A 57671-nucleotide genomic window follows, 5' to 3' on the forward strand; every position below is an offset into this window, starting at 1 on the left:
CGCAGCACTGATCCCATCTGCAGCTCGTATAGCTCGCAGAGCGCCTGCAGCACGTCCCGGAAATGCCAGGCCACGCTACCGGTGAAATGCAGGGGGTGGGTCCAGCTTTCGCGGTATTTATAAATATGGTTAAAGAAAAAGTCGTTTAATCCGTCTTCCAGTATGTTCTCCACAATAAAATGCCCCCTGTTCTCCCCCAGGAAAACGGTAAAGCCGGCCAGGTAGCGGTTAGCCATGGGCCTGCGGTATACGTTTTCCAGGATATCGTCCTTGGTGGTATTGTATTTAATGTCAAAGCGGGTCTGCAGTTCTTCGTCAAAGGAGTTGTAGCAATAGTACTGGAGCAGCTTACGGCCCAGGTATGCGCCGCTGCCCTCATCGCCCAAAATAAAGCCCAGACCGGGATTGTTATGGATAACGTCTTTCCCGTCGTAATAACAGCTATTGGAGCCCGTACCCAGTATGCTGGCTATACCGGGGGTATGCTGGCACAGGGCACGCGCAGCGCCCATCAGGTCGTGGGTTACAGCAATGTCCGAATGTGGCCATACGGCGGTGAGGGCCTCCTGGATGATCTGTACGCTTTTGGGCTGGGAACAACCGGTGCCATAATAAAAGATCTCATCTATCTCTACACCGGCAGGCAACTGGGGGCGCAGCTCCTTTTCCAGGATCTCCCGCACCTGGGGAGCATTCAGGAAGTACGGGCTGATACCCTGGGTTTGAAAACGGAAATGCTCCGTTGCCGTGAGCAAGCTCCAATCTGCCTTGGTAGAACCACTATCTGCTATCAGCTTGACCTTTACAGGCATATCCGTTGGTTTATGAAATTAATGAAGCGCAATAGAATTATGCTATTTTTGTCACAATTTAAATAAAACGTAACTACATATACAAATGCTGCTGAAATAAGGGCTCAATACAGGAATATTATGTCAAACAGAAAGCTGAATGTTTTTTTACCCCTCTTATTTGCGATTGTACTGGCGTTGGGAATGTACCTGGGGCACCAGATGCCCGGAGCGCAGGGCGGCGCAACCGCTGTACTTTTTAACCGGGGCAACCGGAGCGCTTTGGAGGAGACCATGGACCTGATAAAGGTAAAATATGTGGATACGCTTAAAGTAGCAGACCTGCAACAGGAGGCTATTGACGGCCTGTTAAGCCACCTGGACCCCCACTCCGTATACATTCCCCCTACCAGCCTGGCAGAGGTGAATGAGGACCTGGAAGGGAATTTTGAGGGTATAGGCGTAGAATTCAATATCACCGCAGATACCGTTAATATCATCTCCGTACTGGCCGGCGGCCCTTCAGAAGCTGCCGGTGTTTTGACCGGGGACAAGATCATCAAGGTGAACGATAGCCTGGTAGCCGGTGACGGCATCACCAACGATAAAATACGTAAGCTGCTGCGCGGCCCCAAAGGATCCGAGGTAAAAGTGACCCTGCTGCGCCAGCAAAAACTGTTGAATGTCAATATTAAACGCGGCGTAATTCCCTTGTTTAGCGTAGATGCGGCCTACCTGTTAACGCCTCAGATAGGTTATATCAAGATCAGTAAGTTCTCCGCCACTACCTACCAGGAGTTTATGGACGCGCTGCGCAAGCTGCAACGGTCAGGCATGCAAAAACTGGTAATTGACCTGCGGCAGAACCCCGGCGGCTTCCTGGATGCAGCCACCCGCATTGCGGACGAGCTGCTGGATGGCGATAAACTGATCCTCTATACGAAAGGTAAAAGCTACCCCCGCTCCGATTATAAATGCGAGAAACCCGGTTTGTTTGAAAAAGGCGCACTGGCCGTACTAACGGACGAAGGCTCTGCCAGCGCCAGCGAAATATTATCCGGCGCTATACAGGATTGGGACCGGGGCGTGATCATAGGCCGCCGCACTTTTGGCAAAGGCCTGGTACAGGAGCAATTTGACCTGAGCAACGGCGGGGCATTACGGTTAACCGTGGCCCGGTATTATATCCCCTCTGGCAGAAGCATTCAGAAATCCTATACCAACGGGCGGGAAGCTTATGATGAGGATATACTTAACCGTTATAACCATGGCGAGCTGGTGAACAAAGACAGCATTAAGCCTACAGATACGGTTCCTTACAAAACCGCCAAAGGAAGGATCGTATACGGTGGCGGCGGCATTACGCCGGATATCTTTATCCCGTTTGATACATCCAGGTTCTCCCCGGTGTTAACCGAGATGTACACACGTAATATCTTCAGCAATTTTGCCTACCAGTATTATAATAATCACCAGGATGAACTGGGCCGCTACAAAAATGCCGGTGATTTCAATAAACAATTCCAGGTAACGAACGACCTGATAAGCGATTTTACCAGCTTTGCGAAAAAGGACAGCATACCGGTAGAACGGATCACTGGCCGGGATGAGGGCGAAATAAGAGAACGCATTAAGACAATGCTGGCCCGCCAGCTTTGGCGTACCGAAGGGTTTTATGAAGTGTTCAATGTAAATGATCCCCTGGTAAAACGGGCGATCACTGAACTGGATAAGACAAAAGACTAAGCAACGACCAAACACGTATAGAAGCAACAGCGGCAGTACCTGGTTTGATACTGCCGCTGTTATTTTGAAGAGACGGGACTTTAATCTATTAGTGCGGGCAAGATATATTCCTGCATCATCTTATCCGCCTGGGGATGCGCATAAGACGCACCATAAGCGCTGGCTGTTATCACCACTACCCAGGGCTGATCTTTGAAAACAAAGATCTTATTGCCCCCATTCCCTGTACAATAAAAGGCCTCATAAGATTTACCTGCAACCGTGTAAGTCTTGTTCCAGAAAAGATAACCATAGTACTCATTGCTGCGGTCAGGCAAGGATTTGTGCCTGGTGAATGTCTGGCTGACCCATGCTGCGGGGATGATCTGGTTACCGTTCCATTTACCGCCATTCTTATACAGCTGGCCATATTTGGCAAAATCCAGCGCGGTCAATTGCAGGCCGCCCGCGGTATTGGGCACCTGTTGCGGGGTATATTGCCATTTGTAATGGGTAATACCTAAGGGTTTGAACAGTTTCTCATCCGCATATTTTTCGAGCCCGCCGGGAACCCGCTTATTTAAAATATCACCCAGCACCACAACGCCGGCCGTGAAATAGTGCCACTGCCCCTTGGGCATGGTGGTATTTACCGGCAGATCAAGCGCGAATTTTACCCAGTTATCTGTAGGATACATATTTTCCTCATTGCCCGGAGAATTATAATCCGCATCATTCCCATCAAAAACTGCGCTCATGGTCAAGAGATCTTTAATGGCCACCTCCTCCTTTATAGCTGTATAATTGGCATAAGCCCGGAGATCATAAAACTCACGCAAAGTCTGCTGCTCATTTTTCAGATAACCTTCCTGGATAGCGATGCCGGTTATGCTACCAGTAAAGGTTTTGCCCACAGAGCGGGGATCATGGAGCGTAGCCCTGCTTTCGCCGTTAAAGTATTCTTCTACCAGCAGCTTGCCGTTACTCAGCACTACAACACCGTTGATCTTTCTAAAGGCCCCGTCTTCAACGTACGCTTTGAGCGCTTTGATCTTGTTGCTGTTAAACTTTTCTGTTGAAGGGACAAGGCCATTGTAAGGCGTAATAGGATTGAGCCGGACCTTTGCCAGATCTACCGCAGGTTTGCGGCGCACCAACAGGGGCAGCTCACCGGCGGCAATGAGCCCGCCCACTTTAATGTTACCATCTATATTAATATAAGGCCTGATCTCCATGCGCAACAAATGTTTTCCCTCGGTGAGGGCGGCATCTCCCCCGTTATTCATGAACCGCTCCCAGAAAGACTGGCTCCAAAGGGCCCATTGGCGCTGGTTATCGATCAGCGGTTTACTGATAGTGGTGGCGGTATCCTGTGCTTTGGCCTGCGGTGCGCCGGGCAGTAAATTGCTCTGGTATACCGGGCGGCCATCTATCAATAAGGCAAACTGATAGTTCCCTTTCTTTACCAGGCTATCTGCCGCAAGGGCCGGGGCCAGCTGGTGCAGGTAGTTGGTCATGGAATTATCCATGAAAACGTTGATGTACAGGCTGGTTTTATTGGTGAGCTCAAAACTGCGCAAAAAGTCCTGCTCCTTTATCTGCGTTACCGGGATCTCAGTAGCGGTGAAAGCTATCTTCCCGGTATTGGCCTGGTGCACAGGAGATATAATACCTTGGTTCTTAACAATATTGTCTGATTGGGCAAAGAGCGGCAACAGCGGTAGCAGTGCCAATAAAAAGGCCAGGAGTTTAGGTCTCATAAGGGATTAAAAAGTTTTATAATCAGCGGAAGACCTAATATACTTATTAAAAATAAAAAAAGCCCTCCCGACAATTAAGTCGGGAAGGCCCATAACTTCTTGCAAGTAAGCTATTTTAAGATAACTTGTCTTACGATTAGTGGTGCGCAGCTGTGTCAGCAGCAGGAGCAGCAGTAGTATCAACAGTAGTAGAATCCATAGCAGGAGTAGCTACTGAATCAACGGGAACAGCTGAAGAATCTACGGTTGTAGTTGTAGAATCAGTTGTAGCTTCAGAAGCACCGCTATTGCAAGCAACAAAGAACATACCTGCAGCGATGGCGAACACGAATAATTTTTTCATACTCTGAAAAGTGATTAGTTTTAAGATCGCGCAAATTTATATAAATAATTTCGAATATAAAATATGTGTTTTTATAATACGTTATTTTATATCCCTTTCCAGCGTGGTTTTTACTTCTTCCGGAAAAATAATTTCAACGGAACCCCCTGAAAATCAAAATTTGCCCGCAATTGATTCTCTAAATAATTTTTGTACGGCTGTTTCACATCATCCGGCAGGTTGCAGAAGAAGGCAAAGGCCGGGGTATATGTAGGCAGCTGCGTAACATATTTAATACGTATAGGCGTACCCCTTACCACCGGAGGGTGGAAGGACTCAATGGCTTTTAACATGATATCATTGAGCTTGGAGGTGGGTATTTTACGCTGACGGTTTTCAAATACGCGCAAAGCTTCCTCTATTGCCTTGAAAATACGCTGTTTATCAGGAACGGAGGTAAAGATGATGGGCACATCGGAGAATGGCGCCAGGCGTTTCTTCAGCTCGTTTTCGTAATCACGGGCTGAGTTGGTTTGCTTATCCTCTACCAGGTCCCATTTGTTTACCAGCACCACGATACCTTTTCCTTTGCGCACGGCCAGGCTAAAGATACTAAGGTCCTGGGCGGTAATACCTTTGGTGGCGTCCAGCATCAGGATACAGATATCTGCCTCGTCCATGGCCTTGATGGCGCGGATCACAGAGTAAAACTCCAGGTCTTCATGCACTTTGGCCTTACGGCGGATACCAGCGGTATCTATCAGCACAAAATCTTTCTGGAACAGCTTATAGTGTGTATGGATCGTATCGCGGGTGGTGCCGGCAATATCGGAAACAATGTTACGCTCCTCCCCTACCAGGGCATTCAGCAGGGATGATTTACCTACATTGGGCTGGCCAATGATGGCTATTTTAGGCAGCTCGCTGTCCTGGGCCTGCGCCTGCAGCTCTTCCGGGATCAGGGCGGCCACTTCATCCAGCAGCTCACCAGTGCCGCTACCTGTAATGGACGAGAGGAAGAAGATCTTCTCAAAGCCCAGGCTATAGAATTCCGTGGCTTCCAGCAGGCGCTCGCTGTTATCTACTTTATTGATGACCACAAACACGGGTTTGGAAGAGCGGCGCAGCATGTCTGCCACCTCTGCATCCAGATCTGTGATACCGGTGGTAACATCACACATAAACAGCAGCACATTGGCTTCTTCCATGGCGATCTTTACCTGTTTGCGGATCTCCCGCTCAAAAATATCTTCACTGTTGGCCACAAAACCGCCGGTGTCTATCACGTTGAAAGTTTTCCCGTTCCAATCGGCAATGCCGTATTGCCGGTCGCGGGTAACGCCGCTCACGTCATCTACGATGGCTTTGCGTTGTTCCAGCAAACGGTTGAACAGGGTGGACTTTCCCACGTTTGGACGACCGACTATGGCTACTGTAAATCCAGACATATGTAATTACAAATTATTAATTACGCATTACGAATGATGACCGAAGTGGTTTAATCCGTAATTCGCAATTTGAAATTGAAAATTGAATTTAATACCCGTATTCCTTCAAATAGGTATCATTATCCCGCCATTTGTTCCTCACTTTCACAAAGAGCTCGAGGAAGACCTTTTGTCCCAGGAATTTTTCTATCTCCTGGCGTGACAGGGTACCCAGCTCGCGGATGGATTTACCTTTCTCGCCCAGGATGATGGCTTTCTGCGTTTCGCGGGTAACCACGATCTCTGCGGAGATCTTGATCAGCGTTTGCTTTTCCTGGAACTGTGAAACAATGACGGTGGTATGATAGGGTATTTCTTCTTCGAATAAAGCAAATATCTTTTCACGGATCATTTCGCCTACAAAGAAGCGTGTAGACTTATCCGTTAAGGTATCTTCCGGGTAGAAGGGCTCGCTTTCCGGCAGCAGGGCAACGATACGGTCCAGCAGGTCGCGGATGCCTTTCTTTTGCACGGCGGCGATGGTGACCACAGCGGCAGCTTTGCCCCAGGCTTCGCACTGGGCCTGTATGGCCTCCAGCTGCTCCTTCATGAGCAGGTCTGACTTGTTAAGCACCAGGATAACGGGTACTTTCAGTTTCAGGGAGTCAAACAGCTCCAGGTTCTCTGCCAGGTTATCTTTTACATCAAGGATGAGCAGGGCAACGTCTGCATCTTCGAGGGCGGACTTTACAGCGCCCATCATTTTTTCGTGCAGGCGGTATTTAGGATCGATGATACCCGGAGTATCTGAGAAGACGATCTGGTAATCCGGGGCGGTGACGATACCGGTAATGCGGTGACGGGTAGTTTGCACCTTGGGCGAGATAATAGCCAGCTTTTCGCCGATGAGGGCGTTCAGCAAGGTGCTTTTACCGGCGTTAGGTTTACCGAAGATGTTTACAAATCCCGCTTTATGCATATTGTTTTGCTGCGATTGGTAAGGAAGGCTGGTGCGACAACTTCCTGTGAATTTACTAAAATAAAAAAAGCCGAATTACTTCGGCTCTTTAATTGTTTTTGTAGCGAGGAGAGGATTCGAACCTCTGACCTTCGGGTTATGAGCCCGACGAGCTACCTCTGCTCTACCTCGCAATGTGGGTGCAAAGGTAAGGGACGGATTCATTAACGCCAAATCTTTTTTGAAAATAATGGCATTTTATTTTTCTGCGCACAAATGAGGGCGTTTATAAAATACGAGAGGCCGGCTCCTTCAGGACGCCGGCCTCTCGTATTGTAGAAGGATCAGAACGGTAGTTCGTCCTCCGGTTCCCGCATAGGGTCTGTACCCGTAGCGTCCGTTTCATCTGCTGGCTGGCGTCGCATCTCGTCGCGGCGGCCACCGCTTAACAGCTGGATGTTGTACACGCGCAGGCGCAGTTGTGGTACGCTTATCCCTACGTTATTGCTGTACACATCCGGCACGGGCGTACCTTCTACATACACCTGCGTACCCTGTGTAAGATACGGCGTCAGGTTTTCGCGCTCCCATAACGAGCAGTCAACCCAGGTGGTCTTCTCCTGCGATATGCCCTGCTGGTTCCTGAAGCGCTCTGTATGCGCTACGCTGAACCCGAGTACTGATTTGCCGTTTGCTTCTCTCTGTACGGCGTCTTTGCCCAAATAGCCAATAAGCTGCAATTTGATCATCAGATAAAATTTAAGCGGTTGGTTAATAAATAAAACGTTTGAGAATTTGGAGAGAAGTGCGAACGGAAGTTAGAACAAAATTGTTACCCCGAAAAATATTTTCTTTTTTTAATCGCCATGGCTATACCTTTGCGGGGATAACAATCAATTCGGGGTGCCTTACTATCAGGCTGAGATCACACCCGTTGAACCTGTGACCAGGTAATGCTGGTTAGGAAAAAAACATACCTGATGAAACATATACTTCTTTTGTGGCTGCTTTGCAGCAGCACTGTGCTATATGCACAAAATTCCCTTGAGGGCGTGGTAAAGGATAAAGCTACCAGCGCTGTAATACCAGGCGTTTCCATCACTATTGCAGGCAGCAGCGCCGGAACGCAGACCGATGCTAATGGCCATTACAAGCTAACAGTGCCTGCCAAAGGCAGCTACCGTTTACAGGCCAGTTTCCTGGGCTACCGTACTTTTACAGCAACCTTAACGGCGGCTGCATCCCCCTCCACCCATAACATAGAACTGGAGCATATTGGCCTGTTTGTACAACCGGTGGAGATCACCAGTCTGCGCGCCGGTAAAAATGCACCCTTTACCAGCTCTACCCTGGATGCGGAAGAGATCAAAAAGCAGAACCTTGGACAAGACCTGCCCATGCTGCTAAATCAACAGCCTGGCGTAGTAACCGCCTCCGATGCGGGTAATGGTATAGGATACACCAACCTGCGCGTACGTGGTTCTGATATTACGCGCATTAATGTTACCATGAACGGCATTCCGCTGAACGACGCAGAATCTGCAGGCACCTTTTTCGTAGACCTGCCAGACCTGGCTTCCTCCGTAAACAGCATACAGCTGCAACGGGGCGTAGGCACCTCTACCAATGGCGCCGGCGCTTTTGGCGCTACGTTGAACCTCAGCACCAACGAATTCCGGGATAAGGCCTATGGAGAGATCAGCAACAGCTACGGCTCCTTTAACAGCTGGAAACACACTGTAAAGGCCGGCAGTGGCTTGATCAACGATCACTTTACGATAGATGCGCGCCTGTCTAAAATAAACTCTGACGGTTATATTGACCGCGCTACTTCCGACCTGCGCTCTTTCTATACCTCTGCAGCCTATATCTCTAAAAAGACGGCTATCCGCCTGAATATATTCTCCGGTACGGAAAAGACCTACCAGGCCTGGTACGGCGTACCGGAAGCGCTGCTGGAAACAGACCGTACCAATAATCCTGCGGGCACAGAGAAACCAGGCACGCCTTATGATAATGAGACAGACAACTATCAACAGGACCATTACCAGCTATTCCTGAACCAGGAGATCAACAGTCATCTGAACTTTAACGTAGCGTTGCACTACACCAAAGGACGCGGCTACTACGAGGAATATAAAACGAAACAGGCGTTTGCGGATTATGGCCTTACCCCTCCGGAGATCAATGGCGCCCCGGTGGATACAACAGAGCTGGTACGCCAGCTTTGGCTGGACAATGATTTCTATGGCACCGTATTCTCCGTGAACGGCACGGGCTCCCGTCTGAACTGGAGCCTGGGCGGCGGCTGGAACCGCTATGAGGGCGGGCATTACGGCAAGATCATCTGGGCACAGTACGATATAGATAAAGACCGCCGCTATTATGATGTAGATGCTGATAAAAACGATTTCAATATTTACTGGAAAGGCGAGTTTAAAGTAACCGAAGCCCTGCGCCTGTTTGCCGATCTTCAATACCGTAATGTGCAGTTTAACATCAATGGGTTTGAAGATAATCCTGAACTTATACAAAATAACACCTACAATTTCTTTAACCCTAAAGCAGGCGTATACTATTACCTGAATGACCGCAGCCAGCTCTATGCTTCGTTTGCTATTGGCAATAAGGAGCCCAACCGGGATGATTTTGAAGCAGGTCAGGATCAAACGCCGCAGCATGAAACGCTGCGAAATGTGGAAGCCGGTTACAGCTTCCGTAACAGCCGTTTTAGCTTACAGGGTAATGTATATTACATGAACTACAAGAACCAGCTGGTACAAACCGGTAAGCTGAATGATGTAGGCGCGTATACGCGCACTAACATTCCTAAAAGCTACCGCGCCGGCATAGAACTGGTGGGCAGCGTACGTTTCAACAAGGTATTCTCCTTTACGGCTAACGGGGCTTTCAGCCAGAATAAAGTAAAGGATTATACCGCCTACCTGGATAATTGGGACACCTTTGGACAGGACACCGTACATTTCGGTAACACGGATATTTCCTTCTCCCCCAGCGTGGTGGCAGGTTATACATTCACCATCAAACCGGTGAAGGAATTGGATATTGACATCCTGGGCAAATATGTAAGCCGGCAGTTCCTGGATAACACAGGTTCTGATGACAGAAGCCTGGACGCTTATTATACCAACGATGTGCGTTTGCGGTATGCGGTACCACAGCGGTTATTTAAAGAGCTGAGCGTACAGGTAATGGTAAATAATGTATTCAATACGAAATATGAACCGAATGGTTCCACTTATCTGAGCGTATCGGGAGGAGAAAGGGTATCTGACAATTACTATTATCCTATGGCGGGAACGAATTATATGGTGGGGTTGACAGTAGGGTTTTAATAACATATTAAACACTGTAAAAAAAGAGACTGGCGGGCCAGTCTCTTTTTTATTTATCCTTACTGTAAAAGCTTTGCAACAGCGGCATCTACCTGCTCAAAGGGAAACCCTTTCAGCACATTCTCCATCAGCGCATTCACCTGTTCTGTACCCAGGTTACCAATACTGCCGGCATGGGTATGATGTACGGCTTTTTCCGGAACAAAGGTCCCTTTTTCAATATCCAGGCCCACTTGTTTGTACGCTTCCCGGAATGGCACGCCTTCGAGTACCAGTTTGTTCACTACTTCTACGCTAAAGAGGTAACGATACTTCTCATCATCAAGGATATTTTCCTTCACCTGCATATTTTCCAGCATAAGACCAGCCATCTGCAGGCAGTTACGCAGTGTTTGGAACGCCGGGAAAAGGTTTTCTTTCAATAGCTGCAGATCACGATGGTAACCGGAGGGCAGGTTGGTGGTCATCATGGCTATCTCGTTGGGCAGCGCCTGCAGCTTATTGCCATAGGAGCGGATCAGTTCCCATACGTCCGGATTCTTTTTATGCGGCATGATACTGGAGCCGGTGGTAAGCTCGTCCGGGAAGCTGATGAAGCCAAAGTTCTGATTCATGAACAAACAGGCGTCCATCGCCATTTTAGCCAGGGTAGCGCCCAGGCCGGCCAATGCAAAGGCCACAATCTTCTCCGTTTTACCACGCCCCATCTGCGCGTATACTACGTTATAGTTCAGCGCATCAAAACCCAGTAATTGGGTCGTCAACTCACGATCCAGGGGAAACGAAGAGCCATAACCCGCAGCAGAGCCCAGCGGGTTTTTGTTTACCACTTTATAGGCGCCCTGTAATATGGTAAGATCATCCACCAGGCCCTCTGCGTATGCACCCAGCCAAAGCCCAAAGGAGGATGGCATAGCAATTTGCAGATGGGTATAACCAGGCATCAGATGATCGCGGAACTGCACGCTTTTTTGCTGCAACAGATCAAACAGGGTTTTGACGTCCTGTACCAGGGTTTGCAATTCGTGGCGGAGGAACAGCTTCAGGTCTACCAGCACCTGGTCGTTACGGGAACGGCCGCTGTGGATCTTTTTGCCTACCTCACCCAGCCTGCGCGTAAGCAGCAGCTCTACCTGGGAATGTATATCCTCCACCCCTTCTTCAAGGCTGAATTGCCCATCCCGGATCTCTTTGTAGATCTGTTTTAGTTCCTTTTGCAGGATGGATAGCTCATCTGCAGTAAGCAGGCCTATCTTTTCCAGCATGGTGGTATGCGCCAGGGAACCCAGCACATCAAAGGGCGCCAGGTAGGCGTCCATTTCCCGGTCTCTGCCTACCGTGAAGGTTTCCACTGCGGCGAGGGAGGATTTATCTTTTTGCCAAAGCTTCATACTATCAAAAATTATATTTAGCGAATACCCGCTGTTTCACTTCCGGCCATTCTTCCTTCAGGATGCTGAAATAAACGGTATTACGCAGCCTGTTGCCGGGTACGATCATATGGTGGCGGAAGATGCCTTCCTGCGTGCAGCCTATACTCCTGATGGCGTTGCGGGACTGTGTATTCAGCTCATCTGTTTTTAACTCTATGCGGTTCAGGCCCATCACTTCAAAACCATATTGCAACATAGCATACTTCATGGCCTTGTTAAGGCCGGAGCCATGCAGCGTGGTATCTATCCAGGTGGCGCCAATCTCCGCGCGTTTGTGTACAGGAACAACGGCCATAAAGCGGGTACAGCCAGCCGCACGGTTGGCCTGTTTATCAAAGATGAGGAAAGGAATTGACTCCTGCCGCTCTCTTTCGCCCACCGCTTTGGTGATGTATTGCTCCAGCTCACTCTGCTGCGTAATGGTCTGAATCCCCCATTTCCACAACGGCGGTTGTACTGCTACCGGCAGCAGCGTTTCCACATCCGCTGGTTGCAGGGGACGTAATAACACGCGTTTGTTTTCCAACACAGGATAAAAGTCCATCTTATAAAATTTCTTCCAGTAATTTAATATAAGTATCAATACCGTCGCGGATCTCATGCAGGTGAATGTATTCATCTGCCGTATGAGAGCGCGCAGAGTCTCCAGGACCAATCTTAATGGAAGTAGCCGGAATAAGCGCCTGATCTGATGTGGTAGGCGAGCCATACCATGTTTTGCCCATGCGGATGCCTGCCTGCACAATAGGATGATCCAACGGAATACCGGAAGGCCGCATACGCATGGAACGGGGTGTTACGGTGCAGCTTACATGCTGCTGCACGGTAGCCAGGATCTCTTCCAGCGTATATTTATCTGTTGCCCGCACATCTACTACAAAAGAACAATCTGCCGGCACTACATTGTGCGCCTTATTGGAAGTGTTGATCACGGTCACGGACATCTTTACCGGTCCCAGTGTTTCAGATACTTCCGGGAACTGATACTGGCTGAACCAGCTGATATCAGCCATGGCTTTGTAGATCGCGTTCTCCCCTTCATTGCGGGCCGCATGGCCTGCTTTGCCATGGCTCACACAATCCAGCACCATCAGGCCTTTTTCTGCGATAGCCAGCTGCGTTTGCGTAGGCTCGCCAACGATGGCCAGCGTTACAAGCGGCAGCATAGCCAGGATGCTTTCAATGCCATTTACGCCGCTGATCTCCTCCTCTGCCGTAGCCGCCAGCACCAGGTTATGACGCAGCTGCTCAGCAGGCCGGTCATAGAAATGCCGGAAAGCCGCAATGAGGCTTACCAGGCAGCCACCGGCATCATTACTGCCAAGACCATACAAGGTATCATTCACTACATCCGGGCTAAAAGGATCGCGGGTATATTGCGGGTTAGGTTTAACGGTATCGTGATGGGAGTTGAGCAGGATGGTGGGCTTAGCGGGATCAAAGTTCCTGTTCTGCGCCCACACATTATAGCCATGCTGCTGATAAGGAATGCCATTCTCTTCCAACAGGCCGGCAATGAGCTTTGCCGTGCCTTCTTCCTCCCGGCTGAAGGAGGGCGTGGCGATCATTTGCTGCAATAACTTCACTGCATCCTCATATAGCTGTTGGTTCCACATAGTTAGCGTATTAAAGTACCCGCTACGGTAGCGGTGGTATTACTGCGCACATCTGCCGCGTGGCCAATAAGCACTTCCTTCACGCCGCTTTCGATGGCGGCAAAGGCATTATCCAGCTTGGGCAAAATGCCGTCTGACAGCGCTTTTTGCTCCATCAGCTGTGCATATACAGTACGGTCGATCAGGTTGATCACAGAATCATCGTCTTGCGCATCGCGCAGCACACCTTTTTTCTCAAAGCAGTAGATAAGCCGTACCTTGTAATGGGCAGAGAGCGCAATGGCCAGGGAGGAGGCAATGGTATCCGCATTGGTATTCAGCATCTGCCCCTGACCATCATGTGTAAGCGGCGCGAACACCGGCGTAAGACCGGCATCCAGCATAGCTTTAAGCGGCCCTACCTGCAGCCTTGCGGGATCAATATCGCCCACAAAACCATAGTCTATCTGTTTTACAGGACGTTTTACGGCAGGTATCACATTCGCATCCGCTCCGGTCATTCCAATAGCATTACATCCCAGGGCCTGCAATTTGGCTACCAGCTGTTTATTTACCAGGCCGCCATATACCATGGTCACCACATCAATAGTGGCAGCATCTGTGATACGGCGCCCATCCACATACTTTGACTCAATACCCAGCTGGTCCCCGATGCGGGTAGCGATCTTTCCACCGCCATGGATCAGGATCTTAGGGCCCTGAATGGCGGTAAGATCCTGCAGGAAAGACTGCAGCAGCACCGGGTTGTCAATTACATTCCCACCTACTTTAATGACGAAGAGCATATCTGTTGATCAACTGTTTTTTAATATCTCGCTCAGCACTGCCTGGGCTGCCCACACGCGGTTGCCCGCCTGTTTGATCACGATGGACTGCGGCCCGTCCAGCACCTCATCTGCAATCACCACATTCCTTCTTACCGGCAGGCAATGCATTACTTTGGCCTGTGCGGTATGCTGCAGCTTCTGGTTGGTCACCATCCAGCTGCTGTCTGTGCTGATAATGTTGCCATAGTCGCTGTAGGAAGACCAGTTCTTCACATAAACAAAGTCCGCGCCTTCCAGGGCTTTATCCTGGTTATACTCAATGGGCGCATTACCGGTGAACTTAGGATCCAGCTCGTAGCCTTTGGGATGCGTGATCACAAAGTCTGCTTCGCCCCAGGCGTTGATCCACTGCGCAAAAGAGTTAGGTACGGCCTGCGGCAGCGCTTTTACATGCGGCGCCCAGGTCATTACCACCTTTGGTTTGCGGGGCTGCTGCCAGTGCTCACGGATGGTGATCACATCCGTTAAGCTCTGCAAAGGATGCAGGGTAGCGCTTTCGAGGCTTACTACCGGCACGCCCGCGTATTTAATGAACTGGTTTATATATTTCTCCGTATAGTCCTCTTCTTTATTCTTCAGGCCCGGAAAGGTACGTATGGACATAATGTCGAAATACTGTCCCATTACGGCGGCGGCTTCCTTCACATGTTCGGTGGTATTACCGCTCATGATGGCGCCGTCATTCATTTCCAGCTGCCAGCCTTCCTTGTCGATATTAAACACCACTACTTCCATACCCAGGTTCCTTGCCGCTACCTGCGAGCTTAACCGGGTACGTAAGCTGGGGTTCAGGAATATCATTCCCAAAGTTTTGTTTGTGCCCAAAGACTTGTCCCTGAAGGGATTGTGCTTGTAATCCAGCGCTATGTCCACCAAACGCGGGACACCCGGCACATCTTCTACCGAGATAAATTGTTTCATGCGTTTAATACTTGTTAGAATGTTAGCCGTCAGCTGACGAGCAGCCGACGGCTCCAATTATTTTGAAAGTTCCTCTTTGATCGCAGTAAGGAACTGATCGGCGTGGGCCTGTGTGAGCGCCAGGGAAGGCAGCAAACGGATCACATTTGGTTTGGCTTCGCCGGTAAATATCTTATGCTTGAATAATAACTCTTTACGTACATGGGCCAGCTCTTCCGGCAGCTCAATGCCGATCATAAGGCCACGGCCTCTTACTTCTTTTACCTTAGGCATGCCTTTTAACTGCTCCATCAGGTAATTACCTATAGTGGCTGCGTTCTGTATCAGCTGCTCCTGCTCTATCACTTCCAGCACGGCCAGGGCAGCTGCGCAGGCCAGGTGGTTGCCGCCAAAGGTGGTGCCCAGCAGGCCATAAGAAGCCTGTATATGCGGGGCGATAATGATGCCGCCAATAGGGAAACCATTGCCCATGCCTTTGGCCATGGTGTAAATATCTGCATTTATACCGGCATAATCATGGGAATAGAATTTGCCGCTGCGCCCGTAGCCGCACTGCACGCTGTCTGCAATAAACACGGCGTTAAACGTATCGCAAAGGCTTCTGATCTTACGCAGGAAGCTTTCGCTGGCTACATTGATACCGCCAACGCCCTGGATACCTTCTATGATCACAGAAGATACTTCGTACTGCTTAAAAGCTGCTTCCAGCGCGGCTTCATCCTGCCAGGGCAGGAATACTACGTTCTCTGTTTCATTTACCGGCGCTACTATCTTGGGGTTATCCGTTGCGGCTACGGCCAGGGAAGTACGGCCGTGGAAAGATTTGCGGAAAGCGATGATCTTCTTTTTGCCGTTGTGGAAAGAAGCCAGTTTTAATGCATTCTCGTTGGCTTCTGCACCGGAATTGCAGAGGAACAGCTGGTAATCTTCCTTGCCGGATATTCTGCCTAATTTTTCCGCCAGTTGCTGCTGTAATGGGATCTTAATAGAATTGGAATAGAATCCTACTTTCTGTAGCTGATCTGTGAGGCGCTTTACATAATGCGGATGGGTATGGCCAATGGAGATCACTGCGTGGCCGCCATAGAGATCCAGGTATTGCGTACCTTTATCGTCCCATACATTAGAGCCGGCGCCTTTTTCAATGGTAATATCGTTGATCGGATAAACGTCGAAGAGCTTCATTATTGTTTTACTTGGCGGCAGCCTTACGGCCGCCGGATGGAAAGAGATAATTTAACGATGTATGGGTCACGCTAAAATACGATAGACTTCAGCTTTAACCCGGCTGTTTCCTCCAGCCCAAATACCAGGTTCATATTCTGCACTGCTTGTCCTGATGCGCCTTTCAGCAGGTTATCCGCGATGGTGTGAACGATCAGTTTGGTCCCTACTTTTTCCAGCTGTACCAGGCATTTGTTGGTATTCACCACCTGCTTCAGGTCAATCTGGTTCTCGCTTACATGCGTAAAAGGATGCGTTGCATAATATGTTTTGTACAGTTGTAACGCCTGCTCCAGCGAGAGGTCGCTTTCCTGGTAGGAAGTTACCCAGATGCCTCTTGGATAGTCGCCCCGTACCGGCACAAAGTTCACATGCTCAGTAAAGGAAGGCTGCAACAACTGTAAGCTTCGTCGGATCTCTTTCAGGTGCTGATGGGCGAGCACCTTGTAGGTAGATACGTTATTGGCCCGCCATGTAAAATGGGTAGTGGACTGCAGGCTCTGGCCGGCGCCGGTGGAGCCGGTAATGCCGGTGGTATGTATTTCGCCGAGCAGTCCGGCCTTGGCCAGGGGCAATAAGCCCAATTGTATAGTAGTGGCAAAACAGCCAGGATTGGCAATGTTCTGCGCGGTCTGTATCTTTTCCCTTTGCAATTCCGGCAAGCCGTATACGAATTCCCTGCCGGGAAGACTTTCACCCAGGCGGAAATCCTGGCTCAGGTCTATCACTTTTATGTTCAGCGGGATTGGATTTGCTTCCAGGAACTTCTTCGCTTCTCCATGGCCCAAACAAAGGAACAGCACCTCTATATCATGACTAAGCTGATCTGTAAAGGCGAGGTCCGTATCACCCAGCAGGTCGCTATGTACGGCATGCAAAGGGTTACCCGCATTGCTGCGGCTGTGCACAAATGCGATCTCCACATTAGGATGATTCAGGAGGATCCTGATCATTTCCCCGCCGCCATAACCTGCGCCGCCTATAATACCTGCCCGGATGTTTTTGTTGTTTGCCATGCCTTACGCTTTTTTACCCTGTTCGTCATTTACCTGGTGCCAGATCATTGTCTGGTTACCGAAGATCTTGCTGAAGCCCCTTACGTCTTCGCCGCTCCAGCCGCTGTTCATTTCGCCATACTTACCAAACTTGCTGCTCATCAGATCGTAGGACGATTCGATACCGGTTACCTGGAAGCGGTAAGGCAGCAGTGTTACAAACACCTTGCCGGTTACCTGCTGCTGCGCGCTTTCAAGGTAAGCTTCAATATCGCGCATAACAGGGTCCAGGATCTGGCCTTCATGCAGCCAGTTGCCATAGAACTGTGCCAGCTGGTCTTTCCAGCTTAACTGCCATTTGGTAAGCACGTGTTTTTCCAGGGCGTGATGCGCTTTGAGGATCACTACGGGTGCGGCCGCTTCAAAACCTACCCGGCCCTTGATACCGATGATGGTATCGCCCACATGTATATCGCGGCCAATGGCAAAAGCCCCTGCGATGGATTGTAAATATTGAATGGCTTCCGTGGGATGACCAAAAGATTTGTCATTTACGCCCACCAGCTCTCCTTTTTTAAAGTGGAGGGTTACCTGTTCCGGCTCCTGCTTTGTTAATTGCGTAGGGAAAGCAGATTCCGGCAGCATACCATTGGAAGTAAGGGTTTCCTTACCGCCTACAGAAGTGCCCCAGATACCTTTGTTGATGGAGTACATGGCTTTTTCGAAATTCACCTGTACTCCTTTTGACTGCAGGTAGGAGATCTCCTCTTCGCGGCTGAGCTTCATATCCCGGATGGGGGTAATGATCTCTACGCCGGGGATCATGATATGAAAGATCATATCAAACCGTACCTGGTCGTTACCGGCGCCGGTGCTGCCGTGCGCTACGGCGGTGGCGCCCACCTCTTTCACATATTCTGCAATGGCCAGGGCCTGGCTCATCCGCTCCGCGCTTACGCTCAGGGGATAAGTATTATTCTTGAGCACATTACCAAATACCAGGTATTTGATCACCTTATCATAATAAGACCGTACGGCATCTACCGTTTTGTGGCTTTTTACTCCCAGGTTATATGCGCGCTTTTCTATTTCCTGTAATTCCTCAGCGGTAAAGCCGCCGGTATTTACGATCACAGAATGCACTTCATATCCTTTTTCTTCTGTGAGATATTTAACACAGTAGGAAGTATCAAGTCCTCCGCTAAATCCCAGTACTACTTTCTTACTCATTATGACGAATAGTTATTGTTAAAAAAGATTGAATAAAAAGAACTTCTTCTTGTAATGGCTGGCAGCGCCGCCATTGTCTTTGCGGCTATTTAGCAGCACATATCTTTTGTAGCGCAGCCATCGTTCAAACAGGCGGAAGTTCTCCTTAAAGGCCCGCTGTTTTTTCTGCTGACGCATATCGCCGGTTGCGGCTACCATTAGCTGGGGCTGCATTTCCGGCGCCGGCTCGTTAAGCGCCTCCGCCTTTTCCCGGGCCACCCGCTCTTCTTCGTCCTTCTGCTTTTGCACGGGATCGTAGAGCATGGCGGTACACAGGCAGTTTTTACGGCCTTTGGCGGTCAGGATGTCAAAGTTCACACAGCTGCGGCAGCCTTTCCAGAATTCCTCATCATCCGTAAGCTCAGAATAGGTAACGGGCTCGTAGCCCAGTTCGGAGTTGATCTTCATCACGGCCAGGCCGGTAGTAAGACCAAATATCTTGGCGTCAGGGTATTTTTCCCTGGACAGTTCGAAGATGCGATGTTTAATGGATTTGGCCACGCCATGCCCGCGGAAGGCGGGATTGACGATCAGACCGGAGTTAGCCACGAATTTCCCATGCCCCCAGGCTTCTATGTAGCAAAAACCTACCCAGTCACCCTGTTCCGTAACAGCGATCACTGCCTTGCCCTCTTCCATCTTCAGTTTCACGTATTCCGGAGAGCGTTTGGCTATACCAGTTCCACGGGCTTTAGCAGAAGACTCCATCTCGTCGGTGATGGTTTTGGCATAATGCGCATCGTCGGGAGTGGCTACCCTAACGATAATATGTTGATTTTCCAACTTGCGTAAATTGAAAAAAGTGAATCAATAAATATTAAAAAGCTTCCTCTTTGGGAGAAAATTGTTCACCAATGATGGGGGAATATCATTGTGCGATAGCGTGCCGTTGGGTAAGACAGGCGCTATCAAATACGAGGTCGTCGGGAAAGATATCTGAAGACATTAAACCCAATAGAGTACATGCCTTCCATCAGAGAAGGATGATATGCAGAGATGTTGGTATGGGTTGTCGTATTTTCCAACTTCAGTTCAGCATTAAATTGTTAAAAAACTGTCTTTCGATTTAATTCCCCGCAAAATTATAACATATATATTATAATTCAGGAAAATTTTTGCAGCTGACAATACTTTAACATATCCGAAAGAAGAAGGGTTGCACCTGCGCTTGCCTGCAGGCACAACCCATTAAAAATGAACGATATACAGTCTACTATTTCGTCAGCACTTCCAATTCGGCAATGCTTGCGTTATGATCGGTTTCTTCAGCCGGCTCCAGGGCTACGATCCGGATATAACGGCCGCTTACGGGCGCATTGAACCGGATCACCTGCCGGATGGGATTGTTACGGATATTGCCAAATGCGCCGGCGGATACGGGCTGGCCCCACTCCTTCCCATCGTTACTTACGTAAAACGCATACTTGTAGAAGGTGCCGGTGTTGCCATGTACGTCCCGGTGCGGGGTATATGCAAAACCTTTGAGGCTGAGGGTCTCACCCAGGTCTACCTGCAGCTCATGCGGGTAGCTGGCGCTGGCGTTGTGGCCGGTAGACCAATAAGAGCCTTCGTTGGCGTCTATGGCACGGCCGGCATTGTCCTGGCCCCCATCTGCAAATAGCACTTTCCATTTGGCGGGAGAGATATCCATATGCGCAATGACAGCCGGGCTGGCTTTTTTGCCATTATCAACAAAGGCTTTTGCCGTTACAACGCCACCCTGGGGCAGCGCAAAAGGCTGCGTATAGCGGGGAGAGCTGAAAACAGGCTCTGTGCCGTCTGTTGTATAATGCAGCTCCGGGTCCGGAGAGGCGCAGCTGATGGACACCATACCTTCCCTGTCGCGTTTGATCTCCGGAGAAGCCAGCAGGTCCGGCGCCTGGTACAGCTGTACTTCGCTGATGAGCGGACAGGCTTTGGCGTCTGCGACCAGTACCTTCACTTTGCTGGTGGTGGTATTGGGCAGGCGCAGGATGCGTTTGTGACCGATCGTGGTTTCCTTAGCTATTTCCTTAAAAGCGCCATTTTCCCATACTTCCACGGTAAAGGCTTTTACGCGCTGACCCAGTGGCGTGTACTCCTGTAACACGATCCTGTTAAAGGATACCGGCTGGGGAAACTCCAGGGTAATTGCGCCCTGGGTTACATTATCAGGCGTAGCCCAATAGGTTTTGTTATTGCCATCCACCAGATTACGGGCGTTTACGGCCGGGTTATCCTTGCGGGTGTCTGTAACGGATACCTTCGCTTTGCGGGCCAGGTTGGTCTTATAGGTCTCATCCAACAGGCGGCGGAACTCCATCAGGCGGGTAGAGTCGTTGGCATGGATACGCCCGCGCCTGTCTACAGGCACGTTCAGCAGCAGGTTGCTGTTACGGCCTACAGAAGCATTATAGATCTCCAGCAGCTCTGCCAGGCTTTTTACTTTATCATTGGTAGCATCGCTGTAAAACCAGCCGGCGCGTACAGAAACATCGCATTCTGCGGGCACCCATTTTTCGCCGTCTTCCTGGCCGGTGTTCAGCGTGGTAAGAGAAGGCGCTTTTTTACCCGGTTCATAACCAGCTATGTTGATGGTGCTCCAGTTGGTAGTACCCGCAAAACCATCTTCATTGCCTACCCAGCGGCAGCCAGGGCCAATATCACTGAAGATGATCGCGCTGGGTTGTTTGCGCAATACCGTATTATTGAAGAGAGACCAGTCATATACCTGTTTCTTGCCATTGGGACCTTCGCCATTAGCGCCATCAAACCACTGTTCGAATACAGGGCCGTAGTTGCCCAGCACCTCATTGAGCATATTCACAAATACCTGGTTATACTCCGGCGTACCGTAGGCAGGATGGTTACGGTCCCAGGGAGAAAGGTACACGCCAAACTTAAGGCCATACTCCTTACACGCGGCGGAGAGCTCCTTCAGCACGTCGCCCTTTCCATTTTTCCAGGCGCTTTCCCGCACGGTATGGGTGCTGTATTTGCTGGGCCACAGGCAGAAGCCGTCGTGGTGTTTGGCGGTGATGATAATACCTTTCATACCGGCCAGCTTGGCGGTACGCGCCCATTGGCGGGCATCCAATGCGGTAGGGTTGAAGATCCTGGGATCTTCGTTGCCTTGCCCCCATTCCCGGTCCGTAAAGGTGTTAGGCCCGAAATGGATGAACATGTAGTATTCCATGTCCTGCCAGTTCTGCTGGGCTTTAGTAGGCAGGGCGCCGTACGGCTTGATGACGGTTTGCGCATTGGCAGCGAGGCTGCTGATGACGCAGGCGGTAATGAATAGTGATAGTTTTTTCATCATACACTGTTGGTGATGCGTGTTATGCTTATAAAAATAGTGTAGGATAAAGATAAGAAGGGAATAATGGAGAAAATCAATGCAGGATATGGTAAAAAGGTGTTAGTGGGTACTGCTATATAGAAAGATAATGGGTTGACGCTGTTCCTAACGGGGATTGTACAATATTTAATTTAAGGTGCGAAAGCCTTTTGGATACTGATTACAATTTAATCGGCGGGGTTCTGAATGGCACCCATTCTGCAATTCTTTCAATCTCACCTTCTATGACGCAAAGCCTTCTATCCACGGATTCCAACAAGAGATTGTTGACGCCCAGCTTTATGTCAAAGTCGTTCATGCGCTTATCAAAGCCGTACATGCGCTGTTCCAATCCATCCATTCGTCTATCTAATCTGTCCATTCGCAGTTCTAGCCCATCCATTCGCCGGTTGAAGCCAGTTTCCATTGAGTCTAATCTCGCTACGATAATGTCTAAAGTACTTGTTTCCATTCTGCTATTTTTTGGTTAATGCTAAGATATTTAGTTCTCAAACATCCACCAAATAAATTGATATCCAGAACGTTGTTTATTTCAAAATAATTCCCACATCCCCATTTTGCTAAAAATATTTACAAAAGCAAAAAGTAGAAACCGCTGCATTCAATTTCTACTTTTTGCTTTTTTACTCTTTACTTTACTTCCACCCCATCCTCTATACTCGTCACATAGATCTCCGGCGTTTTACCATACTCCTCCTCATACCGTTCCCTTATAAACGCCGTATACTCCTCCACTTTATCCTCCCTCACCAGGTTAATAGTACAGCCGCCAAAGCCGCCGCCCATTACCCGGGCCCCTGCTACTTCCGGCCGTTGACGGGCCAGTGACACCAGGAAATCCAGTTCCGGGCAGCTTACCTCATAAAGATGGCTAAGCCCATCATGCGTAGCATACATCAATTCGCCAAATTCCTTCAGTTTGCCTTCCTGCAGGAAAATACCTGCCTGCTGCACACGGGCAATTTCTGCCACTACATAGGAACAGCGTTTGTAAACGATAGCGTCCATCTGATCCTTTACAGATTCCAGCATCTGCATATCTGCATCGCGGAGGGATTTTACCTGCGGATATTTGCCCTGCAGCACTTTTACGCCCGCCTCACACTGCGCGCGTCTTACATTATATTCAGAAGAAGCCAGGGAATGATGCACCATGGAATTACACAGTACGATCTTCTGGTCCGGGAAGTTAAAAGGATAATACGTGTAGCTCAGATCACGGCAATCCAGCAGCATCACCTGGTCCTTTTTACCGTGCAGGTTCGCGAATTGGTCCATAATACCGCATTGCACGCCGGGAAAGGTATGTTCTGCTTTCTGGCCTATCAGGGCCATCTCCATGCGGGAAAGCGCATATCCCATCAGATGATCCAGTGCGGCCACCAGGCCGCCTTCCACGGCAGCGGAAGAGGACAATCCGGCGCCTACCGGTACATCGCCCGCTATTACGCAGTTAAACCCAGGCACTTTATACCCCCGTTTCTGCAGCTGGTCTACCACGCCCATCAGATAGTTGATCCATCCCGGGGTAGGCGTTACAGCATTAAGATTAAAACTCACATGTTCGCCGTTAAAATCAGCATATGCATGGCAATCGTCCGTGCCGTTAAGGCCTACGGCATAAATGATCCGTTTATCAATAGCTGCGGGCAGCACGAACCCATCGTTATAGTCTGTATGCTCGCCAATAAGGTTGATCCTGCCGGGAGAGCTGACCAGCACCGGTGACTGGCCAAAGAGTTGTACGAACTGATCCCTGGTTTGTTGTAACATTTTCCTGGTTAAGTATTAAACGTATGAATTACGCATAAAAATAAACTTAGTTACTGCAATTCCCAATTCATTTGCGCACGAACACCAAAATACCAGCTGCAAAAGAACTAATAAGGAGGGCGGCTTAAAAGCACATACTTTCAAGCCGCCTTCCTGGTATAACAGATCATAAAACTGTATTATCCTTTTGCCTTCCCTATCTTATGACCCGCTATGGCGTAATACAGGATGTACGCATAACAAGGCAGCATACAGTACAGGAAAGCCTCGCGGAAATTAGTGCTGCCACTATGCAGGAAACCAAAGATCCCATCCGTGCTGAAAAGGCCACTATAGATCTGTGGCAACACGCCACCGCCAACAATGCCCATTACCAGCAGGCCGGAGCCCATTTGCGTAAACCTGCCCAGCTTGTCGATGGCCAGGGGCCAGATGGCAGGCCACATGAGCGCATTGGCCAATCCCAGCAGCGCAATAAAGGTAACCGCCAGGTTGCCATCTGAGAAGAAGGCCCCGATGGTAAATATGATACCTAAGATAGCGGAGATACGCAGGCTTTTATCCTGGGAGAGGATCTTGGGGATCGTAAGTATACCAGTTACATAACCAACCAGCATAGCGCCCAGGGTAAAGGAGGTGAAGTATTTTGTCTTATCCAGGCTCATGCCCATCTGGTGGGCATAGGTACCTATTACGTCGCCGGCCATTACCTCTACCCCAACATACAGGAAAATGCACAACATGCCAAGCATCAGGTAGGGGTATTGGAATGCGCTGGTCCGGGTATCCGCAGTACCGGCGGCACCTGCATCGTTTCCGGAAGTATCTATTTCCGGCAGGGAGGAACGTTTGATCATAAAGGCCAGCAGCACCAGCACAACCGCCATTACAATATAAGGGCCCACCACCCGGGAGGCCAGACTATCCAGCAGCAAGGTTTTCTGCGCAGCATCTGTGGCCGTGGCTATCTGCTTTTCCAGCGCGTCCGCATTCTTTAGTACAATGGAGCTTAGCACCAGCGGGGCAACAATACCGGCCACCTTATTACAAATACCCATAATACTCATACGCTTGGCGGCACTTTCAATAGGCCCAACGATGCTGATGTAGGGATTAGAGGCTGCCTGCAGCAGGGTAAGCCCCATACCTTGTACGAACAGGCCAGTCAGGAACATACCAAAACTACGGCTGTTGGCAGCTGGTACAAAGATGAGGGAACCACCGGCCATTACCAGCAATCCCAGCGCCATACCGTTCTTAAACCCTGTCTTCTTTAAGATAAAAGAAGAAGGCATGCCCAGGAAAAAATACGCCAGGTAAAAGGCGAACGTAACCAGCAAAGCCTCCGCAATACTCAGCTCACAGGCGATCTTCAGGAACGGGATCAACGTACTGTTTAACCAGGTAACAAAGCCAAATACAAAAAAAAGAACTCCAATGATAGTAATCGATTGCGCATAGCCGGCGGCTTTCTTCCCCGGGAGCGCTGCAGTGGTGTTAGATGACATAGCAGCAGGTTAAGATTGATAAAATATACAGATCTTGGTTTGATGGACACGAACTTAATCAACTATTCCTGTATTTTCTAACGCTTTGGGAACGAATTTCGTACTTTATTCATTCGCTACTATTTTTAGATAATATTCTATAATTTACGCGCTAAAACGTTTTTGCATAGTAGAAATTTTCAAGAATTTATTTTTATTTTAGAAAATCTTAAAAAATAATTTATACATTTATCGGGATAATAAACCATCGTAATTAAACACGTTTATGGCTGATCAAACAAAGCAAGGAACACATCCCTCCTTTCCCGTACTCATTCTGGTCTTTTTCTTCTGGGGGTTTGTTGCTGCGTCTAACAGTATCTTTATCCCTTTCTGTAAGGCGCATTTCGAACTCACCCAACTGGAGTCCCAGTTAATAGACTTCGCCTTCTACGGCGCTTATTTCATCGGGTCCTTACTCTTATACCTGTTCTCTGTTATCCGCGGGGTAGATATCCTCAACAAGATCGGCTATCAGAAAGGTATTATCTACGGGTTACTGATCTCCGTAGTTGGCGCGGCTGCGCTGATTGGAGCAGTTAACATCGGTAACGGTATGGCCGAAAAATCCAATGCCTTTTACCTGATATTAGGCGCATTCTTTATTGTGGCGCTGGGCTTCTCACTACAGCAAACAGCGGCCAATCCCTTTGCCATCCTGCTGGGCGACCCATCCAAGGGTACGCACCGTTTGAACCTGGCAGGCGGTATAAACTCTTTCGGCACCACCATCGGGCCTATTATCGTGAGCATGCTGCTGTTTGGCAGCGCGCAGGGCGGCGACGCTTCAAAAACTGATATCAGCAAGATCAATACCTTGTATATACTGCTCATTGTATTGTTCCTGGTAGCGGCGGCCATCTTTGCTTTTGCCAAGATGCCCAAAACAACCGCAGATGAACCATTTGAAAACTCTACACATGCCAGTAAAGCGCTGCTGGGTATCACAGCTATGTTTGTGCTGATCCTGGTAGGTATTGCGCTGAAGAAAGAACTGCCTTTCTTTATTACCGGTATTGTAGGTATCCTGGCCATCCTCTTCTATGCGAAGGGTAGCTCCCAGAAAAACGGCGACGGCTGGGGCGCTATGAAATATCCGCAGCTGGTACTGGGCATGATCGCCATTTTTGTGTATGTAGGCGTGGAGGTAACAGTGGCCAGTAACATGGGCGCGCTGCTTAAACATCCTGGTTTCCTGACGCCGGAAGGTTTGTCAGAATCACAGCTCGATCCTTTTATCTCCCTGTTCTGGGGTAGTTTGATGATAGGCCGCTGGGCTGGCGCTATTACCGTGTTCAATGTTTCCAAAGCTACCCGCAAGCTGCTGTTTGTGATCGTTCCATTCATTGCCTATGGCGTGATCCTGGGTGCAAATGCCTGGAAGGGTAATGATATCACCCAGCTGTATCCTTATGCAGGTGTGCTGGTGATCCAGATCATCGGTTTCTTTGCCGGACAGGAAAAACCCGCCAAGACCCTCATGATCTTTGGCTTATTGGGTATGGCTGCCATGATCATTGGTTTATGCACCACCGGTTATGTAGCCACTTTTGCCTTTGTGAGCGGCGGCCTTTTCTGTTCTGTAATGTGGCCTTCCATCTTCTCACTGGCCATTGCCGGATTAGGTAAATATACAAGCCAGGCTTCCTCTTTCCTGGTAATGATGATATTGGGAGGTTCCCTGATACCGCCGGTGCAGGGAGGTTTAGCAGATACTCCGCTAGGCATTCATGCCTCTTACATTATACCAGTTTTATGCTTTGCATATCTGGCCTTCTTTGCATTTAGAGTTAAAACCATCTTAAAATCTCAGGGAATCGATTATGAGTCAGCAATTAGTAGTGGGCATTGATATTGGTGGAACCAATACCAAATTTGGCATAGTAGACCGCAGGGGGAATATCCTGAGCGACGGCCGAATGTTAACCAATGAAAGGGATGACGTGAGTGGCTTCCTCGAAGAATTACACGGACATCTCACCAAACTGATAGCAGAAGTAGGCGGTATTGAAAATATCCGGGGTATTGGCGTAGGCGCACCCAATGGTAACTTTTATACCGGTAACGTAGAATATGCACCTAACCTTCGCTGGAAGGGCATTATACCGTTGGCAAACCTGCTGGGCGAAAAATTTGGACTGCCCACTGTATTAACGAATGACGCCAATGCGGCCGCTTTGGGCGAACTGATGTACGGCGCTGCCAAAGGCATGAAAGATTTCATCGTGATCACCCTGGGTACCGGCGTAGGCAGCGGCATTGTTGCCAATGGCCAGTTAATATACGGGCACGATGGTTTTGCCGGCGAACTGGGTCACTGTATCGTGATACCCGGCGGCAGGCTGCACCCCGGCACAGGTCACCGCGGATCACTGGAAGCCTATGCTTCTGCCACAGGCGTAACCAACACCGCCCTGGAGTTCCTGGCTAACCGCCCGGATACCAAGAGCACCCTGCGCGACCTGGCCAAGGAAGACATCAATTCCAAAACCGTTTTTGACGCTGCCATGGCAGGCGACCCGCTGGCCAGGGAAGTGTATGAATATACCGGCAAAATACTGGGCGAGGCCCTGGCTAACTTCGTGATGTTCAGCAGCCCGGAGGCTATTATCCTCTTTGGCGGCCTTACCAAAGCCGGTGACCTGATCATGAAACCGGTACGGGAACATATGGAAATGAACCTGTTACCCATTTTTCAGAATAAGGTGCAACTGGTGTTCTCCGAACTGAAGGAAAGTGATGCGGCCATTCTGGGCGCAAGCGCACTGGCCTGGGAGATGAAGGATTAATATTCAACGACTGGAATAAGAAGTTCTGACGAATAGTGAATAGTTGAAAAAAGTGAGGGGCGAAAAGTGGAAGGTGAAAGATAAAATTGCTATCTTTCATCATTCACTTTTCGCTTTTTGCTTAAATAATAATATTGATCGGTTATATGCAAGATCGTAGAAACTTTTTAAAAGCAGCGGCCCTTGGCGCCGCTGCTTTCTCTTTTGAAGGCGTGAAAGCAACACCGGTAACCGCAGCCGGCAGGGTGGTAAAAGGCCAGCCCATCGTAATATCCACCTGGGATTTTGGTTTGCCCGCCAACAAAGCCGCCTGGGAAGTACTGAAACAAGGGGGCCGGGCGCTGGATGCGGTAGAGGCCGGGGTAAAAGTGCCGGAAGCAGATCCTAAGATCCAGACCGTGGGTTATGGCGGTTTTCCTGACCGGGACGGCCATGTTACCCTGGATGCCTGCATTATGGACGAGCTGGGGAACTGTGGATCCGTAGCGGCGCTGGAGCATGTAATACATGCTATATCCGTTGCACGCGCCGTGATGGAGAAAACGCCGCATGTAATGCTCGTAGGCGAAGGAGCCCTGCAGTTTGCGCTGGCCAGCGGTTTTAAGAAAGAGAACCTGCTAACCCCTGAGTCTGAAAAAGCATGGAAGGAATGGCTGAAAAAATCGGAATATAAGCCGATGATGAACATAGAGAACAAAACCTATAACAGTAACGGCGCTACGGCATTTAGCCCGCTGCAGTTACCAGGCAACGTATACAACCACGATACCATTGGTATGCTGGCCATGGACGCCAACGGCAACCTGTCCGGCGCCTGTACGACCAGCGGTATGGCATTTAAGATGCGCGGCCGCGTAGGCGACTCCCCTATCATAGGCGCAGGCCTGTATGTGGATAATGAAGTAGGCGGCGCTACCTCTACCGGCGTAGGCGAAGAAGTGATCCGTATTGTGGGCAGCCACCTGGTGGTGGAATTAATGCGCCAGGGTTATACGCCGGAGGCAGCCTGTAAGGAAGCCGTAACACGTATCGTAAAGAAAAGCCCGCAAAAAGCTAAAGAGATCCAGGTAGGTTTCCTGGCCCTGAATAAAAAAGGGGAATACGGCGCTTATTGCCTGCAACAAGGATTTAGCTATGCCGTATGCACCAGCGATACCAAAAATGAGCTCATTAACGGTAAACACTATTTTTAAGCAGCTGTTATCGTTTGTCGCGGCAATGGTACCTGCACCCGTTACAAACGACTAAACAACGGCCAACAGCAGGCTAAAAGCTATTATTCATGATCACCTTAGAAATATGCGCCACTTCCGTTGCCTCCTGTATAGCCGCCCAGGAAGGGGGCGCGCAACGGATAGAGCTGTGTGATAACCTGTTAGAAGGCGGTACTACGCCAAGCTATGGCGCCATCGCTATGGCCAGGGAAAAAGTACAGCTGGCCCTCTACCCCATCATACGGCCCAGGGGTGGTGATTTTCTGTACGATGGCCTGGAATTTGAAGTAATGAAGCGGGATATTACCCTCTGCAAGCAATTAGGCTGCGATGGCGTGGTGATAGGCATATTGACAGCAGATGGGCGCGTGGACAAAGAACGGTGCCGTATACTGACAGAGCTGGCCTGGCCCATGGGCGTAACCTTTCACCGGGCTTTTGATATGACCGCAGATCCTATGCAGGCATTAGCCGATATCATAGATATTGGCTGCGAACGGATCCTCACCTCCGGGCAGCGCAATACCGCGGTGGAAGGCATTCCGCTGCTAAAAACACTGGTGCAGGCAGCAGAGGGGCGTATTATCATCATGGCAGGCTCCGGGGTAAGATCACATAATATTGCCACCCTTGTAAAGGAAACCGGGGCCGTGGAATATCATACTACTGCCAGGGCTTATGTGGAGGGCGGTATGTTGTATCGCAATCCTAATGTAAGCATGGGCGGCGCGCCAGGCGTAAAGGAATATGAAATATCCCTTACGCAGGCCAGCGAGGTGAAGCTGATCCTGGAAGAGGCCAACAAAGCGCAGCAAGGGGCGGCGCAGCAATGAACAATGTAAGACATCAGTCAGGTGGATACTGATGTATGAAGTACGGCGTATTTCATATCTCAGTCTTCATCCTTCATACTATGAAACATTTCCTTATTTCGTTAGCACTTGCTTGCAGCAGCTGGCCGTTACTACTACCTGCGCAAAACCTGAAAGTGCTTACCTACAACATTCATCACGGCCAGAATATGCAGGGCACACTTGACCTGCAGGGCATTGCCAACGTTATACTGGCCACCAACGCAGACCTGGTAGCCCTGCAGGAAATGGACAGCGCCACTGCCCGTTCCCAGGGTGCTGATCAGCTCAAAGAGCTGGCGTCCCTTACCGGTATGTACACCTATTTTGCCAAAAGCATGGATTATGATGGCGGCGCCTATGGCACTGGCATCCTTTCCCGCTTGCCCATTGTACATGGCGAACGTATCGCCCTGCCCGGCAGCAACGGACAGGAGCCACGTGTAGCCGGTATTGCCACCATACGGCTCCCCGGCGACAGCCTCCTGCAATTTGTAAGCACGCACCTGGACGCCGGCAATGAGCCGGCAGAACGCATTAACCAGGCCAATGCCCTGGTGCAGCACTTCTCTGCAGCCAAAACGCTGGTCATACTGGCCGGCGATCTCAATGCGGCGCCGGTAGCCAAAGAGACCTCCCTGCTCAAACAACTGTTTGCAGACGCCACCCAGAGCGCCGGGCCGACCTATCCTGCAGATACGCCTACGGTAAAACTGGACTACATACTGCTGTATCCTAAACACCGCTGGAACGTAATAGCTCCGCGGGTGATACAGGAAACCGTAGCGTCTGACCACCGGCCGGTGGTATGCGAGATAGAGGTACTGAACCACTGATGCACAATTATGCCTATAGTGAATAGTACCTGCGTACCTTATAAACGACTACGGACGGTGGCGGTTAACAAGCAGCCACTGTTAAAAGTTGTTTGCTTATTTCATATCTTCTGTCTTTATTTGACGAAATTACTTTTATGTACAGAGCAATAAACCGTAAACGGGCGTTATTACCCTGCGTTATAGCATTCGCCCTGGCAAGCCTGGCTGCCTGTAACACCGCGCAAAGGGATGCAGCTCCCAAAGGTAAGGTCAGCATCATACCTATCCCGGTGGATGTGAAAGAAACACCAGACTCCTTTTTACTGGATAAACAAACAGTATTAGTAGCCACTACGCCTGAGGAAAAGCAGGATGCAGACCTGTTCAATACCTGGCTGCAGCAGCTTACGGGTTATGCGCTGACCATTGCGGACAAAGGCGATAAAAACGCGATTGTCCTGCATACCGCTACAGACAGCAGCGCGCATGCGGAAGGGTACACATTAAAAGTAAACAAAGACCGGATCGACATTAACGGCAACGACGGCAACGGTACCTTTTACGGTATACAAACGCTGATACAGCTGCTGCCCGTAGAGAAAGGCAACTCCCTCTGGATCCCCGGCGCAGCAATCACGGATTATCCCCGTTTCGCCTACCGCGGGCTGCACCTGGATGTGTGCCGCCACTTCTTCTCCACGGATTTTGTGAAGAAGTATATAGACCTGCTGGCCATGCACAAGTTCAACACCTTTCACTGGCACCTCACGGACGACCAGGGCTGGCGTATAGAGATCAAGAAATACCCGCGCCTCACAGAAGTAGGCTCCAAGCGTAAGGAAACTATGGCGGGGCATTACAGCGATCAGAAATATGACGGTAAACCTTATGGCGGTTTTTATACGCAGGAAGAAGTAAAAGATGTGCTGAAATATGCTGCGGAGCGCCACGTGACCGTGATCCCCGAGATAGAGATGCCGGGCCATGCCCTGGCTGCATTAACCGCCTTCCCTAACCTGGGTTGCACTGGCGGCCCCTATGAAGTAGGCACCCGCTGGGGCGTGTATGACGATATCTTTTGCGCCGGTAACGACAGCACCTTCCTGTTCCTGCAGGATGTGCTGGACGAGGTGATAGCGTTATTCCCCGGCAAATACATCCACATTGGCGGCGACGAAGCGCCTAAAACACGCTGGGAAAAATGCCCCAAATGCCAGCGCCGCATGAAGGAAGAGGGTCTGAAGGATGTACATGCCCTCCAGAGCTACTTTATACAGCGCATGGAAAAATACATTAATAGCAAAGGACGCCGTATCATAGGCTGGGACGAGATCCTGGAAGGCGGCCTTGCGCCGGATGCTACCGTAATGAGCTGGAGAGGCGAAGAAGGCGGTGTGGCTGCGGCCAAACAACATCATGATGTGATCATGACGCCAGGCAACTATGTGTATTTTGACCACTATCAATCCAAAAGCAAAAGCGAACCCGTGGCTATTGGCGGGTATACCCCGGTAAGCGAAGTATACAGCTACGAGCCCATACCTAAGGAGCTAAGCCCGGAAGAAGCCCGCTACATCAAAGGCGCACAGGCCAATGTATGGAGTGAGTATATGCCCAACGCATCCCATGTGGAATACATGGTATACCCCCGCGCTACCGCTATGGCGGAAGTGGTATGGAGCCCGAAGGAGAAACGCAATTACGACGATTTTGTAGAAAGGTTGAAAGTGCACCTGCACCGTCTGGATCTGAAGCAGGTGAACTATGCAAAACATGTATTTGAGATCCGAGGTTCAGCAGACAGCAGCGCCAAAGGCGTGGTGGTAACACTCTCCAGCAAACTGGATGGCGGGCAGCTGTTCTACACGGTAGACGGCAGCAACCCTACCCCACAGTCCACCCCGTACACTGCCCCTATCCCCGTGGATAAAGCAGAAACTGTGCGGGCAGCCGTATTCCTGGACGGCAAAGCTTACGGCAGCGAGTATACGCAGGCATTCATTTTCCATAAAGCCCTGGGCAAAAAAGTAACGCTGGCACAACCGCCGCATGCCAACTATAATCCCGGCAGCCCCTTTGGACTGGTGAACGGTATTGAGGGCGTAAAGGAGTATAACGATAACCAGTGGTTTGGATACAGCGGCGCTAACTTCGAGGCCATCGTGGACCTGGACAGCGTGCAGGACATCCATACCATAGGCGTGAACATCCTGAATGCAAAAGATCCGGGCATCTTTCCCCCAAAGGACCTGCATTTCCTGGTTTCTGAGGACGGGCAGCATTTTAAGGAGGTATACAAACAAAACACCTTTAACCAGCCAGGTATTAACCAGGTGCGCGCCTCCTTACAAAATATAAAAGGCCGCTATGTAAAGGTAACTGCGCAGAACGTGGGCAAAATACCTGCGGGCGCGCAGGGAGCCGGCAGCCTGGCGTGGTTGTTTGTGGATGAAGTAATAATTAATTAATGTGCCCATGTGCTGGTATGCTGCTGTGTTGATGGGAAGTACTGCGGATAAGCAGGAAAAATATATTCAATGCATAGATATTATCTAAAAAATCAATGCAATTTTTCAATTAGCATAGCAGCATATTAGCACATTAGCACATTTTTCTTTAATTTTCCGGCTCGCTTTTAAAACGCCTCTAATCCAAATTTTTTCATATGACGCTTAATCATCAGGAGATCGAACTGATTGACAGTTTTGAACAGATAGCTGTGGATATCCATCCCACGGCTAAGGAAGGATCCCGCGCGGTAGCACAGGAAATTGCCACACTTATCAAAACCAAAGAGGCCGCCGGGGAAACCTGTGTGCTGGGGCTGGCTACCGGCTCCACTCCCAAGTACCTGTATGCAGAGCTGGTGCGCCTGCACCGGGAGGAAGGCCTTAGCTTTAAGAACGTGGTAACTTTCAACCTGGACGAATACTACCCGATAGAGCCGGACGCGTTGCAGAGTTACAACCGGTTCATGAAAGAGCAGTTATTTAACCACATTGATATACCGGAAAGCAATTATTTTATCCCGGATGGCACCCTGCCCCGTGAAAAAATGAAAGCATACGCGGAAGAATACGAGCGCCGGATAGAAGCGGCCGGCGGCGTAGACCTGCAGGTACTGGGCATTGGTAACAACGGGCATATTGGTTTTAACGAGCCCGGCGCCCATGTAAACTCCCATACCCGCCTGGTAACGCTGGATAACGTAACCCGCCTGGCAAATGCATATGAGTTCCCTAATATGAGCCAGGTGCCGCGCCTAGCCATCACCATGGGTATTGGCACTATCCTCAAAGCCAAACGCATCCTGCTGATGGCCTGGGGTACGCATAAAGCCAAGATCGTACGCCGTGCGGTAGAAGGGCACAGCACAGACCAGGTGCCGGCATCCCTGCTGCAGCAGCATCCTAACTGCCGCTTTGTGATTGACGAGCAGGCTGCCCAGGAGCTCACCCGTTTTAAGGAGCCCTGGCTTACCGGCGACTGCGAATGGACGCCCGGCCTGCGCCGCAAAGCCGTTACCGGCCTGGCGATGAAGCTGGATAAGCCCATCCTGATGCTCACAGATAAGGATTACAATGAGAACGGTCTGAATGACCTGATCGTACAATACGGTTCCGCATATGAATTGAACATTGAGGAGTTTAACGGCATACGCGATACCATTACCGGCTGGCCCGGCGGTAAACCCGGCATGCCGGTACCCAAACACCCCGAGCGTTCTGAGCCCGCCACCAAACGCGTGATGATCTTCTCCCCCCACCCGGATGATGATATCATCTCCATGGGCGGTACCTTCATCCGCCTGCATGAGCAGGGCCATGATGTGCATGTAGCTTACCAGACCTCCGGCAATATTGCCGTAACGGACGAGTTTGTGCTGCGCTATATTGACTTTGCCGTAGGTTTTGAAGGCATGTTCGACATTGACAGAAGCAAAAGCTCCCAGATCCTGGACGAGGCCAAAGCGTTCCTGAAGATCAAAAAGCCCAGCCAGAAGGATACGCAGGAAATACGCGCCATCAAAGGCCTGATCCGCCGTGGCGAAGCGCGCGCTACCTGCCGCTACGTAGGCATTAAGGAAGAGAATATCCACTTCCAGAACCTGCCTTTCTATGAAACCGGGCTGGTAGAGAAAAAACCAATGGGTGAAGAAGACATACAGCTGACGGTAGACCTGATACGCCAGGTAAAACCGCACCAGATCTTCTGCGCCGGCGACCTGGCAGATCCGCATGGCACCCACAAGGTGTGCCTGGATATCATCTTCGCCGCCCTGGAAAGACTGAAGCATGAAGACTTCATGAAAGATTGCTGGGTATGGCTGTACAAAGGCGCATGGCAGGAATGGGAGATCCATGAAATTGAGATGGCAGTGCCCATGAGCCCTGACCAGGTAATACAGAAACGTTTAGGTATCTTCATCCACCAGAGCCAGAAAGACGTAGTACCTTTCCAGGGTACGGATGCGCGCGAGTTCTGGCAGCGGGCGGAAGACCGGAACGCCAATACCGCAGAGCTGTACGACAAGTTAGGCCTGCAGAAGTATGCCGCCATGGAGGCGTTCGTACGGTATCATTTTATGTAAGATTAAGTACTACTATAGTGTGTAGGGGCATTCCGTAAGGGATGTCCCTTTTTTTATGGCGTAAGACCTGCCGCTAAACCAAGGGCATGTTCCAGCACACGGTCCCTGTTATCGATAAAGTCCCTTACATCCTGCTGCTCATCTATATCCGGCATAATACCCCGGCCAGGTGGAATATCTGCGCGGGGCTGCACGTACTGTTTTACGTTCACTACAGATAATTGAAATGCAATACGTGAATCCGGCAGCTGGTACAATACGCTGTTATGGCCGGTATGCCCATAATAGCCGCCCATGGTCTCTTCTCCTATGACGGTGACCTTTCCCTCGCTACGCACCATGCTGGCAAAGAGCGAAGCAGCAGAGGCCACGCGTGGCCCCACCAGCAGGTATGCCTTTCCACGGAATGCATGTTTATCAGGCTGCCAGGCCGGATTAAAGGAAGGCTGCTGGTAATATTTACCATCCGCCAGCTGGCTATGCTCCTCCAGGAAATTGGATTCCAGGTCAGGTATGTCTGAGGAATCTTCTGCCAGGTAGTATTGTTTAAAAGGCAGGCGTTGAAAAATGGTATAAGCCTCCTTGTTCTCCTTAAAGGGCTGGTAAGCCAGGTAAGAAAAACTAAGCAGGTCATTGGGATCATCGCCCCCGCCGTTCCTGCGGACGTCTACCACCAGGCTTTGCGTATGCCTGGTTTCCAATAGCCTGAAAACGGAATCCAGGAACCGGCTATAGGCCTTATGCGAACCCGATTCCGCATTGCCCAGGCCAAAAGTATTGACCGTAAGCACGGCCGTTTTGCCCGCGTTGGCCCATTGAAAATGGTAATCATCGTCCTGCAGCGTATCCAGGGGCAGGGAATGGCGCTGTTTATATTGTGCCATGGCCGTTGCATACGTAACCGGCTGCACGGTCTCCTCAAGTTCCTCCACGCTGCCATACGGTTTGTATCTGACCTTAAAAGCCGCCTGTGTGCCGTATTCCAGCGCATAGTACCAGCTAAAATAATGGTCTATACCTGGCTTTTTGCCGGTGGTATTATAACCATCTGTGGTATAGTAGCGCCCTAACGATGTTATGAGCTCCGCCGCCGTGTGGCCATTGATGGAAACGATACCCGCGCCTGCGGGAATGATCTGGTGGTCTATGTTGATGACCAGGCTGTCATGCACTATCCTGACCGGATAAGGGAAAAAGCCTTTTTGCCGGCGTATGCTGTCCCTTACCTCATCCGGCAGGAATACATCATCATGCAGGCTGCCTATCCAGGCGGTAATGGTACAAACGTATTTATAGAATGTTATGCGGTCAAGCGTTTCCTTCCCCACCAGTATATTGTAATGGTCAAAGATGCTATCTACCTGGGCTTTGCTGTGATAGTTATATAAACCGGCATGAGTGGCGCGGAGTATTTGTTCATACAGCACCAGGTCATTCAGGTAATTACCCGCAGGGGTAGCTGGTTTGGGCTGATGAACACAGGCTGTAGCAAATAACAGGGCTCCCAGGAAAAGGGTTAGAATGGGTAAACGCATACACGGAAATTAATAAAATTTTCCGCATCAGTTGCCTTCCATACGCGCGCGTTCCTTCTCTATACCGGTTTTCCGGTTACCGGCCGCTTTTACGCGCTGGTTGCCAAACTTATAGGAAAACGCCAGCTTCACAAAACGGGATTCTTCCTTATCATTAAAAGAGGAGATCACGCCAAAGGAAGAGATATCATATTTATTAGTATAGGTATTGAAGATGTCTGTTACATTAAGGGAAACCCGGCCGGCATTATGCAGGATATTCTTTGCAATGCCGGCGTCAATATAATAACGGGCCTTCATCTTATATACGCCATACGCCATGGGCGAGGTATAAGTAGCGGACAACTCCGCCGTAAGCCCTTTTCCTATCATGATACTGTTGCTGACATTCGCATACATCCCTACGCTGGCATTGGTAAGCCGGTAAGGTCCCCGCTCAATATATTTGGCATAGGTGGCCATAACAGTGCTGGTCATGTTCCACACATCCTTTATTACACTTTTAGTGTGTATGATACTGGCATTTACCGCGTACGCGCTGCGCAGGTTCACATAAGTGCTGATCACCACATTCCCCGTATCCTGCCGGTAGATATCCGTAAGCACCCGGGAATACCGCTGATAGCTGAGCGTAGTGAACAGCTCATCATTATACGTGTAAGACAGTTCAAAAGCATGCCCGATGGAGGGGCGTATATTGGGATTGCCCTGGTAATAGAAGTATTGGCTTACATAGGTAACAAAGGGGTTCACAATATTAAAGCTGAACCGTTCTATGCTTTTGCGGTAAGAAAAGCCATAGTGATGTTTGGCAGACTGGTTGTACATGGCCACAAAGCTGGGAAAAAGATCCAGCTGGTCCCGTGTGTTGATCTTATTCAGCGTAAGCGATTCCCCTTCCATATGCGTATGTTCTGCCCGCAGGCCGGCCTGCAGGTCAAACTTGCCCAGGGTACGGCTATAGTTGGCGTATGCCGCATAAATATTCTCCCGGTATACGAAGTGATTGGTCTTACCGCTATCTATCACCCACTGTTTTTCCCGTTGCTGCCGCCATTGTATATCATTGTCCGTGGTAGTGATGGTAGCCTTAACGCCCGCCTCCAGCTTACCTTTCCAGAGCGGCTGGGTATAATCCGCCGCTACGGAGCTGATCATATTATCTGCCGGGGAATTATCCTGCAACAGGTAAGGCTCCCGCAGTTTGCTGCCATGTGGTTCGTAAAAGTTGGTGATGTAATCGTCATTCCACGATTTATCATAGTGGAAATAGTCTGCATTTACGGTCAGCTGTTTACCTGTGGTATCCAGGTCCAGCCGGTAGTAGGCGTTTATGGAAGGGTTAAACAGCAGCAGATCGCCGGTAGTATTGACCGTAGAGAAGGAATCCACCGTCTGCGGGTGGCGATCCATAACGGAGCGGGTATCCACCTTGCGGTACCGGTAATTGAGCAGTCCTTTCAGTACAATGCCGGCAGCGCTGCGGGCATTGATATCATAGTCTGCCCCGGCTTTGAAAGAATGGTTGTTGCGCTCCCGGGTTTCCCAGCTGCTTTCTGCAATATTGCGGTTATTATTCAGCTGGCGGACCGATTGTTCCCGGTAGTACTGTTTATTATAGCTATAGTCGTAATTACCGTATACGTTTACCCGTTCATTCCGGTAATTAAGCCCCATACCGGCATTGTAACGGGTATACTGACCGGCGCCTATGCCCGCGTTAACGGTTCCATTGGCGCCAAAGTTCCTGTTGCGGGTGCTGATAATGTTGATAACGGCGGCGCCACGGGCATCATAACGGGCGGGCGGGTTGCTGATCAGCTCTATTTTGTCTATGCTGTTGGCTGGCATAGCGGCCAGCCAGTCCTTCAGCGCTTCCCCGGAGAGGCGGCTATCCTGGCCATCTATCAGCACAGCTACCCTTTTACCACGCAGTTCAAAATTACCGTTACCCTGGTCTATTACGCCGGGCGCATGTGAGAGTACCTGGAGGGCGTCGCCACCGGCGGCTATGGGGCTTTCCGCCACATTAAGGATGATCTTGTCTGTCCGCATGACGATATATGGCTTTACGCCATTTACCGTTACAGCCTGTAGCTCCTGCTTATGTAAGGTATCCTGGGCTTTTGCGGATTGCCGGCATATACCTCCCATAAACAGCAGGAACATCATCATGACTTTGGCTGATAGTAATCTCATGCAGAACGGGTCTCCATCTTAAGTGGTCATTAAAGATATTCATTTACGGGTTCAGACATAGCATAGGCACTTTTCCGTGGAAGGGCTGCTACATACACACGCGTACACAAAAGTGTGATTATCAAAATAAAAATATGGATAAATCCAATATTTAATCCACCATTATCTTATTTTTACAAACAACGCAAAAAAGCTGTCCCGGAACCATCAGTTGTTTACAGGTAGTACGGCAGGCAGCATCAGGTAATTGTTCCCTTTCCCAAAACACACCGGACATCGTGTAGCAAGTAGTACAAAAACGCCTCTTTATGCACCCGGCAGATGCCAGTAAAATGGCCGTTTATAAGGCATTTAACCGTGCGATCGCATCTAACAGTCCTATTGATAAGCGCCTGTTCCATGATCCGTACGCAACAGCTTTCCTCACTCCCTCACTGCGGTTGGTGATATGGCTGCACCGGTTGCCTTTGTTTCATCGTTTTGCTTATTGGTACATCGAAAAATTGTATCCTGGCACACTCACTTCCGGGGCTGCACGCACCCGTTTAATAGATGAGCTAACGGTAAATACGATACGTGATCATGCAGTGAACCAGGTGGTCATACTTGGCGCTGAGTTTGATTGCCGTGCGCACCGCTTGCAGCGGGAGGAAAGTGTACAGTTTGTGGAGGTGGATCATCCGTACATACAAAAGATCAAAAAAGACATACTGGCCGCATTACCGCAGCTACCGGTCAAACCGATTGATTACATACCCATGGACCTGCGCCTGCAGCTGCCGGACGAGGTGATCCCTGAATTATTGCTGCGTCCGCACTACCGGACGCTCTTCATCTGGGAAAGCGTCACCAATTCCCTCACCGGCACCACCGGCATGCGCATGTTCCGCTACCTGCAAGGGTTCCCCGCGGGCACACGGCTGATCTTTACCTATGTGGACAAGGGAGTGCTGGAGAATCCGGGCATATTTATTGGAGCTACCAGTATGACGCGGCTCTTGAGGAAGAGCAATGATTTCTGGAGCCTGGGCATCTCCCCCGCAGACATCCGCAGCTTCCTCACCAGTTACAATATGGAGCTACTGGAAGACATAGGTACAGATGAATACAGGCGGCGTTTCTTTGGACCACGGGCAGATAAGATGAAGGGCTATGAATGGTACCGCGTAGCAGTAGCAGTAGTAAAAGCAAAACCTGAAGTGTATGATACCGGATATCCATCAACTGCAGGAGGATCTGGACAATAATAGCCGGCTTTTCCTGGACATACTGGACACCATCCCTGCGGATAAGCTGCAGCAGAAAAATGCGCGCACGGAGTGGAGCATAATGGAATGTGCGGAACACTTGTTGATAACAGAGCAGCAGGTAGCTAAAACCTTGCAGCATCCTTCCAGGCCAGTGGAAGGCAGAGAACCGGACAGCAAGATAGCACAGATAGATAAAAGCTTCCTTGAGTTTGACAAGCGCTTGCTGTATGTGCCGGATCCTGACACCATGGAGGGCGCTTTTAAAGATGTAGCCGGTTTTAGCCAGGCTTTCCGGCATAACCGCAACCTGATAAAAGCGGCCCTGGCGCAGGCGCCGCTTGATGAAGAATGCCGGGGTGCAGAACACCCGCTTTTTGGCCATATGACCCGGCTGGAATGGGCGCATTATGTTATCTCCCATACAGAAAGGCACCTGCAGCAGATCAACCGGATAGAGGCCAGCCTGGCGGATTAACACCTGTTCAATAAAATCCTATATATGCAACTGGGTCATGCCAGCAAGTCCACCATTTTTATTGCTTTTTTCCGTGCTATAGAATCCGCCCGCTCGAAACGGGTGCGGTTGTTTCACGATCCCTATGCAATATCCTTCCTTAGCCCGGTTTTAAAAATGTGGGCCGCACTTTCTGCCTTTCCCTTTTTTAATTGGTTTGTTCCGGCGTATATTAACACCTTCTGGCCAGGCGCCCTTACAGCAGTGGTGGCCAGAACGCGGCTGATAGATGTGATGACCACCAAGACCATACAGGAACAAGGTATCAACCAGGTGATCATCATGGGCGCCGGATTCGATACGCGGGCACACCGGCTGCAATTGCGGGAACGGGTGCATTTTGTAGAGGTGGACCGGCCGGTAACCCAGAAATATAAACAGGCGCTGCTCTCAAAACTGCAGAAAAACGGATATAACCATGTGGATTATGTGAAGATGGATTTCCGGCTGCAACGGCCGGAGGACTGTATTACGCCGCTCATGCTGGGCAGCCAGTACAAGACGCTGTTCATCTGGGAAGGCGCTACCAATAACCTGACCATGGAAACTGGACATAAGATGTTCCGCTACTTCCAGGGTTTCCCTGCCGGCACGCGGATCATCTTTAACTATGTGGACAGGCACGTGCTGGACAATCCCGCCATGTTTTACGGCGCTAAACGGGTAGCCAAAATGCTGAAGCGGATCCGCGAACCATGGAATGTGGGGCTGGTACCCGCCCAGGTACCGGAGCTGCTGGCCACCTACAACATGGCGCTGGTGTTTGATGAAGGCGCCACAGATTACCGGAAACGGTATTTCGGAACCAGCGCAGACAAAATGAAAGGCTACGAGTTTTACCGCGTAGCCATGGCCGTTGTAAAATAAGACTATGACACCACTACGTATACATTACCTTGAACATGTGCCCTTTGAAGGGCTGGGCTGTATTGCCGATTGGGCTGCTGAGAACGGCCATACCGTAACCGTGACCACCTTCCATGACCTTGTTGTATTACCAGACCTGGATACCATCGACTGGCTGATCGTGATGGGCGGGCCTATGGGCGTGTATGAAACAGCACGTTATCCCTGGATGGCAGTGGAACTGGTATACATTGAAGAAGCCATACGCCGGCAAAAGAAAGTGCTGGGCATTTGCCTGGGCGCACAGCTGATCGCCTGCGCGCTGGGTGCGCGGGTATACCCCCATACGCAAAAAGAGATAGGCTGGTTTCCCGTGCAGTTTACCACGGAAGGCGCCGCGGCCTCCCTGGCCAAGGTATTTCCGGCAGAGCTGCCGGTATTCCATTGGCATGGGGATACCTTTGACCTGCCTGCACAGGCTACCAGTTTTGCCGCTACCGGCGTTTGTGCCAACCAGGGCTATATATACGGCGGTCATGTGATTGGGCTCCAGTTTCACCTGGAGGTGCGGAAAGCAGATGTACTGGGCATGGTGCACCATGGCGATGATGAGCTGGCGCCGGCCCCCTATGTGCAAAGCGCGGAGACTATTGCGGCGCAAAGCGATCTGGCAACGGAGGCGAACAAGGCAATGTACCGGTTGTTGACGGCAATGTATGATAACTCGTCCGCCATTTCGTAATTTTAACCCCATGGACACAACGTTTGATATTCTGATCATTGGCGGGGGGCCTATAGGGCTTGCCTGCGGGCTGGCGGCGCAGCAGGCGGGGCTTAGCTATGTTATACTGGAGAAAGGCTGCCTGGTGAACTCTTTATACAACTATCCGCTGAACATGACGTTCTTTTCCACGTCTGACAGGCTGGAAGTGGCGGGCATCCCTTTTATGTCCATCAATGCAAAACCTACCCGGCCGGAAGCCCTGGAATATTACCGCCGGGTGGCCACCTCCAAACACCTGGATGTACGGCTGTTTGAGGAAGTAACGCGTATAACGCCCAACGGCGACCATTACACGGTACAGACCTCCCGCCATACCTATACAGGCAGGCATGTGGTGATAGCTACCGGTTTTTACGATATACCCAACCTGATGAACGTGCCAGGCGAAGACCTGCCCAAAGTAAGACACTATTATAAAGACCCGCACTTTTACGCCATGCAGCGGGTGATTGTGGTAGGGGCGCATAACTCCGCCGTGGATGCCGCCCTGGAAACCTGGCGCAAAGGTGCAGATGTGACGATGGTAATCCGGGAAAGCGGTATTGGCAGCCGGGTAAAATATTGGGTAAGACCGGATATTGAGAACCGTATTAAGGAAGGCTCCATTAAGGCGCATTGCCATTCTGTGATACAGGCCATACGCCCTGACGAGGTGGATATACTTACGCCTGAAGGCGTAGTGACTGTACAAAATGATTACGTGATCGCCATGACAGGTTACCAGCCAAATTTCAGTTTCCTGGAGCAGGCAGGCATCACCCTGTCACAGGATGAGAAACGTTATCCTACCTATAACCCGGAAACCATGGAAACAAATATGCCGCGCTTATACCTGGCCGGCGTAGTGTGCGGAGGAATGGACACCCATGTATGGTTCATTGAAAACTCAAGGGATCATGCGGAGAAAATAGTGCGGCACATTAAGAACAGCTAACCGCTTAAACTATATTCACTTCCCTTTCCAGCTCCACGCCAAATTTTTCGTGCACGCTATCCAGTACCTGCTGGGAAAGCTGGTATACTTCCTGGCCGCTGGCATGGCCATAATTCACCAGCACCAGGGATTGACGGGCATGTACGCCGGCATCGCCACTGCGGTAGCCTTTCCAGCCGCACTGCTCAATAAGCCAGCCGGCTGCCAGCTTGTAGTGCCCGCCCGCCACCGGGTAAGCCACTATATTGGAATGCTGGCTATGTAATGTCTCAAACTGTGCCGCCGTAATAGTGGGGTTTTTGAAAAAACTGCCTGCATTGCCTATCTCCGCAGGGTCCGGCAGCTTGGAGCTGCGGATATTGATCACCGCCTGGCTGACGGCCTTGATAGAAAGCTCCTGTATGCCCATTTTCTTTAACTCTTCTTCTATAGCGCCATAGCTGGTATTAAACAAAGGCTTTTTCCGTAAGCGGTAGGTAACAGAAAGGATCACAAACTGCCCTTTATACTGCCTTTTAAACACGCTCTCGCGATAGCCAAAGGCACAATCCTCATTATTAAAAGTAACGGTCGTATGATCCTGCAGGTGCCAGGCTTCCAGCTCGTGGAAATAGTCTTTTATTTCCACGCCGTAAGCGCCAATATTCTGCATGGGGCTGGCGCCTACGTTACCGGGTATGAGCGACAGGTTTTCCAGCCCCGCCCGGTTATGCGCTATACAGTCCATTACAAACTGGTGCCAGTTCTCCCCTGCCCCCGCTTTTACATAAATGTATTGATCATCTTCACGCAGCACCGTAATGCCTTTCAGCTCGTTCTTCAACACCAGTCCGTTAAAATCCCCGGTGAACAATATATTGCTGCCGCCGCCCAGGATCATGGCAGGAAGGGACTGCCAGCGCGCATCCTGCGTAAGCTCCTGCAGCTGCTGCAGACTGGCGAACGGAGCAAAATAACGGGCCTGCACATCCATGCCGAAAGTATTATAGGGCCGAAGCGAAACATTTTCAGATACCTGCATAATTGACTTAACTTTAGGAACAGCGGATAGCTATTAAACGTTAGCCCCAGGGCCGCCCCGCTGAGATAAAGAACAAATATAAATTAAACTCTTATAAACACATGCCTCGAACAGCTGTTGTAATAGGCGCTACCGGGCTTACCGGCAGCAATCTGGTAAACCTGCTGCTGCACAATAATGCCTTTGACCAGGTAAAGGTATTGCTGCGGAAGCCCACGCTGAAACCACGCGCTGGCCTGGAAAGCATTATCGTAGATTTTGAGGATGAGAACAACCTGGCAGCAGTATTACACGGCGATGTTTTGTTTTGCTGTATAGGCACTACACGGCGTAAGGCCGGCAGCCAGGAACAATTCCGGCAGGTAGATTTTAATATCCCTGTGCGCTGCGCTACCCTGGCCAAACGGCAGGGGTTTGGCCAGTTCCTGCTCATGTCTTCTGTGGGCGCCAATGTGCACTCCCGTTTCTTTTACCTGCGGACCAAGGGAGAAACAGAACAGGCGATCATCCGGCTGGGGTTCAACAGCCTGCATATACTACGGCCTTCCGCCTTGCTGGGCAAACGGGACCAGCCACGGTTGGGATCACTGGTAGGCCAATTCCTTGTTCAGGTATTTTATTTTCTGCTGCAGGGCAGGTGGAAAAAATATCGTGGTATTAAAGCCTCCACGGTAGCCAAGGCGATGGTGGCGGCTGCAGTTAAAGGGGAGGCTGGCACGCATATCTATGAATCAGATGCTATTAAGGAAATGGCGGGGGAACCGCTGTAGATGTGCAGATGTGTGGGATCAATCAAACGCAGTCCACATCCGGCGTTATAATAACGGAACGGAATTTTTTCTCTGCCTGTAATTTAATAAAGTGTTCCCGGAGCAGCTGTTTTGTCTGGGCAATCACCTTTGTATCCCGGGGTAATTTAATGAGCATTTCCTGGAGATAGTTGTTACGTACGCGGCCCACCAATGGAACGGCCGGTCCTACCAGCTGCGGGCCCAGATGCGGATACAGCCAGTTTCCCAATACCTGCGCCGCCTGTTCCGCTATTACCTGCTTCTTATGTTTAACGGTGATCTTTAGCAGCCGTACAAAAGGCGGATATCCAAAGCGCTGCCGCTCCGCTATCTCTGCTTCGTACATCGCTTTATAATCGTGCAGCGTAACATACTGCAATACCGGATGCCGGGTATTGCTGGCTTGTATGATCACCTGCCCCTTACCATGTTTACGGCCGGCGCGCCCGCTTACCTGCTCCATCAGCTGAAAAGCACGCTCATTCACCCTAAAATCCGGGTAGCTAAGCAGGCTGTCTGCGCTTAAGATCCCCACCAGGTTCACATTTTCAAAATCAAGCCCTTTCACTACCATCTGGGTGCCTACCAATATGTCTATACGCTGCTGTTCCAGCTGCTGGATCATTTTGTTATGGCTGTCTTTATTCCGCACCGCATCTACATCCATACGGGCTATCCGGGCGCCGGGGAATACCTGCTGCAGGTCCTCCTCTATTTTCTCCGTACCAAAGCTTTTAGGCACCAGTGTTTGGCTGCCGCAGGCCGCGCAGGTAAAAAGGTAAGGATACTGCGTGCCGCAATAATGGCAATGCAGTTTATCTGAATTGCGGTGCCAGGTCAGGGACACATCGCATTGTTTACAATTAGGTATCCACCCGCAGGTGCTGCAAAGCAGGAAAGGCGCATACCCCCGCCGGTTCTGGAACAGGATCACCTGTTTACCCGCTTCCAGGGTTTGCTTCACCGCATCCACCAGCATAGGCGTAAAATTGTGCAGCATCTGCTTTTCCGCCGTAGGCTGCTTTACATCTGCTATTTCAATGGCCGGCATGGCTATCCCGCCAAACCTTTCCTCCAGGGTAACCAATCCATACTTGCCCTGCTGCGCATTGAAATACGATTCCAGGGAAGGGGTGGCAGAGCCCAGTAATACCTTTGCTCCAAACAGGTTGGCGTAATAAATGGCCGCATCCCGTGCGTGATAACGGGGTGCGGGGTCCTGTTGTTTATAGGAGGCATCATGCTCCTCATCCAGGATAATAAGGCCAATATCGCGGAAGGGTAAAAGCAGGCTGGAACGGGCGCCCAGTACTATCTGCAGCTCCCCGCTCTTTACTTTGTTCCATATTTCTACCCTTTCATTATTATTAAAACGGGAATGATAGATGCCGATCTTGCTGCCAAAATGTTTTTGCAGCCGGCGGATGATCTGCGCCGTGAGGGCGATCTCCGGCAACAGGTACAGCACCTGTTTGCCGGTAGCAATACATTCCTCTATCAGTTTTACATACACCTGGGTTTTACCGCTGGAAGTAACCCCGTGCAGCAGGGTGACCGGTTTCTGCTCAAAACTGGCGCGCACTCCTTGCAGCGCAATTTCCTGGGCGGGGCTAAGGGTAAAATTTATATTCGCCTCCGCTTTGCCACCGGGCACACGGTCCACTACACGTTTTTCTATCCACACAATGTTCTTGTCCACCAGGCCTTTTAACTGGGCAGCAGTGGCGCCGGATTTCTTCAGCAGCTCGCTTTGCAGCACGGAGCCTTGTGTTTTGAGCAGATGCAGATAGGCCAGCAACAGCTCCATCTGTTTAGGTGCACGGCCCATTTCATTGAACAGTTCCGCCAGCTTTTCTTCCTGTTCATAAACAGGGTGCAGCTGCACATAATTCTCTTTCTTCTCGCGATAGGCTTCCTTCAGCTCTTCATGCACCAGGCATACCTTTTTTTCTATGAGGCGTTTAATAGTCGTATATACGTCCGCTTTGTCCAGGATCATCTGCACCTCTCCTATACGCAGCTCTTTACGGATATGCAGGGCTTCCGCCACCATATATTCATCCTCATCCAGGCTGGTGAGATCATCGCCAAAGGCCTCATTATATAACAGGATCGTTTCGCTCGATAGCTTCAGGTGGGCGGGCAGGGCTGCATTGAGCACCTCCCCTTCCGTGCACATATAATACGCTGCCAGCCATTGCCAGAAGGATAACTGTGCAGGGTATACGACCGGGTCTTTATCCAGCAGATCCAGCAGCGGCTTGGTCTTATAATCCAGCGGGGCCTGGCCGTGCAAAGCCTTCACAATACCGGCATACTTCTTCTGGCGGCCCAGTTGTACGGCCACACGGCTACCTACCTGTATCGTATCCTCCATACCCGGGGGTACGGCATACGTATAGTTCTTTGGTAATGCAAGCGGTAATATTACGTCTGCGTACTTCATTATGCGGTGGCCATCCTTTCTTTTAGCAGGAAATATGCGGAAAGGACGTTTAGATTGCCTGTTGTTTCACAGGTACGTCCGGGTACTCGGAATGCTCCTTTAGCGCGGCATGCATGACACTGAACACACGCTGTTTCAGCGCTGGCAGATCTTCCATCGTAAGACCAGCCACCGGGATAGAGGGAAGGAACAGCACCCGGCAACGGCCAGGCGACAGGTCCAGCATCCTTTTATGGGAAAACCGGATACCGCTATCCAGGTATAACACGGGCTTCAGCGGTGTTTGGGTTTCTATAGCTATACGGAAAGCGCCGTTGTGAAAAGGCGTTAACAGCTGGTTGGTTTCATTGGTGGTACCCTCCGGGAAAATGAGGATGGAAATGCCCTTACGTACCATCGTCATCATTTCCCGTACGCTGGCGGCGCGGCCGGCAGTGCTGGCCCTGTCTACCAGTACTACGGACTGGCGATAGATAAACCCAAAGAACGGGATCTTCTTCATTTCGATCTTGCCCAGGGGGCGGAAAGGAAGCCCCATCACCTTTACGGCAATAGCTGCATCGAGATAGGAACGGTGATTCACCACATACAGGAAGGTGCCTTTTTCATTATTATCCTCCCTTATTTTCCTCACCCATATACCTACCATCGGAAACCAGAGATCCGCCCAGAGCCGGAGGAAGTAAAAAGTGATATTCCCGCCCCGGATCCTTCCTAACAGGGAAGCCAGGATAATAGGTGGAAGGATGAGGAACATAATAGCCAGCCATAATAACAGCGCATATATTACGTACAATACTCTAACCGGTTTCAGCAATATGCTCATAAATAGATTTAAATAACACCAAACCGGAAAATTAAGCAACTATCAGGTAATTATCAATTTACTAATTGTTAATTGACAACAGGCGAAAGTGAAGGGATTGAAAAACAGCGTTTAATCGCAGTTACAGGTCCATCTTTTGTCCAGGTCTATACAGGTCACTACCCGGGTGACCTCCCGGCAGGGAGCGAAAATAACGCGGAGGTGCTGCCCCTCATGGGAATACCCTTCCAGTGCAAAAGTGGGACAGGGACGATCGTGCAGGTTGGATTTGGCAAGATCAATACGGCCCTGGGCCATTATCTCCTGCACCTCCCCTTCTGTAACGTGCCGGCAATCCATGCGGCAGCGGGCATGTATGGTGTATTCCAGGCGTGCGGCGCGGTCAAATTCCGGCATATCATCCACCATTTCCGGCACCGGCGGGCCGCTTTGCGGCGATGGCGGCGCGGAGGTTCCCGCATGGTTCCACCACTGCCAACGCCAGGCCACCAATAATAATATAGCCAGTACTACTACAGGAAAATACTTGTGCACCGCCCCCGGTTTCATTGCATTATCGATTTTTGAAATTGCGGTCAGCAATATGTTAAACTTACACCTTTTCCGGGATATAAAAGTGAGGAACGAAGCCCCGGCATGATGGGCGGAAGAGAGATAGACCGGCGCCTGTTCAAAAACGGACGTCCCTGTTCCCAAATGAACAGTTTATGTGTCCAAACAGCCACCCAATCCCTTCTCCAGCAAACAGTTAGGTAAATGGCATTTTATTAGCTCCGGGAATACCAAACCCACGTTACCATGATCAGGAGTTACCTGAAAACTGCTTTCCGCAGCTTTTCAAAGAATAAGACCTTCAGTTTTATCAATGTGATTGGTTTGACGATTGGCACGCTTTGTTGCCTGTACATCGTGATGTATGTGGCGGATCAATACAGTTATGACAAGCACGAAGATCATGCCGGAGATATATACCGGATTACGAGCACGCTGAAAACTGCTGGCGATGTTCACCTGCTGGCAGTCTCCTCGCCTCCTGCCGCTGCTGCTATGAAACGTGATTTCGCGGAGGTGGCGCAATTTACCCGGGTACTGGAGCCCCGTGTCTTTGGGGCCGAACAGCACCTGCTTAAATACCAGGACCAATCTTTCTACGTGCAACATGTGCTTTTTGCCGACTCCACTTTTTTCGATGTATTCTCCTATCATTTCATCAGCGGCACTCCCCGCTCACTGATGGCGCCCTTTTCCACCGTGTTGCTGAAATCTACCGCAGACAAGCTGTTTGGCAAGGAAGATCCCATGGGTAAAACCATCCGGATCAATAATAAGGCAGGCGAGGAAACGCTGACGGTGACTGGCGTAGTAGACGAAAGCCTGGGTGGTTCCCATATTGATGCCGGTATGTTCATTAATATGAACAGCGGGCTGATTGGCGATATTGTACGCCGTACAGATTCCTGGGCGGGCGGTAATATGCTGTATGCTTATGTAAAACTGCAACCCGGCACAGACAAGACAGCGCTGGAGCGGAAACTACCTGCCTTCCTGCAGCGTTATGGCAAGGAGCAGCTGCAAGCCCTCCACATGGAAAAGCTGCTGACCCTTCAGCCCATCGCGGACATACATACAGATACCAGTTATGAGGTAGAGTTGAGCAAGACCGTCAGCCCCGTTTTTCTACGGATCCTGCTATTGATCGCTATACTGATACAGGTGATCGCCTGCATCAATTTCATGAACCTTTCTACAGCCAGGGCCTCACAAAGGGCCAGGGAAGTGGGCGTAAGGAAAGTGATGGGGGCAGGCAGGAAAGACCTGGTCCGGCAGTTCCTGGGCGAATCCCTCCTGCTTTCGCTGATGGGCGTATTGCTGGCTGTTCCTTTATTATACCTGCTGCTGCCTTTCCTGAACACTATCACAGAGGCAGAGATCCGGTTGTCTTTTCTCAGTGATTACCGCCCCTGGTTGATCTTACTTGGCATAACCACCGCCACCGGCCTGATGGCGGGTCTTTATCCCGCCCTTTATCTTTCTGCTTTCCAGGCCATTAAAGTGATCAGGGGCAACTTCAGCAACCGCATATCCGCAGCAGGACTGCGCCGTTCCCTGGTGGTTTTTCAGTTTGTGCTGTCCATTGTGCTGATCACCGGAATTGTGGTGATCTACAGTCAGCTGCATTATATACGCCACAAGGACCTCGGATTTGAACGGGATCAAAAGCTGATCTTCAATATTTACACCGGCGGCGTTAATATAACCGCCCTCACAGCGGACCTGCAGCAGCTACCGGAAGTAAAAGCCGTCACCAGAAGCAACAGTCAGCTGGGCAAACAGACCCTCATGACCAGGAACGTATACCTGCCTGGCGGGAACGCGGCCGATGGAGAGGATGTGCCGATCATGGTATCCGACAAATACTTTGTACGGGCAGCCGGCATTCGCCTGCTGGCCGGCCGTGATTTCCGGGACTTCGACTCCGGCCGGGTACTGATCAACGCCACCCTGGCTAAACGGCTACGGATCAACCCCAATACAGCGGAAGGCGCCAGATTGTATGTAAGCTCCGGCGACGAACCGGCAACAGCCTATGAGGTGGCCGGTATTGTACGGGATTTTCATTTCAACTCCCTGCATGAGACCGTAAAACCCTTTATGCTGCTCTACGATCCCCAAAGCCCGGCCCTCTGCGATATAATGGTAAATACCGAAAGCAGCAACTACAAGGCTTTGCTGGCCAAAATAAAAATCATCTGGCAGCGGAACGCGCCGGGCCTGCCCTTCCAATACAGCTTCCTGGACGATGAAGTACAAAAACAATATGAAACCGAGATCGTACTTTCCAACATCATCAACGCCTTTACCGGCATGGCCATTCTGATCTCCTGCCTGGGCCTGTTTGGGCTGGCAGCCTTTAGTGCGGAACAACGGAGCAAGGAGATCGGGATCCGTAAAGTGCTGGGCGCCAGCATTCCCGGTATTGTTCAATTGCTGAGCAAGGACTTCCTGAAACTGGTATTGATCGCCCTGCTCCTCGCCACCCCTATTTCCTGGTGGACGATGGACAAATGGCTGCAGGGCTTTGCCTACCGGATCCCGCTTAGCTGGTGGATGTTTGCCCTGGCAGGCGCAGTGGCGGTGCTTATTGCCCTGTGCACTGTAAGCGTGCAGGCCATCAAAGGGGCATTGGCCAACCCTATCAGGAGCCTTGGGAGGGAATAAACGGCTTTTTTTGTAATTTTGCCCTCCTTTATGACAACGTCCAAGACAGTAGCTTTTCACACCCTGGGCTGCAAGCTGAACTTTTCAGAGACCTCTACCATTAGCAGGTTGCTGGAGCAGGACGGCTTTGTGAAGACAGATTTTGATGGTTTGGCAGATGTATATGTGATCAATACCTGCTCCGTTACCGACAATGCCGACAAAGAATGCCGGCAACTTGTAAGGCGTATCCAACGCCGGGCGCCGGAAAGTATGGTAGTGATCACCGGCTGCTATGCCCAGCTGAAACCGGAAGAAATTGCCTCCATCGAAGGCGTGGACCTGGTACTGGGCGCCGCCGAAAAATTCAATATCGTAGACCACCTGAAAACGCTGACCAAAGGCGATAGCACCAGGATCTGCTCCTGCGATATTGAGGACGTATCATCCTTCCATGCCTCCTACTCCCTGCACGACCGTACCCGCACCTTCCTGAAAGTACAGGACGGCTGCGACTACACCTGCGCTTTCTGCACCATTCCCATGGCCCGTGGTAAAAGCCGCAGCGACAGTGTGGAGAACGTATTAACACATGCCCGCACCCTGGCAGCCAGCGGCGTAAAGGAGATCGTACTCACCGGCGTAAACCTGGGCGATTTTGGCAAAGGCCTGCAGGGCGGCAAAAAAAGGGAAGAGACCTTTTTTGAGCTGATCCAGGCCCTGGATGCGCTGGACGGCATTGAACGCTACCGCATTTCCTCTATAGAGCCTAACCTGCTGAGCAACGAGATCATTGAGTTTGTAGCCAACAGCCGCAAATTCATGCCTCATTTCCATATTCCCCTGCAAAGTGGCAACAACGAGATACTGGGACTGATGCGCCGCCGCTACCGCCGGGAACTGTACGCGGAAAAAGTAGCGCTGATCAAACAATTCATGCCGCATTGCGCTATTGGCGTGGACGTGATCGTAGGCTTCCCGTCAGAAAGCGATGAGCACTTCCGGGATACTTATGATTTTCTGCATGGGCTGGATGTGTCTTATCTGCATGTATTTACTTATTCTGAACGCGCCAATACCCATGCGCTGGAGATACAGCCGGTAGTACCAGTGAACGTCCGGCATGAGCGGAATAAGATGCTGCGGAATCTGAGTCATAAAAAGATGCAGTATTTTACGGAACAGCACCTGGGACAGACGCGGAAGGTGTTGTTTGAAGGGCATGATAAGGAGGGGATGATGGAAGGGTATACGGATAATTATATTAAGATTACGACGCCGTATAGGAAGGAATGGGTGAATGGATTGGTGGATTGGGAGTTGAGGTAAGGTGGTGTTTAGGTTGGAAGATATTGACAGCTGGCGGGAGATCGCTGGCTGTTTTTTTATGCCGTAACAATAGAGGTTGATACAAGCAAAAAAGTCCCGCCGCCAGGCAGGACTTTCGTGGGAGTTGACGGGGTCGAACCGCCGACCCTCTGCTTGTAAGGCAGATGCTCTGAACCAACTGAGCTAAACTCCCAATATCTTGAAGTCTCTATTAAGACGTTCTATTCTAAGAGGTTGCAAATATAGAAAATTCTATCTTAAAGTCAAATTCAAAATATTTTTCTATTTGCTTCCGCGATGACTTTTCCAAAGCGGGAGTGCAAAGATATATTTTTTCTAATAATTGCAAAGGGGTGGGTAATTTTTTTGTGCCTCTACCCATTTTTTATCCAAACGGACAAATAGTTTTTGTCGTATTTAGTTATCCGATCTGCCACTGTTCTCTTTTAGTTAATTTAGGTATACCATTAAAGACATTATTAAAGTAACTCATAACTGCTAAAGAAAGTTAGTATTCAATAGCTGTCTTGCCCGTACCATTTGTTAAATGTTTAACTCAATACCATGCCCATATTACCAGATCGATACCGTTATTCATTCATTATAACAGGAGAAATATTTGTCAGGCTGCCGGTAAAACAGTCTCTCCTACTCAACTAATTACCTTTAACCTATCTGCACAAAGCATTTAAAACCCTCTTAAAGACCATATGAACTTACTTCCTTTTAACTGGTCTGCAGGAGAGCTTGTAACTTTGCCTGCAATTGATTCCCGTTATAAAAAACACATCATAGGTGGCGCCATTGGGTCAACCATCAAAGGTGCATTTGGCGTTATCCTAAAACAGCTGGTAGACTACGACATCCTGACCTTCACCTACTATGTAATTGTGCTAAGTATAGATACTATCCTTCAGGTAGATACCTCAGACTTCCTTCTGTCATTGACGTATATGCTGGAGAACGAAATAACCCAATCAGTTGATGGCTCCTCCATCGCGCTTTCATTAAGTGAGGGACAGTTTCAATTAGCCGGGTTGCCGCCAGATCAATACCTTATGGCTCTGACGCCCGGCATTTACAGGTTCTGCCGGTTAGATGTGAAACGAGATGTATTATCAGAGTTCTCTCAGCAATATGATTTCCTAAAAGAGGTGGCCCTCAGGGCGGAGCATAATTTACCGGTAGTATATCAAAAGGCGCCGGTCATTTCACATCGAAACAGGCTATTGTTGGATAGTATACTCGCCAATAAGGTAAATGGTACCATTGGGCATATTACGATTGAGAGCAGTTCAAAAAGGCTATTGTTGTTGTCCTTAAATGATCTCGAGGAACAATTTAGGAAATATCCTGTTTTGGGAAGCGACCGGGAAGAGTACGAAAAAATAAAAGCGTTTATAACAAATAATTTAGATAAAAAATTGACCATTCCTCTTCTATGCAGCCATTTTAAGATTGGAAAAACCAAAATGCAGCAGCTTTTTTCACAGCTGTCTATGATGAGTGTACATGATTTTATTACTATACAAAAGATAGAGAGATCCAAACTGCTGCTAGAAACTTCGCTTACTATAAATGAAGTGGCCATTGAGGTGGGCTATACGGAGCCAAGCAATTTTATCAGGGCGTTCAAGAAGATAACGGGAATGACGCCTATGGTGTATAAAGCAAATAACGGTCAAATTGACTATTAATTTTTGGCAGGATTGATAGTAGTTAACCTGCAATTAACAGTAACTTCATATAGACGCAAAAGAGACGGCTAACGTATCTTTATTTGCCCATGATTATGAATGTAACCCGTTTTTATAAGCAAAAGACAAACAGTTAAATCTGTTGACTCCGCTCTGCGGCCAATAAGTTGTCGGACTCATTTGATACGGAACCCTCAAAATTAAGGACCATGAACCACTGTAAACCTGTGCCCATCACTCGAGTACATTATATTATTGCCCCCCGACGAGTCGCGTCTACGGGGTTATTTGCTATGAAGAGAATGTTCTGCCTGTCTAGGTGGAACAAAAATATCTGATTAGCATTCATCATACCGTCTTCATGGTAAAATCCGCTCAAACAATCTTTTATGTCAAGAGAAATCTTTCACCGAATCCAAAGGATCGATTATTTCATTAGAATAAAAAACACCGGTACACCAGCGGAGCTGGCAGAAAAAATAGGTATTTGCGAAAGAAGCGTTTATCTCTATTTGAATATAATGAAAGAACTAGGTGCACCTATAAAGTTTTCAAATTCCCGGCAGAGTTATTACTATGATGAAGATGGGAGTTTCATGATGGCATTTCATCCAAAGTGCAATGTAACAACCCGCTTATAGCCAGTGTATTGGTAATATCGAGCTCTGATAATCCTACAAAATAATTATATGGAAGAAAATGAAAACCTTTATCAAGTAGCCGCCATGCGGAATGACGATAAATCAAATACAGATAAGAAAATAATAAACCAACATTACCTCGTATTAAAGAAACTAAAAAATGACATAAAAGGAGAGGTAATAAAATGCTTTTATATAAAGGGACTATTCAAATGGGGGTTATGCATCTTAAAAGAAGGGAAACGAGGCGCATATGTAGATAAATATGACCGCGACATCAGGGACAGAATATTATGGCAACGAGAATTGCATTCTAACCTTACAGGAAAACTACGGCTACCAAGACTGTTAGACTCGTTTGAGGCGGATAATTCCTATTACATAGCAATAGATTACATAAATGGTAAATCGCTGGCATCGAAACGAAATGAGTATGGAGCCAAACTATGGAATCATTTCGATCAACACGAAAACAAGGCTATTACTTTTTTGGACTATCTATTGCAATTAATTGACCTACTAGAACGTCTACACAATGAAGGATATATTCATCGTGATGTAAATACCGAAAACTTTCTTATAGATAAAAAAGATAAGCTACATATTATTGACCTGGAGCTATCATATTCAATTTCAAAACATTCACCCTCACCGCCTTTTATGCTGGGCACTTTCGGCTATATGTCGCCTGAGCAATTGGCTTGCTCCTTACCCACTATAAAAGAAGATGTCTATGCTGTGGGAGCAACTATTTTCAAAGTGCTTACAGGAATAGATCCAATTAAAATTATCGATCCAAATTCCAACCGCACAGAAGAAAATGTACGTTTTTTTATTAGTGACGCAACCCTGGCAGGTAACATCACAAACTGCCTACTTACTGAAGCTGAAGGCCGTCCCGCTCTGTCAACAATAAAAAAGGCAATCGAACAGTATAAGTCTGACATAGAACACGTAACTCCTTCACAAAATCCACAAACAAATCATTCGATTTCGCAAATACAGCTTAAAGAGACTATACAAGATGCCATACGCGCAATCTCATCGCCATTAATGGCTGACGAGTACATATGGTTCTCCGAAAGCGCACTAACTGATGGACAGAATAGTGAAGGCAGATTAGATAAAGGGTATTACCTCCTATTCAGTCGCGGTATGGCCGGCATACTATACCTATTAAGCGTTGCCAGGAAAACCGGCGCTAATATAGACAGTTCTCAACCATATATTTACAAAGGGATTGAACTCCTGGAGCAAGGGATTATTAATGATACAATCGACCTATTACCAGGTCTGCATTTCGGTAGTGCCGGGATCTCCTCATCAATATCAATTTCAATACAACAAGGAATCTTATCTCCCGAAAAAAAATTCTCCAACTGGATAGAAACCTGGTTAACCAGAAGCAATGACCAACTAAACTTTGCACATGGCATCGCTGGCCAGGGAATGGCTTATTGGTTGTGTCATGACCACATTGATCCCGGTCTGATGAAAAGCCATCTAAAAAACTACGTTGACCTATTGTTGGGAACGCAAGAAAAAGATGGCTCCTGGATACGACTAAATAGCCAAAATAAAAAGGAAAAAATTCCCGGATTTGCAAATGGTGTAGGAGGTATAATTTATTTCCTTTTAGAATATGCTCAACGATATGACAATGATACTGCCTTACACGGGGCTATAAAAGGTTTAAATTGGCTAATGCGGCAGTCGTCCAGCAACCAAGGCGTTCTTTCCTGGAATACCCGGACCGACAGGGAAATTTCACGGTGGTGGTGCGAGGGCCCTCCTGGTATAGCGCTGGTATTCTTAAAGGCCTACAGTATATTGAAAGAAAAAACCTATGCTTCATTTGCCCGAGGAGCATTATACAATTATGACGAAAAAGTGGTGGCAAACAACTTAAGTCAATGTCATGGCATTAGCGGCTTGGGTGAAATCTATTTGGAAGCATTTAGAACGTTAGGGGACCGTCAATGGAACGAACGGGCAGGATGGATTGTTAAAGTGATAATGCAATTAAAACAGGTTGACCCACATTATGGCACTTATTGGCTCGTGCAGAAAGCAAAAAGTCCCGTTCCCGATTTCATGGTTGGATGCAGCGGTGTCG

At 49.6% G+C, this 57671-nt stretch carries 45 protein-coding genes and 2 tRNA genes (2 of these 47 only partly in view); 20 read left to right on the forward strand and 27 right to left on the reverse strand.

The features are described 5' to 3' along the window. Positions 1–812: the 5' portion of an N-acetylglucosamine kinase gene (locus F0L74_RS28595; RefSeq protein ID WP_149841309.1), read on the reverse strand. It extends 52 nt beyond the left edge of the window; 812 of the gene's 864 nt are visible here — the first part of the coding sequence; it begins with the start codon at positions 810–812; its stop codon lies off the left edge, out of view. Between the two features lie 120 nt (positions 813–932). Here F0L74_RS28595 and F0L74_RS28600 point away from each other — a divergent pair, with 120 nt between their 5' ends. Next, the gene (locus F0L74_RS28600) at positions 933–2537 is read left to right on the forward strand and encodes a S41 family peptidase (RefSeq protein WP_149841310.1); all 1605 of its coding nucleotides are present in this window, start codon (positions 933–935) and stop codon (positions 2535–2537) included. Positions 2538–2617: 80 nt separating this feature from the next. Here F0L74_RS28600 and F0L74_RS28605 read toward each other — a convergent pair whose 3' ends face one another. From F0L74_RS28605 to F0L74_RS28630, 6 genes are all read right to left on the reverse strand, one after another. Continuing rightward, positions 2618–4276 (reverse strand): serine hydrolase domain-containing protein, encoded by a 1659-nt coding sequence (locus F0L74_RS28605; protein ID WP_149841311.1) that lies wholly within the window; start codon positions 4274–4276, stop codon positions 2618–2620. 136 nt (positions 4277–4412) lie between these two features. Next, positions 4413–4619: a hypothetical protein gene (locus F0L74_RS28610; protein WP_149841312.1), complete on the reverse strand. Its 207-nt coding sequence runs from the start codon at positions 4617–4619 to the stop codon at positions 4413–4415. 110 nt (positions 4620–4729) lie between these two features. After that, entirely contained in the window at positions 4730–6046 is a 1317-nt protein-coding gene (gene der / locus F0L74_RS28615; protein ID WP_149841313.1) for a ribosome biogenesis GTPase Der, read from the reverse strand. A gap of 88 nt (positions 6047–6134) precedes the next feature. Further along, positions 6135–7004: a GTPase Era gene (gene era / locus F0L74_RS28620; protein ID WP_149841314.1), complete on the reverse strand. Its 870-nt coding sequence runs from the start codon at positions 7002–7004 to the stop codon at positions 6135–6137. Positions 7005–7105: 101 nt separating this feature from the next. Further along, positions 7106–7177: transfer RNA gene (locus F0L74_RS28625), tRNA-Met, on the reverse strand. Positions 7178–7327: 150 nt separating this feature from the next. Next, positions 7328–7732, reverse strand: a complete 405-nt coding sequence (locus tag F0L74_RS28630) for a single-stranded DNA-binding protein (protein ID WP_149841315.1) — start codon at positions 7730–7732, stop codon at positions 7328–7330. A gap of 231 nt (positions 7733–7963) precedes the next feature. Between F0L74_RS28630 and F0L74_RS28635 the strand changes: the two genes are divergently transcribed. Next, positions 7964–10339 (forward strand): TonB-dependent receptor, encoded by a 2376-nt coding sequence (locus F0L74_RS28635; RefSeq protein ID WP_149841316.1) that lies wholly within the window; start codon positions 7964–7966, stop codon positions 10337–10339. Positions 10340–10398: 59 nt separating this feature from the next. Here the strand turns inward: F0L74_RS28635 and argH are convergent, their stop codons facing one another. From argH to F0L74_RS28700, 13 genes are all read right to left on the reverse strand, one after another. Beyond that, positions 10399–11730 (reverse strand): argininosuccinate lyase, encoded by a 1332-nt coding sequence (gene argH / locus F0L74_RS28640; RefSeq protein ID WP_149841317.1) that lies wholly within the window; start codon positions 11728–11730, stop codon positions 10399–10401. Positions 11731–11734: 4 nt separating this feature from the next. Further along, complete coding sequence (locus F0L74_RS28645) at positions 11735–12316, reverse strand: GNAT family N-acetyltransferase (protein ID WP_188316212.1); 582 nt, start codon at positions 12314–12316, stop codon at positions 11735–11737. Position 12317: 1 nt separating this feature from the next. Next, positions 12318–13388, reverse strand: coding sequence for a M20 family metallo-hydrolase (locus F0L74_RS28650; protein ID WP_149841319.1), 1071 nt, complete (start codon positions 13386–13388; stop codon positions 12318–12320). A 2-nt stretch (positions 13389–13390) separates the two neighbouring features. After that, entirely contained in the window at positions 13391–14173 is a 783-nt protein-coding gene (gene argB, locus F0L74_RS28655; protein ID WP_149841320.1) for an acetylglutamate kinase, read from the reverse strand. A 9-nt stretch (positions 14174–14182) separates the two neighbouring features. Then, complete coding sequence (locus F0L74_RS28660; protein ID WP_149841321.1) at positions 14183–15136, reverse strand: Rossmann-fold NAD(P)-binding domain-containing protein; 954 nt, start codon at positions 15134–15136, stop codon at positions 14183–14185. A gap of 57 nt (positions 15137–15193) precedes the next feature. Further along, on the reverse strand, positions 15194–16321 hold the full coding sequence (locus F0L74_RS28665) for an aspartate aminotransferase family protein (protein ID WP_149841322.1): 1128 nt from the start codon (positions 16319–16321) through the stop codon (positions 15194–15196). Positions 16322–16392: 71 nt separating this feature from the next. Then, a complete protein-coding gene (gene argC / locus F0L74_RS28670) occupies positions 16393–17376 on the reverse strand; it encodes an N-acetyl-gamma-glutamyl-phosphate reductase (RefSeq protein WP_149841323.1) in 984 nt (327 codons plus the stop codon). Positions 17377–17379: 3 nt separating this feature from the next. Beyond that, a complete protein-coding gene (argG, locus tag F0L74_RS28675) occupies positions 17380–18585 on the reverse strand; it encodes an argininosuccinate synthase (protein ID WP_149841324.1) in 1206 nt (401 codons plus the stop codon). Between the two features lie 18 nt (positions 18586–18603). Continuing rightward, positions 18604–19407 (reverse strand): GNAT family N-acetyltransferase, encoded by an 804-nt coding sequence (locus F0L74_RS28680; protein ID WP_149841325.1) that lies wholly within the window; start codon positions 19405–19407, stop codon positions 18604–18606. Positions 19408–19837: 430 nt separating this feature from the next. Further along, positions 19838–21922 (reverse strand): alpha-L-fucosidase, encoded by a 2085-nt coding sequence (locus F0L74_RS28685; RefSeq protein WP_246197848.1) that lies wholly within the window; start codon positions 21920–21922, stop codon positions 19838–19840. 199 nt (positions 21923–22121) lie between these two features. After that, positions 22122–22412, reverse strand: coding sequence for a hypothetical protein (locus F0L74_RS28690; RefSeq protein WP_149841326.1), 291 nt, complete (start codon positions 22410–22412; stop codon positions 22122–22124). Between the two features lie 179 nt (positions 22413–22591). Further along, the gene (gene galK / locus F0L74_RS28695; protein ID WP_149841327.1) at positions 22592–23734 is read right to left on the reverse strand and encodes a galactokinase; all 1143 of its coding nucleotides are present in this window, start codon (positions 23732–23734) and stop codon (positions 22592–22594) included. Between the two features lie 179 nt (positions 23735–23913). Continuing rightward, positions 23914–25242 carry a sugar MFS transporter gene (locus F0L74_RS28700; protein WP_149841328.1) on the reverse strand — a complete coding sequence of 443 codons (1329 nt, stop codon included), beginning with the start codon at positions 25240–25242 and terminating at the stop codon, positions 23914–23916. Between the two features lie 265 nt (positions 25243–25507). Here F0L74_RS28700 and F0L74_RS28705 point away from each other — a divergent pair, with 265 nt between their 5' ends. The 7 genes from F0L74_RS28705 (at position 25508) to nagB (ending at position 35544) form a co-directional block, all read left to right on the forward strand. After that, positions 25508–27133 (forward strand): MFS transporter, encoded by a 1626-nt coding sequence (locus F0L74_RS28705; protein ID WP_149841329.1) that lies wholly within the window; start codon positions 25508–25510, stop codon positions 27131–27133. Then, the gene (locus F0L74_RS28710; protein WP_149841330.1) at positions 27105–28070 is read left to right on the forward strand and encodes an ROK family protein; all 966 of its coding nucleotides are present in this window, start codon (positions 27105–27107) and stop codon (positions 28068–28070) included. The genes F0L74_RS28705 and F0L74_RS28710 overlap by 29 nt, the downstream gene beginning before the upstream one ends. 146 nt (positions 28071–28216) lie before the next feature. Next, positions 28217–29263, forward strand: coding sequence for a glycosylasparaginase (locus tag F0L74_RS28715; RefSeq protein ID WP_149841331.1), 1047 nt, complete (start codon positions 28217–28219; stop codon positions 29261–29263). A gap of 89 nt (positions 29264–29352) precedes the next feature. Further along, on the forward strand, positions 29353–30117 hold the full coding sequence (locus tag F0L74_RS28720) for a copper homeostasis protein CutC (protein ID WP_149841332.1): 765 nt from the start codon (positions 29353–29355) through the stop codon (positions 30115–30117). 80 nt (positions 30118–30197) lie between these two features. Then, entirely contained in the window at positions 30198–30971 is a 774-nt protein-coding gene (locus tag F0L74_RS28725; RefSeq protein ID WP_188316213.1) for an endonuclease/exonuclease/phosphatase family protein, read from the forward strand. A gap of 137 nt (positions 30972–31108) precedes the next feature. Next, entirely contained in the window at positions 31109–33421 is a 2313-nt protein-coding gene (locus F0L74_RS28730) for a glycoside hydrolase family 20 protein (RefSeq protein WP_149841334.1), read from the forward strand. A 197-nt stretch (positions 33422–33618) separates the two neighbouring features. Then, positions 33619–35544 (forward strand): glucosamine-6-phosphate deaminase, encoded by a 1926-nt coding sequence (nagB, locus tag F0L74_RS28735; RefSeq protein ID WP_149841335.1) that lies wholly within the window; start codon positions 33619–33621, stop codon positions 35542–35544. Between the two features lie 53 nt (positions 35545–35597). Here the strand turns inward: nagB and F0L74_RS28740 are convergent, their stop codons facing one another. Continuing rightward, complete coding sequence (locus F0L74_RS28740; protein WP_149841336.1) at positions 35598–37079, reverse strand: S41 family peptidase; 1482 nt, start codon at positions 37077–37079, stop codon at positions 35598–35600. 27 nt (positions 37080–37106) lie between these two features. Continuing rightward, positions 37107–39278, reverse strand: coding sequence for an outer membrane beta-barrel family protein (locus F0L74_RS28745; RefSeq protein ID WP_149841337.1), 2172 nt, complete (start codon positions 39276–39278; stop codon positions 37107–37109). 308 nt (positions 39279–39586) lie between these two features. Between F0L74_RS28745 and F0L74_RS28750 the strand changes: the two genes are divergently transcribed. Genes F0L74_RS28750 through F0L74_RS28770 form a run of 5 tightly spaced genes read left to right on the forward strand, consistent with a single transcriptional unit; the run spans position 39587 to position 43606 of the window. Beyond that, entirely contained in the window at positions 39587–40525 is a 939-nt protein-coding gene (locus tag F0L74_RS28750; protein WP_149841338.1) for a class I SAM-dependent methyltransferase, read from the forward strand. After that, on the forward strand, positions 40482–41003 hold the full coding sequence (locus tag F0L74_RS28755) for a DinB family protein (protein ID WP_149841339.1): 522 nt from the start codon (positions 40482–40484) through the stop codon (positions 41001–41003). Before F0L74_RS28750 ends, F0L74_RS28755 begins: the two co-directional genes overlap by 44 nt. Positions 41004–41027: 24 nt before the next feature. Then, on the forward strand, positions 41028–41909 hold the full coding sequence (locus F0L74_RS28760; RefSeq protein WP_149841340.1) for a class I SAM-dependent methyltransferase: 882 nt from the start codon (positions 41028–41030) through the stop codon (positions 41907–41909). A 4-nt stretch (positions 41910–41913) separates the two neighbouring features. Further along, positions 41914–42630: a glutamine amidotransferase-related protein gene (locus F0L74_RS28765; protein ID WP_149841341.1), complete on the forward strand. Its 717-nt coding sequence runs from the start codon at positions 41914–41916 to the stop codon at positions 42628–42630. 10 nt (positions 42631–42640) lie between these two features. After that, a complete protein-coding gene (locus F0L74_RS28770; RefSeq protein WP_149841342.1) occupies positions 42641–43606 on the forward strand; it encodes a YpdA family putative bacillithiol disulfide reductase in 966 nt (321 codons plus the stop codon). A gap of 4 nt (positions 43607–43610) precedes the next feature. Here the strand turns inward: F0L74_RS28770 and murB are convergent, their stop codons facing one another. Further along, the gene (murB, locus tag F0L74_RS28775) at positions 43611–44627 is read right to left on the reverse strand and encodes a UDP-N-acetylmuramate dehydrogenase (protein ID WP_149841343.1); all 1017 of its coding nucleotides are present in this window, start codon (positions 44625–44627) and stop codon (positions 43611–43613) included. Positions 44628–44728: 101 nt separating this feature from the next. Here murB and F0L74_RS28780 point away from each other — a divergent pair, with 101 nt between their 5' ends. Further along, positions 44729–45397: an NAD(P)H-binding protein gene (locus F0L74_RS28780; RefSeq protein WP_149841344.1), complete on the forward strand. Its 669-nt coding sequence runs from the start codon at positions 44729–44731 to the stop codon at positions 45395–45397. A gap of 22 nt (positions 45398–45419) precedes the next feature. On the opposite strand, the gene priA is transcribed toward F0L74_RS28780, so the two are convergent. The 3 genes from priA to F0L74_RS28795 all read right to left on the reverse strand — a co-directional run bounded on the left by priA (position 45420) and on the right by F0L74_RS28795 (position 49239). Continuing rightward, complete coding sequence (priA, locus tag F0L74_RS28785; RefSeq protein WP_149841345.1) at positions 45420–47864, reverse strand: replication restart helicase PriA; 2445 nt, start codon at positions 47862–47864, stop codon at positions 45420–45422. Between the two features lie 49 nt (positions 47865–47913). Next, a complete protein-coding gene (locus tag F0L74_RS28790) occupies positions 47914–48690 on the reverse strand; it encodes a lysophospholipid acyltransferase family protein (protein ID WP_149841346.1) in 777 nt (258 codons plus the stop codon). Between the two features lie 111 nt (positions 48691–48801). Continuing rightward, a complete protein-coding gene (locus tag F0L74_RS28795; protein ID WP_149841347.1) occupies positions 48802–49239 on the reverse strand; it encodes a DUF4258 domain-containing protein in 438 nt (145 codons plus the stop codon). Positions 49240–49488: 249 nt separating this feature from the next. Between F0L74_RS28795 and F0L74_RS28800 the strand changes: the two genes are divergently transcribed. Next, positions 49489–51909 (forward strand): ABC transporter permease, encoded by a 2421-nt coding sequence (locus F0L74_RS28800; protein WP_149841348.1) that lies wholly within the window; start codon positions 49489–49491, stop codon positions 51907–51909. Positions 51910–51939: 30 nt separating this feature from the next. Then, entirely contained in the window at positions 51940–53217 is a 1278-nt protein-coding gene (mtaB, locus tag F0L74_RS28805; protein WP_149841349.1) for a tRNA (N(6)-L-threonylcarbamoyladenosine(37)-C(2))-methylthiotransferase MtaB, read from the forward strand. A 118-nt stretch (positions 53218–53335) separates the two neighbouring features. Here the strand turns inward: mtaB and F0L74_RS28810 are convergent. After that, positions 53336–53410, reverse strand: a tRNA-Val gene (locus tag F0L74_RS28810). 517 nt (positions 53411–53927) lie between these two features. On the opposite strand from F0L74_RS28810, the gene F0L74_RS28815 reads away from it, so the two are divergent. The 3 genes from F0L74_RS28815 to F0L74_RS28825 form a co-directional block, all read left to right on the forward strand. Beyond that, entirely contained in the window at positions 53928–54914 is a 987-nt protein-coding gene (locus F0L74_RS28815) for a helix-turn-helix domain-containing protein (protein ID WP_149841350.1), read from the forward strand. A gap of 389 nt (positions 54915–55303) precedes the next feature. Continuing rightward, the gene (locus F0L74_RS28820) at positions 55304–55555 is read left to right on the forward strand and encodes a hypothetical protein (protein ID WP_149841351.1); all 252 of its coding nucleotides are present in this window, start codon (positions 55304–55306) and stop codon (positions 55553–55555) included. Between the two features lie 48 nt (positions 55556–55603). Then, a protein-coding gene (locus F0L74_RS28825; RefSeq protein WP_149841352.1) for a lanthionine synthetase LanC family protein crosses the window boundary here: on the forward strand, positions 55604–57671 show its 5' portion. Its footprint extends 59 nt past the window's final position; 2068 of the gene's 2127 nt are visible here — the first part of the coding sequence; the start codon lies at positions 55604–55606; its stop codon lies beyond the right edge, outside the window.

The organism is Chitinophaga agrisoli (assembly GCF_008386695.1).
Lineage (GTDB): Bacteria > Bacteroidota > Bacteroidia > Chitinophagales > Chitinophagaceae > Chitinophaga > Chitinophaga agrisoli.

Bases quoted from the DNA above. Each gene is read 5' to 3' on its own strand.
- F0L74_RS28610 (WP_149841312.1), bottom strand. From the start codon at position 4,619: ATGAAAAAATTATTCGTGTTCGCCATCGCTGCAGGTATGTTCTTTGTT.
- F0L74_RS28755 (WP_149841339.1), top strand. From the start codon at position 40,482: ATGATACCGGATATCCATCAACTGCAGGAGGATCTGGACAATAATAGC.
- F0L74_RS28815 (WP_149841350.1), top strand. From the start codon at position 53,928: ATGAACTTACTTCCTTTTAACTGGTCTGCAGGAGAGCTTGTAACTTTG.
- F0L74_RS28720 (WP_149841332.1), top strand. From the start codon at position 29,353: ATGATCACCTTAGAAATATGCGCCACTTCCGTTGCCTCCTGTATAGCC.
- F0L74_RS28650 (WP_149841319.1), bottom strand. From the start codon at position 13,388: ATGTGGAACCAACAGCTATATGAGGATGCAGTGAAGTTATTGCAGCAA.
- F0L74_RS28630 (WP_149841315.1), bottom strand. From the start codon at position 7,732: ATGATCAAATTGCAGCTTATTGGCTATTTGGGCAAAGACGCCGTACAG.
- murB (WP_149841343.1), bottom strand. From the start codon at position 44,627: ATGCAGGTATCTGAAAATGTTTCGCTTCGGCCCTATAATACTTTCGGC.
- F0L74_RS28795 (WP_149841347.1), bottom strand. From the start codon at position 49,239: ATGAAACCGGGGGCGGTGCACAAGTATTTTCCTGTAGTAGTACTGGCT.
- der (WP_149841313.1), bottom strand. From the start codon at position 6,046: ATGTCTGGATTTACAGTAGCCATAGTCGGTCGTCCAAACGTGGGAAAG.
- F0L74_RS28745 (WP_149841337.1), bottom strand. From the start codon at position 39,278: ATGAGATTACTATCAGCCAAAGTCATGATGATGTTCCTGCTGTTTATG.
- F0L74_RS28645 (WP_188316212.1), bottom strand. From the start codon at position 12,316: ATGGACTTTTATCCTGTGTTGGAAAACAAACGCGTGTTATTACGTCCC.
- mtaB (WP_149841349.1), top strand. From the start codon at position 51,940: ATGACAACGTCCAAGACAGTAGCTTTTCACACCCTGGGCTGCAAGCTG.
- nagB (WP_149841335.1), top strand. From the start codon at position 33,619: ATGACGCTTAATCATCAGGAGATCGAACTGATTGACAGTTTTGAACAG.
- F0L74_RS28600 (WP_149841310.1), top strand. From the start codon at position 933: ATGTCAAACAGAAAGCTGAATGTTTTTTTACCCCTCTTATTTGCGATT.
- era (WP_149841314.1), bottom strand. From the start codon at position 7,004: ATGCATAAAGCGGGATTTGTAAACATCTTCGGTAAACCTAACGCCGGT.
- argC (WP_149841323.1), bottom strand. From the start codon at position 17,376: ATGGCAAACAACAAAAACATCCGGGCAGGTATTATAGGCGGCGCAGGT.
- F0L74_RS28635 (WP_149841316.1), top strand. From the start codon at position 7,964: ATGAAACATATACTTCTTTTGTGGCTGCTTTGCAGCAGCACTGTGCTA.
- F0L74_RS28730 (WP_149841334.1), top strand. From the start codon at position 31,109: ATGTACAGAGCAATAAACCGTAAACGGGCGTTATTACCCTGCGTTATA.
- F0L74_RS28715 (WP_149841331.1), top strand. From the start codon at position 28,217: ATGCAAGATCGTAGAAACTTTTTAAAAGCAGCGGCCCTTGGCGCCGCT.
- F0L74_RS28780 (WP_149841344.1), top strand. From the start codon at position 44,729: ATGCCTCGAACAGCTGTTGTAATAGGCGCTACCGGGCTTACCGGCAGC.
- F0L74_RS28790 (WP_149841346.1), bottom strand. From the start codon at position 48,690: ATGAGCATATTGCTGAAACCGGTTAGAGTATTGTACGTAATATATGCG.
- F0L74_RS28705 (WP_149841329.1), top strand. From the start codon at position 25,508: ATGGCTGATCAAACAAAGCAAGGAACACATCCCTCCTTTCCCGTACTC.
- F0L74_RS28665 (WP_149841322.1), bottom strand. From the start codon at position 16,321: ATGAAGCTCTTCGACGTTTATCCGATCAACGATATTACCATTGAAAAA.
- F0L74_RS28710 (WP_149841330.1), top strand. From the start codon at position 27,105: ATGAGTCAGCAATTAGTAGTGGGCATTGATATTGGTGGAACCAATACC.
- argG (WP_149841324.1), bottom strand. From the start codon at position 18,585: ATGAGTAAGAAAGTAGTACTGGGATTTAGCGGAGGACTTGATACTTCC.
- F0L74_RS28660 (WP_149841321.1), bottom strand. From the start codon at position 15,136: ATGAAACAATTTATCTCGGTAGAAGATGTGCCGGGTGTCCCGCGTTTG.
- argB (WP_149841320.1), bottom strand. From the start codon at position 14,173: ATGCTCTTCGTCATTAAAGTAGGTGGGAATGTAATTGACAACCCGGTG.
- F0L74_RS28700 (WP_149841328.1), bottom strand. From the start codon at position 25,242: ATGTCATCTAACACCACTGCAGCGCTCCCGGGGAAGAAAGCCGCCGGC.
- F0L74_RS28740 (WP_149841336.1), bottom strand. From the start codon at position 37,079: ATGCGTTTACCCATTCTAACCCTTTTCCTGGGAGCCCTGTTATTTGCT.
- F0L74_RS28770 (WP_149841342.1), top strand. From the start codon at position 42,641: ATGGACACAACGTTTGATATTCTGATCATTGGCGGGGGGCCTATAGGG.
- priA (WP_149841345.1), bottom strand. From the start codon at position 47,864: ATGAAGTACGCAGACGTAATATTACCGCTTGCATTACCAAAGAACTAT.
- F0L74_RS28765 (WP_149841341.1), top strand. From the start codon at position 41,914: ATGACACCACTACGTATACATTACCTTGAACATGTGCCCTTTGAAGGG.
- F0L74_RS28750 (WP_149841338.1), top strand. From the start codon at position 39,587: ATGCACCCGGCAGATGCCAGTAAAATGGCCGTTTATAAGGCATTTAAC.
- F0L74_RS28605 (WP_149841311.1), bottom strand. From the start codon at position 4,276: ATGAGACCTAAACTCCTGGCCTTTTTATTGGCACTGCTACCGCTGTTG.
- F0L74_RS28685 (WP_246197848.1), bottom strand. From the start codon at position 21,922: ATGATGAAAAAACTATCACTATTCATTACCGCCTGCGTCATCAGCAGC.
- F0L74_RS28725 (WP_188316213.1), top strand. From the start codon at position 30,198: ATGAAACATTTCCTTATTTCGTTAGCACTTGCTTGCAGCAGCTGGCCG.
- F0L74_RS28800 (WP_149841348.1), top strand. From the start codon at position 49,489: ATGATCAGGAGTTACCTGAAAACTGCTTTCCGCAGCTTTTCAAAGAAT.
- galK (WP_149841327.1), bottom strand. From the start codon at position 23,734: ATGTTACAACAAACCAGGGATCAGTTCGTACAACTCTTTGGCCAGTCA.
- F0L74_RS28820 (WP_149841351.1), top strand. From the start codon at position 55,304: ATGTCAAGAGAAATCTTTCACCGAATCCAAAGGATCGATTATTTCATT.
- F0L74_RS28760 (WP_149841340.1), top strand. From the start codon at position 41,028: ATGCAACTGGGTCATGCCAGCAAGTCCACCATTTTTATTGCTTTTTTC.
- argH (WP_149841317.1), bottom strand. From the start codon at position 11,730: ATGAAGCTTTGGCAAAAAGATAAATCCTCCCTCGCCGCAGTGGAAACC.
- F0L74_RS28690 (WP_149841326.1), bottom strand. From the start codon at position 22,412: ATGGAAACAAGTACTTTAGACATTATCGTAGCGAGATTAGACTCAATG.